Here is a 42711-nt window from a genome sequence, read left to right as displayed (position 1 = left end):
GCGAACGCGGCTACGATGAGGACGGCAAGAGTCTTCTTGAAAACGGGTTTCATGTAAATCCAGGTGGAAGTTAGGGAATGTCAGACCAGAAGAGCGATGCAATGCCTCGAATCACTGCAATGCGAATACATTTTAACGTATGACCGATTTCGCATCGACGAACCGCTATGTAGCGTGCGCGACGGCAAGCAGCCTTGCAATGGGCCTGCATCCCATCGTCAAAACATTTTCCGCAGCTAATGCCCAACGCTGACTGACTCTATTTCTTTATTGCATCGACCGTGCAGCTCACAAATAACGCGAGAGCCGGCTCCATGTTCGCAAGGGACACCGAGGCGGTCTCCACTGTTGCTTCAGTCATGAAGGGCGGTTTGCGTGCGCTGTCATAGCGCGCGTACGCATCGAACATCGCGGTTATTTGCTCCACTGCGAGCAGTGCGAAGGTCGCGCTTTTCGCCCGATGAGCCTCCAGGTTTTCTCCTGGCGGCACCACGTCAATCGCTTTCAGCGACTGCACAAGGGACTTGAGTGAGGTATGCAGCTGCCACGCGCTGAAAGCTGGCCGCGAAGCAAGTAGCGAAAAGCGACCCGGATTCGGAGACAGTCTAAATGCGGAATTTGCTGCAGTCAGATAGACCTCTTCTGCGGCAGAAACGGGCTCGATATGGGCGTCGATGAATTGTGCTGTATTGACGCTCTGGGGGACGGCATCGCGCCGGAACGCAGCACACGTCTTTTCGTCCATGGCGCCAAGTTCGTATGTCGCCGCTATTGGAGGCGCCGCACCGGCGCTGCGGGCAGACAGAAGTATCAACAGGGCCGCGGCCGCCGCAAGTTGTCGCATGTCGCTCTCCTCATCGCTCGCAGTAATTTTCATTCGCGCGCTTCGAAACGGTTGGTACGATGGACTACCCAAGCCGGTGTCGATGCCGTGATGCTTTTCGTCAAATGTTTGCCGGCAGCTCCTGAGGTGAGTTTGTCGAGCAGACCTTGGCCGCTACGCCGACGCTCCTGCGAGGGCGAGAGTTTGCTCGGCTTTGAGCAAGCCTTCCACCGTTCTTGCTTCGGCCTTGGCGATACCACCAAGCGATGCTACTGACAACTGGCGGCCAAAGGTTTCGAACGCCCGGCATAACCGTGCATAGTCGACATCGCTCATTAGCCATACGCCGCCTTCTTTCTCCGCAACGTCGGTATGCAGCATCGCCGCGTGCGCCCATTGTATGCACTCAATTTCGTCTCGATGGTATCCGAGTCGACACAGCTCTTCGGCAACGAGTAACCGTCGGCCTAAAGTCGTAAACAGCGCGCGCGAGCCATGACCTCGCCAGAACGCGTCTAACCCTGCGTAGCACTGCAAAAGCATTGTTTGCTTTACGGGCTCTTGTGCAGCCCGACTGAACGTAAGCGCTCGGAGCAGCGGTGACGTGGCAGGTCGGGTGTGGTTTCGGGTTCGCGACTTGCTAGACATGATGGGGTGAATATCCTTCCATAACTATGACGACGCGATGCGGACCCCTTGCAACTCTGTTCTCGCCTGTAGGTGCACCGGATGGTGGGCATACTGGTCCTGCGCATCCATGGACTTGAATTCGGAGTAGAGAACGACATCGCAGGCATAGTCCACTCGACTAACGTCGGACTCCGACCTCAAGATATCGCAGGCCCGGGATTCGGCCGCGCCTGCCCTCAAAATATGCGCCTGACCTGCAGCTGCATCCTTCCGTTCCCTGGCTGACTCTCCACGGAGGTCCCACATCACGATGTGCTTAAATCATCTGCTTCCTCTCGGGTCGCTACACAGAGGGACAGTCCGGCCGAGCGTAATTGTCGACCGCAAACACGGGGAGGTAGTTCAGCAGGAACCTGACGTGGAATACCCGGAGCTGCGGGTCGGTTCAGAGCTAGTGCGTCGCTGCGACTCGAAGGCGTCGAGTCGCGCTTGCGCAATCTCGCGCGGGTGTTGACAATGGTACGCATCGAACAGTTGTGAGCAAAGCTGGGCAAGCGACTCGAGGCCAACGGCCTGGTCTGCGTGCTCGACCTCGCCTGCGCTGAGCACGTCATCGAGAACCGGGGCGAGACGACGCAGTCGCGCAAACATCGCGGCTTCTAGTTTCATTTCGGACCTCCTGTGGCCAGATGCGAAGCGCACCCTGAGACACTCAGCCCTCAGGCGATGCTTCACGAGTGAGTTATGCCTTTCCATTGCCGGCGTATCGACGTGACCGGTCACGGCGATTGAACCCTACCGTGAACTGTGCAGCCGAAGCAGTTCGAGCAGGCGCGAGGCTGCAAATGGCTTTCTGAGAAACGCCGACACCCGCAGGTGGGGCGGCGGTGTCGCCACCGCTGAGTTCAGAAGGACAGGAATAGTTGCGAACGCAGGCTCGGCCTTGAGCGCACCGATGAGGGCGAGACCGTCCATGACCGGCATCATGAAATCAGAAACCACGATGTCTGGGCGCCTTCGGCGTGCTGCCTGCCGTGCCTCATCCCCGTTCGACGCAGTCATAACCTCGTAACCTTCCCCGCAGACCAACGTCTCAAGCGCCTGAAGCAGGTTCATGTCGTCGTCGACCAGTAATACCGTCACCATGACCCGGCCCCAAAGCGATGGGTTTTCACTTCTCTGTTTGCCGGCAACGGCTATTCCGTTGCTCGCGCGCGTTGCAGAGGTTCAATGCCCGCTGACTTGCCGAGCTTTGCGCTGTCATCACGGCGAGCGCTGTCTCGTTGAGACAACAGTAGGCTTTGGCGAAGGGCGAGTCTACTCTACGGTTGGATATGCCGACGCCGCGTTAGCGTAACTCGCTTATACGAGCGTATAACCGCGGTGAGGGGACTTATCGAGCGGTGTCATACTGCAACAAACAGGCAAAAGCGCTCCGCGTATCGGACCGATACAGCGCTTGTGGGTTCGCCCGGTAGATTTTTTCATTCTTTAATTAATGCGGGAATAAGAACCGAACAGTCGGAGAAGTCGAAAGCGCCGGCTATTATCCGGAGACCGATGCAAGCGGCTGGTGCAGTTACGCAAAGGGGAGACGTTTTGTGCGGCCACTAGGTTCTTCACATGAAAGCAGAAGCTTGCGGTACCTGGCGACATTGTGGCTTGGAGGCTGTATCGCGCTCGGAGCCGTTACTGCAGCCTGTGTCCTTCTGGACCAGGAAGAGAGCACCGCTGGCTTCCTGCTACTGGTTGCCGTTGTTCTCCTGTCCCTGCTGGACAGCTTCATCTCATCGGTCATTTTCTCGGTTGTCGGCGCCGCGCTGCTCAGCTATTTTTTCACGGCACCCATCGATAGCTTTCACATCAGCAAACCCCAGGATTCCTTCGCCCTTGTTGCCTTTCTCGTCACGTCACTCGCCATCACCACCCTTGTCAGGCGGATTGGCCGCATTGAAAAGACGCAGCGCGCGCAGGCACAGCTGCTGGAGCTGACACACGACATCATCATTGTGCGCGATAAAAATGACGTCATTACGTACTGGAATCAGGCAGCAGAGTCGCTCTATGGATGGAAGAAGGAAGAGGCGATGGGGAAGTTCATCGACGAACTTCTGAGGTCGGTGTTCCCGCTGCCTCGCGACCAGCTCCAGCAGATTTTTCTTCGCGACGGCCAGTGGGAGGGCGAGCTAATTCACACGAAGCGGGATGGCACCGAGATAATCGTGACGAGCCGCTGGGCCCTGCAGCGCGACGGCGCGGGAAACCCGTTGGCCACGCTTGAAACCAACAATGACATCACGCAGCGCAGGCGCGCCGAGGACCTGCTTCGAAAGAGTCAGGCGCAGTACTTCGCGGAAGCGCAGAAGCTAAGCAGGACCGGCAGTTTTGGCTGGAATTTCTCGAGCGGCGAGGTCTTCTGGTCCGAGCAGAGTTTCTCTATCTTCGAATACGACCCGGCTGTGGCGCCCACCATCGAACTCGTCAGGCAGCGGATGCATCCAGAGGATATACGCGTGCTCGAGGAGTTACTTGCACAGGCGAGCGGTTCCAGTGCCGACTTCGACATCGAGCATCGTCTGCTTTTTCCTGACGGACGCATCAAGCACCTCCGTGTGGTTGCACACGCAACCAACGACCAGCCAAACAACAGGCTGCTCATCGGGGCCGTGATGGACGTGACGGGGGCGAAGCAAACAGAGGAACGGTTGCGGCATGCGCAAAGCGAACTGGAACGCGTAAGCCGGGTAACGGCGCTTGGTGAGCTGAGTGCATCAATTGCCCATGAAGTGGGGCAGCCCCTTTCCGCCATCGTAACGAACGGTGAAGCATGTCTGCGCTGGCTGCATCGCCAGCCTCCGAACATGGAGGAAATCGAGAGCTGCGTGAGCCAGATGACGGACCAGGGAAATCGAGCTGCAGAAATCGTGCAACGTGTGAGGGCGCTCATGAAGGGGGCGCCGCCGGACCGGGCCCCGATTGCAATCAACGACGTGGTCGAGGAGGCGATTGCTGTAATCACGCGGGATATTGAGCGCCAGGGTGGCTTGCTGACACGTCGTCTTGCCAGCGGGCTGCCGCCGATACTGGGCGACCGGGTGCAGCTCCAGCAGGTGCTCGTCAATTTAATCATCAACGGTCTGCAGTCGATGGCGAGCGTCAGCGGCAGGCGCGAACTTATCGTCCAGTCCCGCCTTGACCCTGAAGGTAATGTTGTCGTGGCAATAAAGGACTCGGGGGCTGGCATCCAGGAGGCCAATCTTCCGCAACTCTTTGAACCGTTCTTTACGACACGCAGTTCCGGCATGGGAATGGGGCTGGCTATTTCCAGTTCTATTGTCGAAGCCCACCGTGGGCAAATCTGGGCCTCCAATAATCCTGACGGCGGTGCGACATTCTCGTTCAGTCTTCCGCCAGCCATGACGCAGGAGGAGGTACGAAAGTAATACAGGTCGACCGACGCACATGGTTCGGTTCACATATGCAGTCGTGCGATGGCACTGAACGCCGTTGTGAAGTAATCTGCTAATCAGGAGAGGCGTTGGCACCGACCACACGTCATCCCGAGAGAGAATAATCGAGGGGCCCCATTTTGCACATTACGCCAGTCGTTTCGATTGTCGACGATGATTCAGCCGTCCGTGTTGCGTTAGGCAGCCTCATCCGGTCGCTTGGCTGGCACGCGCGCATGTATGAGTCGGCAGAAGAATTTCTTTCGTCCGGGCAGGCCGCCCATACCGCCTGCCTGATTTCCGACATCCGCATGCCCGGGATGTCGGGTATCGAGATACATGAGCGCCTGCATGCCCAGGGACATACCCCGGCCACCATCTTTATCAGCGCATATCCGACCCCGGCATTGCAGGCAAAAGCGGTGAGTAACGGCGCACTTGTCTTGCTGCAGAAGCCTTACCAGGCCGCTACTTTGACTCACTGGCTCTCGGTCGCTCTCGGAAATTCCTAGCGAATCATCGACGCTGTGCAGAAGTTTTAATGCACGACGGCGCTCAGTGGTGACCGCCGTGGGGCAAACGGGGCTCGATACCAAGGGATTCGGCCTTGCGGACGAGGTCCGGCATCGAGCGCGCCTTCATCTTGCGCATCACCTGTCCACGGTGGACCTTGACCGTGATTTCGCTCAGGTTCATCTCAGAGGCAATCTGCTTGTTCTGCAGACCGGACAGCACAAAGCCCATCACCTCTTTCTCGCGTGGTGAAAGGGATTGGTACAAAGCGCGCAGACCGGCTAACGCAGTTTCTGCCGTGAGCCGCTCGCTGTCCCGCGCCAGGGCCTGAGCCACTGCGTCGAGCATGTCCTGTTCCTTGAACGGCTTGGCAAGGAAGTCCAGCGCGCCGGCCTTCATCGCCTTCACCCCCATCTCCATGTCTCCATGACCGGTCATGAATACGACGGGAATGCGCATGCCGCTATTGACGATTTCCTGGTGAAAAGCCATGCCGCTTTTCCCGCGGAGCCGTACGTCGAGAATGAGGCAACTCGGCCCGGCGGAGTGAGGAAACCGGAGAAATTCGTCCGGGGACTCGAACGTTTCGACGCGCAAGCCTACTGAGCGCATAAGCGTGTCAAGGGCCTGCCGGATTCCCTTGTCGTCATCGACGACATAGATGACCGGACCGTCGGCTCCTGCGGTTCCAGTCGTCATTCGGTGGGTCGGACCAGCAGTCATCTGTGAACCTCGCGACGCCGGAACGCGGTCGCATCACATCACAGCGGAGTGGGTACTCCACCATTGCCGGACAGCGCCGGAAACTGCACGGTATCCGGGCGACAAGTCAATTTCAGTACGCAGGCGTGCGCAGAGCGGGGATGAATCAAGCGTCGTCGAGTGCGGCATGAAGTGAGCGTGTTCAGAGCGGCTGGATATTTGCGGCCTGCTTGCCCTTCGGCCCTTGCTTGACCTCGAAGCTCACTTTCTGGTTTTCCTGCAGGGATTTGAAGCCATTTCCCTGGATTTCGGAAAAATGTGCAAACAGGTCTTCCCCGCCGCCGTCCTGCGTGATGAATCCGAAGCCCTTTGCATCGTTGAACCACTTTACTGTACCTGTTGCCATTTTCCTGAATCTTCCAAAAAGTTTTGTCTTGTTGTCACGTTCAGCGGAACGGCCGAACGCGACACTTTCTTTGTACCACGGGAAAATGACAGCCGACAACCAGGGGCGCTACGCCTTGCTTCCGAAAGTGTCGAGACCGTAGCGCGAAACCGAAATCAGGTCACCCCGCGACTTTAACCGTCTGTGCGAGAGCCCAACGTCAGTGACGACTACTTCCAGTCGGGTGGTCAGGCCGCTCGGCGTGGCGAAACGAGACGTGACCCCTTTGGCGCGCCGGAGTTACCGTTTCGAAGAGTACGGAGTGCGAGCGCCTTTCTGAACTTCTCGGGGTGGACGTCGTGCGGCTAAGCGCAGGTCAAGCGTATGCCACAGCATGTCATGGCAGTTCTCATCGGACGCGAGTTCGCAAGTGGTTCGACTTGTCACTACTCACCAGTGCGTCCGCTCCGGTCGCGTGCTGGGCCCCTGCCATTGACCGGCATCACGGTCGAAATGGCATGTTTGAAAACAAGTTGTGAACCTGAGCCAGACGCGAGCAGAACTACAAATTGGTCAAAGGCGGCCAGTTGACCGCTCAGTCTGATGCCGTTCACGAGGAATACGTTTACGGCGGTCTTGTCGTTCACGAGTATCTGCAAGAAATCGTCTTGTACGTCCGGGCGTGCGGTCATGTTCAAGGTCTAAGCGATAGGTCCTTCGATTGTACCGGCGAGAGGGGAGAGCTTTGCCCCACTACTCGAGGCACTCTCCACAATCCAGATTTCAAAGCTCCTGTCGAGATAGAGACTTGCCTGGGCCGCAGGACCTTTGCGGGCGCTCCTGATGATTTCCACTGAAAACGAACCTGTCGCATACGCCGTTTGGCGCACAGCACTCCGTGCCGCCAAGGAATTAAACTGAACACCCTAAAGGAATTTTATCGCCGGTCAGGGGCGTGGCCCTCGGACAGTGCGGTTACGCAGTTCAGGCGTATCCATTTCGCAACGGATTTAGTGGGTTTAGAGCGTGAAAACCGCCAGCGGATAGGCGGTTTTCACGTAAATAGGTTAAAACTGGGGAGTGCTTACGGAACGGAAAGCATTATGCCACGAGCTGCGCACGTCGTTTTCGCCCTAGACCGGGCAGCTAAGGTCGCCGCGGCGAGCGATTTTTTCGCCGTCAATCGTTCCGAATTTTACTGCGTCGTTTGCGCGAAGCCAATGCGCCGGACCGCTCCTAAAACAGGGTTTCCATACTTCGTTCACGCTCAGCGCTCAACATGTCGGTTGGCCGCGCATTACGCGCTGCGTGCGGCTGCGCAGCACGTGCTGATGGAGAGCCGCTTCGCCAAAGTGCCCGCGCTCGTCGAAGGTACGAACCGCATTCACAGTTTGCTGGTTCAATGGACAGACGGCATCGCCGATATCGAGGTGGCCCACTTGCCGGTCGACTTCCTGGCGGAGACGACCGACGGGCAAGTCATCATCGAGTTAGTGATTCCGGGCTTGCCACGCGCGGTGTCGCGCGAGAGGTTGGAGCGACTGAAAGTGCCCACGCTCGAAATCGTTTTGCCTGACCCGACGCGAGTGCGTGGATGGGCTGACCTGCGGCAGCACCTCCTGCACGGCATCGATAACAAGAGCTGGATATTCCCGCTCACCAGGGACCAAGGCCCTGTACAGGCGCTTCCCAAGGAAGACGAATGGCATGCGCCACCCGGCGCGGCTCAGGGAATCCGTCCAGACAACTTGTCAGCCTGGACTTCGCCGCTGGCATTCGCCGACAACGCGTTCTACCGGCAGATGGGTCGCGCTGAGCAACTGGAAGTCTTGCAGGAACAAATGGGAAAGCGGGTCTCTCGGTGGCCCGACGCTGTCAATATCGAGGTCAGAGGGGAGGGAGCGTTCGGCGTCGACCGACGTGTATGGCAAGCGGATGTGTACGGCCGGTGGGTTTTGAGCGCGGCGGCATCGGCAACCGTTCCTGAGGTGGCGTTCGCCGACGTCTACGACTATCTGTTGGAGCGCTACTATGTCGAGGAGCGTGAGGAGCCGCACGCGTGGATAGCGGCTTTTTACTACCTGCAGGCACTCGTCGAATACGCCGTCTTGGTGCCCCTGGTTGAGGATATCGATGAGCCGAGCTATGTGGTTGCCCGTGGAGGCTCCCAGCGGACCGCCTATGGACTTGTATGGAACGCCAAGCCGACACTTTCAGCCAGTCAACTACGATTTCTGTCCGTGCAGGCAGGGCTGCACATTCCAATCGACATGGTCGGGGAGTTGCTCGACAGCTTCGACGAGTGCCACCCGGCAGTACCGGTCCTCGACTATGCGGCCGTCTTGTCGCGCCGCTTACACGCGCTACCGCGCAGCGTTATCGCGTTCCTCCTGGACGCCGGGTTGGCCAGCGAAGGTTTGCCACCGGTGACACCAACGACTCAACAAAACCTTTTCTAAGCGAGGCGCGAGCAAGCCAGTGCTGCCCCTATTTCAGCAATGCGCTAATCCCGGCCATCAATTCAGGCACACCCATGTGAAGTAGGTTAGCCGCTTTCTCGAGCCCGAAAATTACGACCAGCAAGAGACCGTAGCCACTTTCCGCAGCAATGGCTTCTTTTCAAAGATGCGTCCTTGCGGCATGTCCGCCAGTGGCAGCAGGCCCCGGTGAAGGAGAAGGACGGTCGCAATGGTGACAACTATAAACGTTGGTGCCAGGGCCAGGGTAGTGGAAGCTGCTGTAAGTGTGACCAACGTTTCGTATGCTGAGCTCTGCTCGTCAGCCAACGACCGGGCGTGGGCGTATATGACGGCAAACGCCCCGGCTATCGCGACCGGCAGGAGCGATACCAGAACGGAGGCCCACTCGCCCCGTCCGCCCGTCGATTTCAGCGCGCCCACCGCAGGACCGATGCAGTAAGAAGGGTGACAATGCCCCCGACCCTACAAGCTTGCCATATCACAGGCGGAGCTAAAAGCGTAGACCACTACCCGTACCACAAGTCGCGTACCCACTGTTGCGGACATTTTCGGTCGAGTAGGACGGAGTACGTTGCGCGCAACTCTGCTATACGCTTCCAAGGCTGAAGTTAGTTGGTTCAACTAAAGAGACCGCAAGTAGGCGTCGATGCCGCATGGCCAATTTCGTGCCGACAGGCGCTGGAACATGACTCGCGCCAATGCATGTACGGGGGCCTCCACTACTGTGCGACACACGCGAGTAGAGCGTTCCTTCGCGTCGTACGGGCGTATTTAAATGCCTGCTGAGCGGGTACGGGATTATACTTAGGTATTAGTCTGCAAAACTAACGTACAGGCAAGGCCATTTAATAATATCGTATTACATAAGAAAAATTCTTGGCAGCGCCGCGAACTTCCCGTAATAAAGGATATTGAATGAATGTGCTCGTCGCAGACGATAATGAGTTCGTCGCGGACAGTCTGGTTTTCCTGCTCGACTGCATTGGTCACCACGCCGTGATGGCGCACGACGGGGAGACAGCGCTGGAGTTGCTCCATGCCGGCGCTTTCGAACTCGTTCTCCTGGACGAAAACCTCCCCGGCATTAACGGCAGTGCCATCGCGCTGTCGCTACTGGACAGGCCGGAGTTCCCTCGGCCCTTTGTTGCCTTGACGGGTGACAGCGAGAGCAATGAAGAGTTGGCCCGACTCTTCGATGTGTGTCTGCAAAAGCCATTCTCTTTGGAAACGCTCATGCGGGTCATCGAAGACGCGCGGAGCAACAGTAATGCGAGCTGTCTTCTGGCAGCCTAGCCCCCTCGTCATATCCGCAGTCCACCAACAGGACGACGAATTCCTCGTCGCGATATTGTAGCCAGCTACTTTTCGATATATCTATATGGATAGGACTCCATATGATACATTTTTGTATTTTGAGGCAGCGCTGTCCGGATAGTCGCAGTGGATGCCTGACCGGGTACAGCCCGAACTGTCGGAAACCCTGGGGGCTCCCCGTGATACCACCCGTTATAAATGTTGAACGCGCAACGGACAATCGTCGCGTTTTGCGAACAATCAGTTTGAGAGAAGAGCAGTCACATCCCAACCGGTACAGTGAAGTGGTTTAACGATGTGAAAGGCTTTGGATTTATCGCGCCGGACGACGGTGGCGAGGACCTGTTTGCGCACTTCTCCGAGGTTCACGCAAAAGGATTCAAATCGCTGCAAGAAAACCCGAAGGTCAGCTTTGACGTGAAGCAAGGGCCGAAGGGTAAACAGGCGGCCAACATACAGCCCATCTGACACCTCAGGGCACTCGCTGTCGCGTAGCCACAGGGTGTCATGTACGCACGATTAACTGTGCCAATGGTTCTGGTGGAGCTCCGAGGAGGGGACTCTATGCGAAGTTTGTGGCGCATGCCAAGGCTCGTGCTGCATAGATAGTAAATGGCGACAAATTCTCACGCCAACAACAGAGAGTAGGCCAAAGCATCTTCTGGGATTTCAAATCACGTGAGCCGACCATCTTCGATGGTTTGCCACGAATTTTCGGATGCCGAACCATGAAAGTTCTCAGCCACCATGAAATAGCGAAGTTAGTTGTTGTCTACGGCTCCACTGAACGCATAGCACCATCCGACCCCGACGTATTGGCTCTTCAGCGAGCTAATTTGGTGGAGGTGTTCGCAAATAAATCGGACCATTTGAAGGTCTGCGTGACCGAAAAAGGCACGGAGTTTCTATCGCGGCTTGGGTTTGCATGAGGCGAAGAGCGGGCTCAATCAAGATTCATGCGTCGCGACCAGACGCGCGACGAAGCAAAGTTGTAGTTCGACCGTGATACGGGGGGATGCGCCTGCGTCCGCTGTATCTGGGCGGCCGCTTGGGCGTCTCGTTGCTCATGTGGAGGCTGGGCAAATTACTGCCATTTGCATCCTGGCGCGAACAGCGTTTGCTCGCAGGCTCACGCTTCGCAATGGTCCTTGGAGCGTAATGAAGCTTGCGCCTACGGACGTGGTCGGTCCACTGCGACGCAAGAGTCACACGATTATTGTTATAGACGGCAGGTTGTGCGATTTCCAGACCTGACTCCCCCTCTGTGGCGTGCACGTGCGAGCGCGCCCCTGGCCAGTCAAGCTATGGCTGTCATCGCTTGGTCACAACCAGACTATTCGCCCCCTGGTTCCCGGGTAATGAAAATGGGGCGCCACGGTCCATACCTATTACAACCGCGAACCATACTGGACCGCTACCCGTGACATCAGCGAAGGACGCGTGACCGACATCTAGTCGGCCATCACGTCAAAACTAAGGGCATGCGAAGCGTGGGGGAGATGATGGCCGACGGCAACGAAAGCTCGAACGGCACGGCACCGATAGCATGACCGCCGGTGACGGCAATCTCCCCGTCACCGGAGTGTGTTACCGACCGGGCACCGACCAATGGTTATGGTCGACTACGTGCATAAGCCCTGCCGACCCAGGCACAACCTTTATGGCGTGCGCCTCGACAAACGGAGCCCGCTCGCTGCCTGGAAGCCTTCAGCGCTCGCAGCATAGAGTGGTGTGGCTGCCGATGCTGGCCTCAAAAACGAAAGCAGCATCTCGACATGCATCGCGGACACTGCCTCGATGACAGCTGGCTGCGAGTAGTCCCGCCCGACGAACGCTTTGAGCGTGAACCGATTGGACACGACGTAATAGCCCATGCCGACCGGGGTCACATAGAAATCCAGCGCGTCCACATCGGCCCGGAATTCTCCGGCAGCTGCGCCGCGCGCCAAGGTTGCGCTTAACAAGCTAATCACCGGGGAAATGGCCTCTCGCTGTTTTGGCGAGCGTGCGAGATATTGCCCTCACGCCTCGTCAAACCTACGCGTGGTCACTTCAGGTGAAGGAGGACCGGCCCCTCCAATACCTCAGGTGCGCCCGCACCGGTGCTTCCGGCGTTTTTCGCAACAAAGTCCTTCGCTTTTTGAACGCTCTCGTCAACACCTGCCTTGTCCTGGCAGACGGTCACCGAGAGGCCACCCTCGCTAGTGCGCACGAGCGTGTATCCGACAAAACCTTTTACTGAGCGCATCAGCTCCTCAATATCCGCCGTGCGCTGTTCCAGCACGTCGAACAATTCCTTGGCTCCTTTTCCGGAATATCTCCTTACAACGGTATGCATGGCTTGCCTCCTGTTGGTGAACCATAGGAACGACCATGGCTGGCGCGCCCGTCCAGCTGCGCCAGCTGGCAAGGTCGTGTCAAAACTTGGGCCGCATCGCCGCTTCGGCCCGCATGGGGCGTCGTGGCTGCTATGAATTGTAGTCAGTGTCCAGCCCTTGCATCCGCCAAGATGAAGAAGCATTGCCACCATGGCAAAGAAACCCCCGATTCTTTCGACCCCGACGGCAGAGATACGTGACTTCCTCAAGCGAACGCCAAGAGGGCCGAACCGTGCAGGGCACTGCGGCACCTCGCCTAGTCAGTTTGGAAAAGGGGGACGTTTAGCGGGCTCAGCGCCAAGCGACTGCAGCAGCACCCTCCCGTCGACAGTCAGCGCAAGCACGGCGTCGCCGTTTTCTGTCGCGATGATATGGACTAGCCCCGCTTCGTGTAGGGCGATGATGTCCGGCGTTACCGCGTTCGTCTTGGCCGACACATTGCGCAGGCGCAAGAGCGTCGCGAGTTCCTGCGCGACCAGCGTCACGGGACGACTATGAGCACGATGCGTCGAAGAAAATCTGCCGTCATAGTCTTTTGCCTCCATGAACGTGTTCTCCCTGGAAAGTTGCAGTCGCAACTGACCGAACACACCAGTTCGCCGATTAGCTGCACACCATCAGGGAAGGTTATCCCGCGAAACTGCCCGGGAGCAGTTACGATGGCCTGTTTTGCCGGTCATTGGTTCTTTCCTGCCAGGGCGGACGGCAAGACAATCTGAAGCCGCTCAAGTACCGGAAGCACGACCGTTACCGTGGTTCCTGTCCGTCCGTCGCCACTCGCAATGGAGACCGTTCCACCATGGCATTCAACCAGGTACTTTACGAGCGCGAGTCCTATTCCCAGGCCGGAATCCGCCATCGAGGGCCGCGAGCCGAGCTGCGTGAACATGTCGAACACATAGGGAAGCTTGTCGGCAGGAATGCCATATCCGTTGTCCGTCACTGTAAATTTCACTGAGCCCGGGGACATTATGGCGTCCTGGTCAGCCGGCTGTTCGACAACAGCGGCGAGTTCTATGTGGCTGCCGTCGGGTGAGTACTTGGCGGAATTGCTGAGCAGGTTGACGAGCACCTGCGTCAGACGGGGCGCGTCCGCGTGCAAAGTGACAGGCGCGAGCGGAGAATGAACCGTCAGATGGTGCTTGCGTGTGTCCATTGCAGGCTGTACCGCATGCACGGCATCCCACACGATATCGGCAAGCTGACAGGCACCCATTTTCACCTCCACCTTGCCGTGGCGGATGCGGGACGCGTCGAGCAGGTCATCAATCAGCCGTTGAAGTCGTCCCATCTGCCGTTGCGCTATTTCCAGTGCACGCGTTGCGGCAGACCCGCTTGTCCCGAGGCGATTCAGAATCTCCAGAGACGAGACGACGGGAGCAATCGGACTTCTGAGCTCGTGACTGAGCGTCGCGATGAAAGCGTAGGTCCGCTCTTCGGTCCGACGGAGGGCCTGCTGGGCTTCCTCTGCTTCTGTCGCCCGTTTCTCTGCCAGTCCCTGCATACGGGTAACCTGCATCGCGGCCCCCGTAAAGTCCGCGAGGCTCGTTAGCAAACGCAGGTCCTCAGCGTCGAAGCGGCATGCTTCGTCATGCGACATGACCCAGATGGCGCCCCACGGCCCGTCACTAATCGGGATGGGAACGAGCAGGGCTTCGACAACTGGTGGCGAGACTGTTTCTATCGACGGGAAATAACGTTGAGGCGTCTTGAACAGTTCGGGCTTGCCCATCGCCAGCGTGACGCCGCACAGACTGTCGCCAAACGGTTGATACGTGTCAAGAAGGGGGGCACAGTGACCTGCGAGCGCCGCCCACCTGAAGCTCGCCGGTTTGTCCGGGGGAGACTCCAGTACACTGATTCCGGCACTGCCAGCCCGGCAGAGCCGGGCCGCCTCCGAAGCCAAAAGCTCGAGCATCACTGCGTCGGACGTCGCGAGAGCACGGGCAAGCCGTCTGAGGACCTTGGCCTCCACCCCATAGTTCGGACGGCGGCTTGCACGCGACGAGAGCTCGGCGGTAATCAGCGATTCCTTGTGAGCTGCACGTATGCCGACGGCGGTCGAAGACAGGTCAATAGCGAAGTTCATGGCTGTAACCAATCAATGCGAACACAGTTATTCACGCCGGGACGGGCGTGCAATGCCGGTGACGTTGAACCGCACCGGCGTAGCAATCCTCGTTCGACTACAGGGCGCGCACAACGGACGACCGCCAAACCGGCAGGCACCACCAGCTTCGCGGTCGCCGCTGCACCCGGGAGGCTGGCTTCAGCCTGCACGGACCTCAATGCGCCGCGGCTTCGCCTCATCGCGACGCGGTATCGTCAGTTTCAGGACACCATCCTTCAGCGCGGCTTCAATCCGCGATGTGTCGAAGTCGTCACTGACAGTGAACCGGCGCGAAAAGTAAGGCGCACGCACCTCGGCATGTGTCAGTTGGAGATTCGACGGTACCGGGACGACTGATTCTCCCTCGATAATCAAACTGCCGTCGTGGACCCTGACGTCCAGCTTCTCCTTCGGGACGCCCGGCATGTCGGCCAGAAGCGTGACCGCATGACTGTCTTCGACGATGTCGACGGCCGGCGTCAGCGTGACCCGGCGCCGCGCTTCGTCCGACTCCTGTCGGGTCACGGCGCCGCCCTCCTCGCGTTGGGCGATTTGCGTGTTGTCGCTCATGATGTCACCTCGTTACTGGACAGTAATTGCACGGGGTTTGGAGGCTTCGCGTTTGCCGACTGAAATCAGCAGGCAACCGTCGATATAGCGCGCCTGTACCTTGTCGGGGTCGGCGTACTGCGGCAGTTCGATAACCCGACGGAAAGTGCCGCTGAAGCGCTCCTGTGCATACTGCCGCGTGCCTTCCGGCAACTGCGCTTCGCTGGTCGTCCGCTCGCCGGCGATAGTCAGCAGGCCCTTGTCGACCGAAATATCGAGCTTTGACGGTTCGACGCCGGGGGCGAACGCGACGATTTCTACCGAGTCGTCGGTCGTCCCGATGTTGATATGAGGAAATGTGCCAAACCGGCTTGAACGAAGGCTGGACGGGAAGCCGCCGAACAGGCTGGACATCTGGCGTTGCAGCCGGTCCAGTTCGCTGAAAAGGTCGGTCCCAGGATAAACGTCACTCATGGTCGCTTTCTCCACTGGCGGCAAGGGAGCGAACCGGCATACGCGCTTCAGTCCGGTCGTCCCATGCTCCGGACAATCAAGGTTGAAACACGCAGCGGTCGCGAACAGGGGTTCGCGAACGACTGCCTGAGCCTTAATTAAGATAGGTCGCGCGAGAAGATTTTCAAGGTGCTCGCGACCAGAATTTTTCGACTTGAAAATCCGCTTTGCCGCCCATACAGTCGGCGCACCAATATTCACTGGGAGACGACCGTGGAATTCGATACGGACTGGAGAACGCTTGGCAAACACCGCATCAAGCTGCGCTCCACAAAAGGCTTTCCGACCGAACTGATGCAGCAGGTCACAGAAGTGACGCGCCTTGCCGTCGACAACAACATGAGCGCGAGGGCGCGCATTGTCGAAATCGTTTTTCGACATGACAAGGCGTACGACATCACCATCGGAACTACGCTGGGGGAAGACCGGATTTGTGCAGCGCAACTCGAAGCCGCGATTGCCACGGTGATGGGATTGCTACCGGGAGCAGGTCAACATCTTTGTCCACGCCGTCACGCAGGAGGAGGTCGACCTGCACTTCGGGGTGTACGAACGGATGCTGGCGGAAAAGCTGGGGGCGGTGCCACCGATACAGTGAATTACCGGATTTCGCGGCGACTCTTATTCGGGTTGGTATGCCAACTTCTGTCGATATACGTTTTTCGATATTGACTTATCAAGTCGATTTACTAAATTCGTGTTCGCCATGCAGGGACGGTGGGCATGGCGTAGTTGTAGCGGTCACCGCCAAACCGGCGAGCTTTCGCGCGGCTGGTTAGTGCATCAAATACGGCCCGCTCTTCATCGGCGAACATGTCACGAGACGTCGCGCATACGGTCGCATCGGACAGGCTGAGGCAGTGCCGTGTATGGCAGGTCGTTCCGGCGTGCGCCATGCAGCGGTCGGACGTACCAGTCCATCGCTCCTTCAACGCTGGCACGTCCAGCATGCCCATCACCGGTTCCCCCCGGTGAAGAAAGGCAATCAGGGTACCCCACAACGGCAGGCCGATGATGAAGCTTGCCGTGCCGTCGATAGGGTCGATTACCCAGACGTAGTCCGATTGCAACTGTTGCTCGCCGTATTCTTCCCCGAGGATGCCGTGGTCCGGATATGTCGCGCGAATCGTTCCACGCATTTGTGCTTCTATGGACGTGTCGGCAATGGTCACAGGGCTGCGGTCAGGCTTGGTCCCGGTATCGGGATGGCGCCGGAAGTACGACATTGACACGGCAGCGGCATCGTTCGCGAGCCTGGCGGCGAACAGCCCAAACCCGGACAGTGCGATTTCCATAAGAGGACACTCCCTGTGACACGGTGTTAGTGCAGCGACTGCCAGCGGGAGACGGCTTTGAAAAACTGTACGGCTTGAACCGTCGAAAAAGTCTCGCATGGAAAGTCCTTCGCCTGGCCGTGCTGCCCGGCCGGGGCAGTCTTCGCCTCGTGGGCGAGCTACGAGGCCGTCGGAGCAACAGTGGCGCGCAGGCAACATGGCCCAATGCTGCGGTCACCGTCCCTTTGCAGACGCACGCACCCGTGAGACCGGGCAGCATTATGGGTGCCCGCCACCGGGAGGCTGATTACTCCAGTCGCGACGTGGACGTATTGGCCGCTTTGCAGGCCGGCTCACATCGCGTTGCCCAGGTGGGACACGCAAGTCCGCTGTTTCGCAAACGGTTTCTCACCTGTTGACTCTCGTCCTGATAACGCTTCTGCGTCGGTTCCTGCCCGCACCGGCAAGTCAAGGTCAAGGTTCGTGCACATGGCTTGCTCGTGCAATGGGAGGTCAGGTAAATACCGGCAGAGCAGCTTTGTTAACGGAGGTTGAAATGAACATACCAGTCACCGAAGAGCAGATTCGAACGCTCGCTTTTTACCTCTGGGAAAAGGACGGTAGCCCGGCGGGTCGGTCGGAAGAGTACTGGGACAGGGCACGTCGGCAGCTGGAGGGCGAGGACGATTCGCCCGCCGCATCTGAGGGAGACGTTGCGATGTAGCTGTTTTCGGCGGCGATGTCGCAATGCCCGGGGGCGCTGTGGAAGACGGTAGCAGTACCAAATCCCGCCACTGTCGCAGTGGTTCTGCCAGACGCACGGTTTGCCTCGTGTGGTTCTCGTGCTGCCGGGTTATCCGCGGGCGCATGCGTGCGGCCGATGTTGCGAATACGACAGCGCCAGTGATTACTGGCTTCGCACTTGCGCCATGTCTACGGTACTTTTGGTCGAGGACGAGGACGCAATGAAAGGTCTCGTGCAGGACATTCACCGGACGTGTCGCGCATCGATTGACTGCAGAAGTGAGACGACTGATGCGCTGCCCCTTCAAGCGACGGCTGGCACGTCGGGCGCCTACGATGAAATGACCGAGGTGCGGGAATCGCGCCTCCTAACCCAGAGGAGTGAAAATCATGGCCAGGCAGGACACTGAATCCAGCGTTTACAGCGTCACGGAGATTATCGGCACCAGCCCGAACTCCTGGGAAGATGCCGCGAAGAATGCTGTGGAAACCGCTGCGAGTTCGCTGCGCGATTTGCGCGTTGCCGAAGTCTGCAAGCTGGACATGAGGGTCGATGGCGGCAAGGTCGTCGAGTATCGCGCGCGTGTATCTTTGTCATTCAAGTACGAAGCCTGAGGGGCGGCTCGCTGCGACGAGGGGTGCATCGTTGGGCCCGACAGAGGACTGTATGGCGCGCCGCTGGTTGTAATCCACAGGACAGCTGACATTGCACAGATTCCCGGGACCAGCCCTTGCTGGCAATCAGATTCCCGCCACGTGGCGTTGTTCGGGGGCCATCGGAGAACGGCTCCCGGCTTACCCGCTACCTTACCCAGATGGGGGTTGTAATGAGCAGTCTTTCTGGTGAACAAGTGGTTGCTTCGCAAAGAGCCAGTTTGGAAACTCTGTCCGAGCTGTGGACCAAGGCATTTGGCTGCATCGAAAAGCTGACTGAACTGAACCTGCGGGCGGTCAAATCGACGCTTGCCGAAAATCAGGCAATCGCAAACGTGGCATTGTCAACCAGAGACCCGCAGCAGCTGTTCGCCTTGCAGGCGAGGCGGACGCAAGCCGCCATGCAGGAAGCACAGTCGTACTGGCGGCACGTGAGCACCATCATGTTCAGCACGCAGGCCGAACTGGCCGCGAGCGCCGAGGCCCAATTCAAGCAGCAACAGCAGAAGGCGCAGGCGTTGGTAGACACGGTCGCGAGCAATGTACCGGTGGGAAGCGAAGCCGCTGTCACTGTGATGCAATCAGCTGTCACCGCTGCCAGTGAGGCGACGAGCGCAACGGTTGAAGCAAGTAAAAAGGCCGCCGACCAGGCACTGGAAATTGCCGAAGACAACATTGAGGCCGCAGCTTCCGCCACAAACAGGGCGACCAAACAAGCCGTTGAACAAGTCAGAACTCCGGCAAAAAGATAAGTGTTACTCAATATGCCTTGTCAATGCTGGAAACTGCCTGGCGGCCTTCGGCTTCGGCGTCCACATCGGAAGAGTCCCGCGTGAGCGGCCGCCTTCTCATGTCCGGGTTGATGACTTACGGGGGCCGCGAGCGCGATACGGAAGGCATCCCGCCATCATCTGCCAGCGATAACCGCTTGAGCCTGGCAGCGCGGATGTCAGTGTTGCCTGCTGACTGCGCAGAAATCCCGATGCTGCGCGTGTCGGCGACGCTGTCGCGGTCGGGACCACCTGCGCGCCGCAGGCACGCATCACGGTGGAGAACTCATCGAAAAAGCGGAAAGCCTCGCGCGGTTACTGGCCGCGCTGGATACAGCCAGCGGTGTTCAAATCGCTGCAGGAAAACCAGAAGGTCAGCTTTGACGTGAAGCAAGGCCCGAAGGGTAAGCAGGCGCCAATATACAGCCGCAATAAGCCATCCAGAAAGATGGCCATAGAGATTCAGTATTGCGTAGTCCAGATTTTCTGAAGGGGAAGAAGGCTCGACGTGGCGGCGACCAGCCTGTCCATGAACGATGAGCCCTTTCCTGGTGTCCGTCATCAGGAACACTCAACCGTTCGTCGCATTGGTCACGAACCTGACGGGCTGTGGCGATGCAAAGTCGCAAGACCGTCATGAGCGGAAAGTAGCCGGACTCCAGCCTGCGATTCGTCGGGCGGCGATTAAAAAACATACTGATAGATATATCAAAAATGATGAACCAGGATACCGCGAGCGGTCACCTCGAACGTAGCATCGGGAACGACCGCCTCAGGCGGGCCTTGGCTGCCCGCCTCGACCGGGCATTCAAACGGGCCGGCATCAGCTCGGCGCGCGCAGCGAGGTGGCTGGGCGTGAATGAATACGAGGTGCAATATTGGCGACGCGGAATCACCGTGCCGCCGTTGAACGCCTGTACGCGTCTGGCCGCCGTCCTCAATCTCGACGTTCACTGGCTTTGCACGGGGCACGCTCAGGTCGCCTAGTCCGCATTTCGTGGAAATGGCGGAGTATGGAGTCGGCGTGCCGCGCGTCCGTTTCATCCTTGTGCTGTCAACTCAGTCGGACTGGCGCGCGGCGACGCACCAGCCGGCATTCATAAATCGGCGCGGCGGCCGCTTGCTAGAAAACCGGGGTATCGATGTGAAGGGAGCCAAACGTAAACGGTCGACTGATGAGGTCCGGCGCTTCAATGGTTGCGAGATGGAGTTGGCGCGAGGTGCTTCGCATATCTCGAGCATGCTGTACGAGCACAGTATTCACGCGGCGGTCAGGGAAACCCTTCTCCAGTTCGAGGAGTGTCACGGCCCCGAGGACCTGAAGGGATTTGCATGTGCACTTCTCGAGAGAATGGAGCAGCGCTGCAGGCCGGAGGCAGTCAAGGTGCTTCATGACTTTATCGAGCATGGTCGCCTGCCAGAGGAGACCCCCCGCGTGCCGCCCAGACCTGGGTCTACCCGGAAACCCATTGCCCCAAAGCAGCGACGCACGCAGTCACGGATGAGTCGGGTGGGCGCACCGACCGAGGCTGGCTGAACGCCACTGGACGGTGCAGCGAAAAGAAGACTCGTCCGGCGCGCACGTCGGAAACGCGGGGTAGCTCCCAGGCAAAAGTACGTTGGTCCATTAACCGTAGCAAGAACCGGAGATAGAACATGTCAAAGCGAATCGCTTATGTAACCGGTGGTATGGGTGGAATTGGAACGGCGATATGCCAGCGGCTTTACAGGGACGGCCTAACCGTCGTGGCGGGATGCGGGCCCAGCTCGCCGCGGCGGGAACGGTGGCTGGCCGAGCAGGCCGAGCTGGGATTCTCCTTTGTGGCCTCGGAGGGCAATGTCGGAGACTGGGAATCGACCGAAGCTGCCTTCGCGAAGGTAAAGAAAGAGGTCGGTGAGATTGACGTGCTGGTGAACAATGCTGGCATTACGCGGGATGGCGTGTTTCGCAAAATGTCGCAGGAGAACTGGAACGATGTCATTGACACGAACCTCACGGGCCTGTTCAACGTGACCAAGCAGGTCATCGAGGAAATGGTCAGCAAGGGGTGGGGCCGGATAGTCAACATCTCGTCGGTGAATGGCCAGAAAGGGCAGTTCGGCCAGACCAATTACTCGACTGCCAAGGCAGGCATTCACGGCTTCACGATGTCGCTTGCTCAGGAAGTGGCGACAAAAGGCATCACGGTGAATACGGTTTCACCGGGGTATATCGGAACAGCCATGGTTCGTGCCGTACGTCCCGAAGTACTGGATGCAATCGTCCAGAGCATACCGGTACGTCGGCTCGGAGAAGCGACCGAGATTGCCTCGATTGTCTCGTGGCTTGCCAGCGACGAAGCGGGCTTCGCGACCGGGGCAGACTTCTCGCTGAACGGTGGCCTGCACATGGGTTAAGAATCGACCCGGAGCGCGAAGGGCGCGGCCCGAAGGCTCACGGCACTAGCGCCCGCGACATGACGCTAGTGCATTTGGCTTATACAGGACGGGGGCGGCGACATTTTCCGAAGACGCGATGGAGGGCGGTCTCAACATGCATCGGACATACGGTTACAAAGGTTTCACCATAGCGGTGGAGGCGGAGTCTGTCAGCGGAATTCCCAGAGGAAAAGTTCTTTCGGTGCCGGTCGGATACGTCGCCGTCGTTTATATTTCCTTGGGCGTAAGTCCTGCAACAATTCAGCCGTTGCGCTTTGGTCGAGACAATGACTGTCCGTTCGCTACCGAAGCCGAAACCTTGATGCGCGGCTACGGCGCCGCTCAGCGCATCATCGACGGCATCATAGTCACGCACACCCCATGGTCAACGCGCTGAGAGCGCGTTCCGTTTGCCTGGACCTGTGTGACGCAACGGCGTCGAAGTCCAGTGTGATTTCCTCGTTTATGGGAGTTCTGAATCAGGAGAGAGGTCAATCTGCGGTCCATCGCCCGGATGTGGAAACACGTGCCAGCACCCATCGTCGTGTCGAAAGAAGAACAGTGTTCGCACGCTGCCTGGTTGTGTGGTCTCGACGCGGACGCGCACGTAGCGTCGGCGGCCCAAACGGGTGCGACTGAATTCAATCACGCGAACAGGAACCGCCGGACCCGGGGCGAGCCATTTCTCGACCTGGAAACGTAGGGACTGCGCATTCCCCCCTTTCATGCCCGTCTCCCGTTAGACGAGGTCGGCCCGTATTAGCGAGCTGCTTTACCTGTCGCCACCTTCTTCCCGAATCGTGCTACGCCTACGAGGTGCGTCGCTCCCCATTCGCCGATGAAATGTCAATGGCCAGCAAGGAGCGGACGAAGTACGGCGCGCCTCCAGAGGCGACCGATTGGTGTCTGTATTTATTCGGCCGCGCACAAACCGTTCCCGTCCAGGAGGGTGCGGTGGAAGCTGCGACCGGATGCCCTTGCGGAGATGCCTGGAAACGCCGATTCCACAGATATGTGAAGGCTCTGTCCGAGTCAGCCTGGCGAATGTCTTGCACGTCAGCGACAACTGCCTATGCTGGCGAGCATGCTTGGAGCAGTTCGCCCAGTATCCGGGTAAGCCACTGGGCTTGAGTTCACGCACGAGCATACGCTGTCGAGGCGCACTTCCTGCGTTGAACCGAAAGCAGCTATCGCTGTTACATGTGGACGTTTCCCGAACAGGTTTGCCGATACGGAATCAACGGTAAGCGCTGAATTGGTGGAAACTTCGCACCAGTGGTTACCGGCGGAAAACTTGAGGTCGACTGCCAGTCGCATGTGGGTGCTTCTTCGCAATAGCCCGTGCGAACGGCGCGAGTCAGAGAGGCGTCCGCCCGAGTTCGCAATAAAAGAATCTGAGAGAAGACAATTGGGGCAGCCATCCGAGAAGCCGCCTACCGGGCTGAGCGCACTGGTCGAAGCAATGCTGTCACCAGGCTGGGCCAAAGCCGTCCGGGCCCTGGTGCTTGCACTGGCGGTGACGACGGTGACGAGCCTTGTCAGCAGGACGCTCAAGGCGACGGCCGGAGAAATCGCTCCAATCTGGTTGACCAATGCCGCCCTGCTTGCGCAAATGATGGTGGCACCGCACAGACAGCGATGGTGGGTGTTTGCCGGGGGCGTACTGGGCTATCTAATTGCCAACTTTCTCGCTGGTGAAAGTCTGGGTGTGTCTGTCTCATATTCGTGCGCCAACGTCCTCGAGGTGATGGTTGCGTTGGCGTTCGCCCCGGCTATCCCAACGGTCGCCGAGCTGTTTTGTTTGAAGCCTCTCCTGAAATTCATGGCCGGTGCAGTGTTGCTCGCGCCGGTTGCGTCCGGACTACTTGTGACCGCCATGCTGCACGGACAGCCAGTTGGCCACCCGCTGCAGAACTTTCGCAACTGGTTCCTCTCGGATGCTTTGAGCCTCGCCATATTGACGCCCGCCGCCGTCGTCTTCTGGACCGGAGAGGTGACCCAACTGCTGCGTGGCGAGCGCCGGCGGAAGACAGGGTGCCTCCTGCTCCTCGTTTGCGTCATCACGACGGCCGTATTCGGGCAAAACCACTTTCCGCTGTTGTACTGGGCGCTCCCACCCATCGTGCTACTGGCGTTTCAGGCAGACCTCGCAGGCTTGATGGTTGGATTGCTCCTGTGCCTGGGGATTGCGGTGTCGTTCACCGTTCGCGGGTCGGGACCGCTCTCGACGTTTCCCTATGGGGGCATGCAAAGCCGTATCTTTGAGCTGCAACTTTTTCTCGTCGCTGCTTTGGGCATTGCAGTACCTATCAGCGCCACGCAGGCGCGGCGTAGCCGCCTCCTTGCAATGTTCCGTGACCTCGAGCAGCGATATCGGATACTGGCAGAGAACGCGACCGATGTCGTCATGAGCATGGCGCTCGATGGCAGGCTCACGTACGTTTCGCCACGCACAACGGCGGTGACAGGAGTTGCCCCTGAAAACCTTATCGGTTTGCACCTCCAGGACCTGGTTCTGTCGGACGACCGCGATGCCCTTACTGCAGCGATTGAGAGCATGGCGATGGGTGCGACCGAGGCTTCCCAGGTGATTCGCTTCCGGCGCGCGGATGGCCGAGTCCTGTGGATGGAAATGTACCTTCGCCCTGTCATCGAAGCGTTTCGCGGCAAGCCCCAGGCACTCACGGCGACAGCGCACGACATCACGGAGCGCTGGGCGGCAGAGCAACGCCTCGCAGACGAGCGAAACCAGTTGCATGCGTTTGCCTTCCGGGACGGACTGACCGGCGTTTTTAACCGCCGATACTTCGACCGCGAACTGGCACTTCAATCGCAGCAGGACGCCCGCAAAAAGGACCGTGGTTTTGTCGCGGTTGTCATGGTCGATGTCGACAGATACAAGAGCTACAACGACCGATACGGGCATCAGGCTGGCGATGAATGTTTGCGCACGGTAGCGCAAGCTATCGCATCCTCGGCGAAACGTCCTGCAGACATAGTCGTGCGTTACGGTGGGGATGAGTTTGCGTTGATTCTGAAGGACACGGACCCGGACGGAGCACGCGTAGTTTCCGAGCGTATCCGGCAGGCCGTTGAAAGTCTCCAGATTCCGCACATCGCGTCCGCCGCCGGCATTGTCACGGTCAGCTGCGGAGTGGCGGCGCAACGACCGGACAGTGGCGGCGACAGCCTTAATCTGGTTATGGCCGCAGATAAAGCGCTATATGCGGCAAAGCGGCGGGGACGGAACCAGACTTGTGTGGCCGGGGTCGACGACGCAGATGACCCAGGAAGGTGACGCGGACATGCACGCTGGCCCTGTCTTCGCGGAGGACTGCAGGGTCTGCACACCTTGCTTGCGCTCGATTGATGCGACCCGGTGTCATCGCACTACGAATAATGGGTCAACCAGCACTGGGGAATGCTCCGGGCCGAGTTCGGCTCACTTCTGTCGCCCCCTCACGACCGCGCTGTCGCGTGTCAATACGTGCGCGCTCCAGGCACGGCGCATGCGAACAGCGCAGCAAAGGTTCGAGTGAGGGACAACGAGCCCGTGGCCATCGAAGTAATGCGGCTCGAGCTTGAGTCCGACCAACACCACGTTACCACCGCGCTCGACGGGTGGGAAGCGTTCGAGCAGGCAAACAGCCGAGAACCCGACATCGTCGTGACCGACTGGCACATGCCGCGCGCGGACGGACTGACTTTTTGCCGGAGGCTCCGGCACGCCAACCCGGCTTTCCGGATGCCGGTTATCCTCCTGTTCAGCGAGGCGCCGCCGGCAGACCGCACGGCCTCCCTGTACGACCGCTACTTGCGCAAGCCGGGCACGCCCGACGAGCTTCTTCAACTGATTCGACGACTGGTCGCCGGTCACAGTTGAGCATATCGCTAGAACAGCGTGTCGCTTCGCGCGCACTAAGGTTGCCGTCGCATCGTCTACCAGACTTTTCGTGGGCTTCCGCTGAGGTGGCTGGCGAGGCCCGCAAGGGCATTCGATAACAATGGCAGTCAGCTCACCGTGTGTCGACGTTTGCAGAATTGATGGCAAGTCCGGTTTCGGCGTTGGATGCTTTCGGAAGCGCGAAGAAATTCGCGGTTGGAAAAATATGACTGACCACCGACGCCGCAGGTCATCGACGACAGGTTTCGCCGGGACGCCGTTGATTCACTTAGGCCGGTTCTTTTGCGACACGAATTGTCACATTTCGACGGGTCAAGTCACGTGATGTCAACGGGGCGACGGCTCGCACGTTTATATGGGAGAGGCTACGGGTCTCAATCCTGAGGAGGGTATAGCGATGAACAAATTTTATGTGGTTTCTATTGCAGCATTGTTCTCCATAAGCGCCGCCTACGCCCAGACGTCTGCGCCGGCGGCATCCAGCAAGGCAGCAGTTCCCGCTGCTGCAACACAGTCAGCGTCGTCCAGCTGTGAAACAAAGGCGGTTGGAAAAAATGGGAAGCCGCTGACCGGGGCAGCGAAGTCATCCTTCATGAAAAAGTGCGAAGGGAATGTGAAGAGTGCGGCGTCGACCGCATGCGAAGCCAAGGCGGTTGGGAAAGACGGAAAACCTCTCGCCGGCGCTGCGAAAGCGTCGTTTATGAAGAAGTGCGAGGCAGGTGCCGGTAGCTAATCCGGTGCTCGACTCATAGGCCGGCCAGCAAGCCGGCCGTTCTTCTTCGTTGTAACCGGCCTTTCGGACAATCGAGGCTGTACAAACACCTCTTCGAGTCTGAAGGATGCTGACTAAGCGCGGGTTTCGCCAGCGTATGGGAGATGCCGCTTTCTGCCCTGCATCAGAATCCTGCAGCCTGGCGTATGCGCGTTCATCCGGATGATTTAAAGTCGCTGCTCGTCCGCATGAGAGGAAGCGAACTCGTTCTTCCGGCTCGTTATGCCTGAGGGCGGTCGGCGCTCGGGCGCTTGCGCATTTTGCTTCAACGGTATTGGGCGGCTTGCGAAGCGCGGCGCGCGGGAGGTTATCCTCGTTGGGCCTTTGTCTCGCCCTTGACGCTTCGCTTTTCGTTTGCGGCTGAGTCGCTTACGGGGTGGGCCGCATGACTCTTTACATGATGCTCTGGCTGTTTGGCTTTGAGCCGTCGGCTCTCGCCAATCGCTGCCTGGTCCTTGGCGTGGGAGTTGTCGCGTGCATCGTGCTCGCCTTGCTGCTGAATCGCTACATCTGGGCACCGGAACGCATGTGCCCCGCTCACCCGAGCAATCTGTCCGCTGGCGCTGCGAGAAAGAAAGAGAACAGATGAAATCGAAATAACGCCGCAAACAGGGCGAAGCGTGAGCTCCTGAGACATGCTCCTGAAGGTCCTGAAGGGCTGTCTCATCACTTGTAGCCGAGAATCGCCACAGCTGAAATGTCTAACCGGTCGCTGACATTGCAGGCCATGCTGCTCATGGGCGCCTGGAGCAACGTTGTATACGGCGAGTCCCGTCGCTTTTGATTTGCCTGTTTTCCGGACCGAACTCGTGTGGATGACGGGGGAAAAGCTCTTGGTCTGATTGAACGTTTTCATGTTGATACCCGTTCGACAATTGACGACCGAATGCAGCGACGTTGCCGCTGACAAACTTTACGCTCCATATTTCCAGTAAGCTCCGACGCGCCGGCTAATGACATCGGGAATATCATTAATACTGCGCCGGAATTAGCGTTCAACGGTTTTGTCTGGCTGGATACGACCGCCTATCGGCAGCTCTGGCCACGACGCGTGGTTTGCTGGCCCTCTCCGGTAACTCCGGCTAGAGTTATTGGCAAGGGTGAAATTGAGCAGCGCGCATTCTTCAGACTGCACGGCGGTATGAATGACCATTTCCCGCTTCCTGAACGACCCGTGAGGCCCTTCAGTGAAATCGGGAGCGCATAGACATCCGTTTTCAGGGCGAACGCGCATCTGGGTAGTCATCGGCTCGCATATGTCAGTCGACCCGTTCGAACGCAGCGTCGTGGGCGGCGGGCGACCCCGGAGTGTCCTAGTCCAGGGAGTTACCTTCTGATGAACATCCTGCTAGTCGACGATGACCGCGCTACGACCGATATGCTCGCGGACATCGCCTGTGCGATGGGGCACACCGCGTCCAAGGCGTATTGCGGCTCCGAAGCGTTGACGGCGGCTAGCGAAGAGGGCGGATTCGACCTGATTCTCCTGGACATTGCGCTGCCCGATATGAACGGTTACGAGGTGTGTCTCCGGCTGCGCGCATCCGAAAAATACGCGTCCCGGCGCATCATTTCGCTGAGTGCCGATGCTGACCTCTGCGACCACTATGACATGTCATGTTTTGATGGCTCGCTTTTGAAGCCGCTCGCACCCAGCGAGTTTATGTCCTTGCTCTCAGACAGAAACATCGCGCCGGAGTCAGGCTGACCCAGGCCTGCCAGCAAATTTTCGGGCAAAGCAGGAGCGTGCGCGCGTGCGAGCCCGCTATCGAGAGGCAACGCGAGCTGGTGGCGTGTGTATGGTGTCGCGGAGGATGCAGCAATGCTCGGGAACCCGCCGGAAGATTGCGCGGGGCGGGATGCTGCTGGCACCCAAATTGCGCAGAAAATAAGCACCCGATGGCGACACCCATGCTGGGCGTGAGCCTGTGGTCCGTGGACAGTCGTGAAAGGCCTTCCGATGGTTCCATCCCGCCGACGCTGAGGGCTTACCACGCGCCTCACGTTTCGCAGTCGCACAGAGTGGTGACCCCGCCTCGCATGGGCGGTGGCGGCTCTGCGGCGTGGCCAGCGGTCTGCTCGGCGCTCGGACGACAGGGACGCCAGCCAATGCATTGAAAGGCCGACGGATGCTGGCGACAAATCTCCATTTTTGCGAATCGCGAGGAGGGACCCAGGAATGTCACGCCCAAAACTTGTACACAGCGAACATAGACGAACAATTCCGGCTGCCGATTCATTAGACCATTTTTGCACGCATGCCGGGTACTGCATGACGGAGCACGGGCGCTATTTCGGCACACTTAAGGTTGTGCGGAAGACGGACGGACGCGTTATCTATCCGTTCGATGGGGCGCCGGCTATCGGCCCTTTCAGCACGGCGCAAGAGGCTCGTGACGCAGCAAAAGAGTATGGGCGCACCCTTGTCTCGGGCGACGTCTTAAACCCTGAAACGTAGGCAAGCTCGCATGAGCGCCGCATGGCTGCCAGGCCCGCGCAGGAAAGCCGAACCGCCAACTCGACAGGCGGCAGGTGCATACGCAACAGCCTCGGGCAGGGTTCACTGTTACAAGGACCTACCATGCCGAAAACTCGTTCAAGCCGGGAGGAATCGTAAAGACTTCGGGCATTCACTTCGTCGTTCACGCCGGTGGCAAGGACACCTTCGAAGTGGACGCGTAGAGGGCGACCATTTTCCCCAGACACGAGGTGGCAGGGGCGCCCACTTCGAACCGAAATATGCCGCGACGCGCTCGCAACGCCACGGTGAACTGCAGGGCACGGGAAAGCGCTGACTTTCGGATGCTGGAGCGGCTAGACCTTTCATTGAACCGCTACGACGCCCGTCTCCTTGGCTTCTAAGACCGCCGCCCCCGGCTCAAGCTTTTGCATATGATGGAGGTAGCAAAACGGAGGCGTGTATGTGCTACTCGGCCCAAGTCCAGGCAGACTATCGAAAATTTGTGCGCATATTTGGCGCCGTGATGGATATCCACGAGTTCGCGCGGCTGTTCTTCGAACGCGCCGAAGGCGTCAGCAAGGCAAAGATACCCAAGGCGATGGAAGACGCCTTTGCCGTTCCACTGAATGAAGACGAGCGCGAAAGCAAGGCCTTAATTGACCAGTTCAACACCGAGCAGGCGACGAAGCTTGAACAGGACCTGTTCAAGCAAAGAAAGCGATTGGCGGACGCGGAACGGTCATTGCAGACAAAGACAACCAAGGCCGCTACCGAGAGCCAGCGAATCGCCACGGACAAAATCGCTTGGACCCGCGGCAAGCTCGATGACATTCAACGGGCCGAGCCTAAGCCGCGCGACTCGCGGATTTTTCCTGGCCACTACGCCCCGGTCATGGTCGTTGAAAATGGCCAACGCGTCGTGAAACCAATGCGCTACCAGTGCCGTATTGCTGGCAAACCGCCTGTCTACGATATCAAATATCCTGGGACATACAATGCCCGTCGCGACAACCTTGAGGGTTTTTGGCGACCATGTTTTGGGTACACGCACGGCGTAATGCTTGTTGACGTCTTCTACGAAAACGTGAGCAAAGCGAAGTTTGAGGGAACGCTATCTGAAACACACGAGCGAGACGAAAACATCGTTTTGGAATTTCGTCCACGCAATGGCGAGTTGATGCACGTCGCCTGCTTGTGGTCACGTTGGTCGGCGCCGGGCGAGCCGGATTTATTGTCGTTTGCCGCGATAACGGACGAGCCGCCGCCAGAGGTCGCCGCCGCGGGGCATGACCGGTGCATCATCCCTATAAAGCCGGAAAATATAGATGCCTGGCTTAATCCGGATGCATCGAATCTCACGGCAATGTACGCGATACTTGATGACAGGGACCGCCCGTACTATGAGCATCGATTGGCAGCGTGACCCCACGCATCTATCGGCAATCGAGCTAACGGGCTTTCGAATTCAACCCCGTCCGCTAGCAATGTCCTTCACGGGATGTCGGCCGCAGAACCTCCGCACCGCGACCTCAATGGCGTCGGTGCGGTGAAGGATACGCGTCAAGAGGAGCACCACACGTGCGTCCGACGCCGCGCAGTGTTTGCTCGAATTCTTGCCGGGGCGCCGGCTCAGCAAATCTGGATGCTTTTGAACGCAGACCAGCACTGACGCAAGTGTTTCCAGAAGCCGTGGTATAAGCGCAGGCTAGGCTTCAACTTACCTGAGAACACCTAAAGCACGAGCCGACTCACAGGCAATCGGGCGGCGCGGCAAAGCGCGCCGCGTGTAAGGGGTAAGCGCCGACGAGTTACGCTCGGGACGGTTGCTGCAGTCTCTCGCCTCTCGGCCGAGACGGCCTTGTGTCATGATGTCAAGCGCGAAAATACCAAGGCGCATAAACGGCCGTAAGTCACCGGAGCTCAAAATGACGGACAACAACGAGTTAGCAGGTAGCCCGGAACCCGTTCCAGAATCACTGCGAATCCTTGCCGTATATCTGGAGAGGTCGCTTGATAAGGCCACAAGCATAGTGATGATGCGGCACACCACCGACGCTTGCACAGTGTATGTGGGCGACCCGGAAAATTCGCGTGAAGACCTGAAGCAGATTGGCACGATTACAATACCAGTCGCAAACGGAATCCTTGAATCGACTTCGTCAGGAGCGAACACGGTGCAGATTGACGGCCAGGTCTATCGTTTCGTCCGAAGCTTCGCGCAGGTTGGCGGCATGGCGGCCGTTGTCTTTTCAACGAACTAGACCACGGCTCATTCCGCCGTTAGCGTCTCAGCGACATAACCGAATCGGCTAAAAATCGCGGTCAACTCAGGCATCAGCAGGCACGTATCGATGGATATTTTTTATTACTGGCAAAAGCTCGAGCAGAACCTCAAAAACGGCGAAGTCGGCTACTTTGGCTCTAACAATACAAAAATCGTACAACTTGCAGAGCGGTTGCCAAAGCGCATCTGGGTATTCAAAACCCCTAAGGGGATGAAAGGGTCTATCCAGCTAGTCGGCTCATTGCGCGTCTGCGATGAGCCGCGCGTCGCGGTAAATACTGAATACCCATACGTCATCTACTATGACCCGTTCTCCCCTGAATCGGTGATTTACACGGACTCCAATACCTCGGAGCGCATCCAAGAAGTCTCTGGCTACTTCCAGTATCGATTCCACACTGCGTTCAGTGCCAACTTCACCGGCGATGCAGGCGTGCAGGTTATGGAATCGAATGTAGTCCGCGGTCTTGAGGCGCTGGTTACCGATTGGTGCACATGCCAGATGCTAGAGCGGGTCAAGGACCGCACGAAGGTCCAACCCATCAATCCGTTTGCGCACCACTCAAGGTGACATCAATCGCATAGACACAGCGCTGCACGCTACAAAGACCACCGCGACCTACCTATTGGTCGGTCCGCAGGAGGTCGATGGAAAGTCGCTTTCTCTGACGAAAGCTATGAAGCTTGATGTGCGGTTCCTTGCAGTGCATGCTGGGCTCCCAGTGTGCTTGGACACCGTGATGCCAGCCCAAGGGTGTTAGGGGACGTAAGCGCTGCGGTTTTGGACATCCCCAAGCTGATGGCCTGCTTTGAGTGCCGCGTTTCAGGTGCGGCGTTGCCGCTTTCGGTCTGAGGAACGAACGCATCGCTCACGGCATAGTCTCACCTGTCAACGGTGAAATGTTCCGCCGCGAACCAATCCGAATCAGGACCCGATGCGCCCGACTTTGACTAAATGGCTGTTTATCGTCTACCTCCTCGGTAGCGGGACGCTGTATTCGATGGCCATACTGCTCCTGTTTCCTTTCGTCGGCAGGGCTGGACGATACTGGTTCGGAAAACAATGGTGTCGAGCACTGGTGGTTGTGATGCGCTGGCTGCCGGGAGTCTCATGTTCGATAGAAGGGCTTGAACATATTCCTGAAGGGCCAGCGATACTACTGTGCCGTCACGAATCGACCTGGGAGACACTCGCGTTTCTTGCACTTTTTCCACGGCGCATCAGTTTTGTTTTCAAGGAGGAGCTTCTCCGCATTCCCTTTTTTGGATGGGTGCTGCGTGGCCTCGATATGGTTAGTCTGAACCGCGGCTCCGCTCGACAGGCTCATCAGGCTGTGACGCATGAAAGCGCCGAGAGGCTCGCGAAGGGAGATGTTGTTGTCATCTTCCCGGAGGGGACCCGGGTGCCACACGATGCCCCGTTGAGGATGACATCTGGAGGCGTTCGATTGGCTTGCGCGACTGGCGTACCCGCTGTTCCTGTGGTTCTCAACGCGGGCAAAGTCTGGCCGGCGAAGGACTGGCCCAGCGGCCGTGGACAAATTCGTGTGGTTGTCGGCCCGGCATTCTCTCCTCGGGACCTGTCACAGCAGGAACTGAGTCGAGCCGTCCACGAGTGGATGAAAAATGAACTGCTGCGGCTTTGATACGTTGAAAGCGGGATGGATTCCGCGCATTGCTTGGGTGACGGTACGAACGGTTAATAGTCACATAGCTTCTCCGGGGCCGCGCTGTGCTACCTGAGTTTGGTGAGAAGAGAATGCCGGTCTCTTTTGGACATGCGTTACCCACTGCGGTTATGGCATAGTGCGGACAGTCACGTACTGACAGAACGGGAGAGTCATGGCAACACTAGAACAAATCGAAGCAAAGATGAAAAATTTGAAAACCCAAGCGGAAGCTCTGGCGGCAAAAAAGACGCAGGCTGTCGTGGACCAAATCCGCGACATCATGTCGAAGCATGGTTTGACGACAGCGGACATTGAAGCCAAGACGTCGGCAAAGCGGGCAACGAAAGGACAGAAGGTCAGCGCCGCCGCCGGCAAAACGAAAAATGCCGATGTCACCAAGGCCAAAGCGGCGCCGAAGTATCAACATCCCAAAACGGGCGCAACGTGGACCGGTCACGGTCGCGCCCCCGCCTGGATTGCTGAAGCCAAAAACCGGAATAGGTTTCTGATTTCAGGTGCCGCTGAAGTGGCGGTCGCAGCGAATGCAGGTGTTGTGAGCAGGGTCAAGACCGCGGTCAATAAGACGGCGTCGAAGTCGGTCGGTGCGACTGGTGGCAAGGGTCAGCCGAAAGGCCCGCAGCCGGCGCTATATCGCGACCCGAAATCCGGCGCGACTTGGAGCGGACGCGGTCCGGCTCCGGCGTGGCTTGCTGGTGCCAAGGACCGGGCTAAGTTTCTGATTGATGGGGCGGCCGCTTCTGCCGCGGCAGCAAACACGAGCGTGCCGAAGGTTGAGGCGACGAAAGCGGTAGCCAAGAAAGCGGCCGTGAAAAAGGTTGTCGCCAAGAAGGCCACTGCGAAGAAGGTAGCCGCAAAGAAGGCGACTGTGAAGGCGGCGGCGGTCCAAGTCGCTCCGACGGCTGAGAAGACGGTTACTGCCAAGGAAGCGCGGGCAAAGAAGTCGCCGGCTGCGAGCAAGAAGGCGGCGGCGAAAAAAACCTCAGCATCGCCTGCGAAGAAGACTTCGGCAGCGCCAGCGAAGAAGGCAGCGGCGAAGAAGCTTGCTGAGGCAGCGGTTAAGCGCACAACGGCCAGGAAGGTTGTCGCCAAGAAAGCTGCTGCCGTCAAGGAGTCGGCTTCCACCGCCGTCGTCGCTGCGGCGGACGTGGCGGTCGCGACGGGCGCCTGAGTCCGCGCTACATTGACGATGTCATGGGGGAGGATATTTACGCGCCTCCCTCGTTTCGGGTTGCGTCTAACCGAGCACGCAGAACTCGGTTCTCGTCGCATCGACAGGAGCGATTGTCGTGGCTTACCGCTAACAGGCACGCAATGCGTCGAGACGGGCGGCGCATTTTGCATTCGAACCTCCGCGCTTGTAGGCTTGTGCCGCCTTTGCGCGGTCCGGGACGACGTCGCCAGGAGCACGCCTCTCCCAGTGCCCCTCCCAGTACAAACCAAGGTTGTATGCGGCCGCCCGGTGTCCGAGCTCCAAGGCCGTGGCATACATGTCCTTGGCCATCTCGAGGTCGGCGTCCATGCCGCGACCAAGCCGTGCACTGTCCGCGAGTGCTGCTGCCGCCAGGCCTCGCAGAGGCTCGCTCGCCGTATCGTCCTTCAGCACGTCGCCCAGAATGACGTGCCCGGTCTCGTAGTCCGCTGGCCCACCTGTCTCGGTGACGAGAGACAGTGCAAGCGCGACCCGAAGAGAAGGGTGCCGGTGAGGGCCAACCCGTTCAATCAGACGCCGGCCGAGGCAAGGCGCCCCCGACAGCGGGCTTGTGAGCAGGCCATTCGCAATGGCCGCGAGAGATTCAAGTGAAAGAAATCCAACCTTGTTTGCCGACACAATGTGTCGAAAGAACTTTTCCATGTCGAGCGCCGGGTCGTTCTGCCGAAGTTGTGCCCACTCGCGTTCAATTTGGCCCAGCCAGCTGGAATCTACAGACATCAGATTTGGCGTCCTTTGGTGAGTGATGAAGACGATGATACCTCAGCGCTCCTGTCGCCTGACCTCATAGGCAGGGCGCGGCCGCGTTCGCTGCAGCTCGAGGCGGGACACTGGTCTGTACGGTTACCGCTGCGAGTGCATCAACGGCGCTTTCTGCTTTGACATCAAGTCGTTACGCCGCATGTCAGCAGGTTGTCCACAGCCTTGCCAACAAAAGGTGGGGATAACTTGGCGGATGCGGCGAAGGGGCCGAATGCAACACACCGTGGTGTCGTCGTCGTCCGCGCATGCGTTGCTTATCGCAGTGCTCCTGGGTATCGCGCTGCTCACCTTGGCTAGCCAGATTACACTCAGGCTCGTGCGCCTCAGGCATAAAAGCAAAAAAGCCCCTCAGACTTCCGTCGCGAGGGGCTCCCTTTCCGGCGGTCCGGTTTAGACCGCGGCGTCCTTCAGCTTCTTCAGCGGGCGCACTTTCAGACGCACCGAAGCGGGCTTCGCGGCAAACCACTTGTCTTCACCCGTGAATGGGTCCTTGCCGAAGCGCTTCTTCTTTGCCGGCACGTCCTGAGCAACAACCTTCAGCAGACCCGGCAGCGTGAACTCCTTCGCGCCCTTCTTGTGGACCGACGCGAGCACCGTTTCTTCAAGTGCGGCCATCAATGCCTTCGCGGCTTTCGGCTCGACACCTGCACGCTCGGCAAGATGGGTAGCGAGCGAAGCCTTCGTGAACGAATCCTTAATGGGCTTCAGCGGCGTGGCAGCGACCGCCTTCCTCGTGGCAGGAGTCGTCGCCTTCTTCACCGTCGGCGTCTTCGCCTTTTTCGCGACCGGGGTCACTGCTTTCTTCGCAGCCGGCTTTGCTGCAGCTTTCGTTGCACTCGTTGTTGCCATAAATTCCTCGTCATTGGTCAAAGGTTGGCCTGAGACCTTTGCCTTTGCATAGTCACCGACAATACGCAAAGGTCCAAATCCTCAGGCTGGCGCTAGCGTAACAACCCAAGTTTGAATCTGCAACGTGCGAGCCCCTAAAACAAGGGATTTGGCGCCGAGTTAACTCAAAAACAGCGACCTGTACCCCTCCGGAGAACGCTGCGCTAACGAATACGGCTATGCGAAAGGATTTGAAGCACGGCCAAGAGGAGCAAACCTCTCGCGCGAGTCCGGCGTCGGGCGTGCTAGCGTTCGCCGCGCCGACGGTCGCTTTCGTCGCCGCTATCGAGTGCTCCCCGCCCGTTCCACGCCATCCACGGTAGCGCAGCATTCGCCGCCGGTCGGTCAAAGCGCCCGGGGTCTTAGTCGGCAACCAGTCAGTCAAAATACCTTCGAGCTTCCTCGAGGTCGAGGCACCCCGGACGAAAGCAATGAGCGCGGCATACCCCAGCGCTACAACTGCCGGTTCTTCCCGCTGCCGACTCGCAGAGCACTCTCTGCGTCAATCGGCGATATGAGCACCGACACGGGCCCACTCGCAGCGACGCAGCATTAGAGGCTTTAGCGGCTTCGCCACAAGCCGCTTGAAGTGGCGCCCATGGGGAAGCACGTGGGTCGAGGCTTGCCAAAGCGTGAAAGCCTGGGGACGTTACATTTCCAATGTTTGATTGCATCGCGAAATTGCCCAAGTGAGCCCGCCTTTTTGGCTGTGGTGGGCTGGACTGTGATGGCAAAACCGCGGTATCCCGCGCAGCTTTGCCACAATGGTTGCTGGCGATTCTTCCTGACGGGCATCGTGCACGTTGCAATCCGGGAGGAGGATGGGCAGACATAGTTACGGGCGTAATCTACCGCTCACGATACGTCTGGACACCCCCGCGGTGCCGTACTTAAGCCCGTTGGCGAGTCCATGTGTCATTCAAGATAGAATCGCTATCAATTTCTTGGTGGCGAGATGCCGGGCTTTATGCCTGGATATACACCTGACTATGACCGGACGAACCAGTTCTGATGCTTGATGACATCAAAAAGACCCTCTGGGCAACCGCCGACAAGCAACGCGCCAATATGGACGCTGCTGAGTACAAACACATCGTGCTCGGCCTCATTTTCCTTAAGTACATCTCCGATACTTTTGCCGCCCGGCGCGCCGAGCTGACCCGTCGCTTTGCCGACGAAGGCGACGAATACTTCCTGCACGGCGGTGACGACGAACTGCTCGCCGACGAACTTGAAGACCGTGACTACTACCGCGAGGTCAACGTATTCTGGGTGCCCGAAACCGCGCGTTGGGAGAGCCTGCGCAGCGCGGCCAAGCAGACCGACATCGGCAAGCGCATTGACGAAGCGCTGGCCGAAATCGAAGCCGAGAACCTTAAGCTCAAGGGCATCCTGGACAAGCGCTATGCCCGCTCGCAGTTGCCGGATGGCAAGCTGGGCGAGTTGGTCGACCTGATTTCGACCATCGGCTTTGGCGAGGACGCCAGCCATGCGCGCGATGTGCTCGGGCAGGTGTACGAATACTTCCTCGGCCAGTTCGCCAGTGCCGAAGGCAAGAAGGGTGGGCAGTTCTACACGCCGGCCTCCATCGTCAAGACGCTTGTGGCTGTGCTCGCACCTCACCACGGCAAAGTCTACGACCCCTGCTGTGGCTCCGGTGGCATGTTCGTGCAGTCCGAGAAATTCATCGAAGCCCACGGAGGAAAGCTGGGCGACGTGTCCATCTACGGGCAGGAATCCAACCCCACCACCTGGCGGTTGGCGGCGATGAACCTCGCGATTCGGGGTATCGACTACAACCTCGGGCGCGAACCGGCCGATACCTTTGTGCGCAACCAGCACCCGGACCTGCGCGCCGACTTTGTGCTGGCCAATCCGCCCTTCAACGTCAGCGACTGGTGGCACGGCAGCCTGGAAGGCGACCCGCGCTGGGTCTATGGCACGCCGCCGCAGGGCAACGCCAACTACGCGTGGCTCCAGCACATGCTGTATCACCTCAAGCCCAATGGCCGCGCGGGTATCGTGCTGGCAAATGGCTCGATGAGTTCCAGCCAGAACTCCGAAGGCGACATCCGCCGCGCCATGGTGGACGCCGACGTGGTCGAAGTCATGGTGGCCCTGCCGGGTCAACTTTTCTTCAACACCCAGATTCCGGCCTGCCTGTGGTTCCTCGCCAAACAGAAAGCCAGCCGCCAGGGTGAAGTGCTGTTCATCGACGCCCGCAAGCTCGGCAGCATGATTAGCCGTGTGCAGACGGAACTGACCGACGAGATTATTGGGCGCATCGCCAATACTGTCGCCGCCTGGCGCGGCGAGCCCATTGATGGTGTCGGCGAATACGCGGACGTTCCCGGCTACTGCCGGACCGTAGGTCTCGCCGAGATTGCCGAGCACGGCCATGTGCTGACGCCGGGGCGCTATGTCGGCGCCGAGGAAGTCGAGGACGACGACGAAGCTTTTGCCGAGAAAATGCAAAAGCTCACGGAAAAGCTGGGTGAGCAGATGGCGAAGGGCTCGGAACTGGACCAGTTGATTCGGCAGAAGCTTGGGGGACTAGGCTATGAGTTCTGAGTGGCAACAGGTGCATCTTCAGGACATCGCCACCGAGGTCACCGTCGGCTATGTTGGACCGATGGCTTCGGAATATGTTGAAAGTGGCATCCCGTTCTTGCGCTCCTTGAACATAGAGCTGTTCAATATCAACAAGAACGATTTGAAGTATATAAGACAGGATTTTCACGCGAGGATAAAGAAATCCGCTCTAAAGCCGCATGATGTTGTAATTGTCCGGACGGGCAAGCCCGGAACTTGCGCCGTTATTCCAAACTGGCTCGAAGATGCGAATTGTTCGGACTTGGTGATTGTGAGGTGCGGCGAGCGAATCCGCCCGAGGTTCCTATGCTACTGGGTAAACTCGGCGGCGTTACACCACATTGACTCCCATACGGTCGGCGCTGTGCAGCAACATTTCAATGTGGGTGCAGCTAAGAAGATGCGTGTCGCGGTCCCGTCTCTGGCCGAGCAAGACAGCGTTGTCAGCGTACTCGGTGCGCTTGACGACCGCATCACCCTTCTTCGCGAAACCAATGCCACCCTGGAATCCATTGCCCGCGCCCTGTTCAAGTCTTGGTTCGTCGATTTCGACCCCGTCCGCGCCAAGCAGGACGGGCGCGCGCCTCAAGGAATGGATGATGCCACGGCGGCGCTATTTCCGAACGGATTCGAAGTCTCGGAGTTGGGGTTAGTGCCGAGGGGGTGGCGCATCATGGCCCTAGCGGACGTATTGGCAAACCACGGTGGCACGATTCAAACCGGACCGTTCGGCAGCCAACTGCACGCTTCTGACTATGTGGAATCTGGAATCCCGGTAGTAATGCCGAAAGACATTCAGGGACGCCGAGTCAGTGCTGCCTCAATCGCATGCATTGGCCCTCAGGACGCCGACCGGCTCCAACGACACAAACTCAAAACAGGTGATATTGTGTTCAGTCGTCGAGGCGACGTTGAGCGGCACGCGCTAATTAGTGAACGTGAAGTTGGTTGGTTGTGCGGAACCGGCTGCTTGCTTGTTCGTCCTGGTCCGTCATGTCTGTCATCGTCGTTTCTCTCTATGACGCTAGACGCTCCGCGTGCACGACAATGGCTCGTCCGTCATGCCATTGGTGCAACGATGCCAAATTTGAACACTTCCATCCTCGGGTCCGTGCCGGTGGTACTCCCCGACACCAAGGTCTTGGAGATATTCGAAGAGACGGTTTCCGCGACGGAAGCACAGCTGACCCAAAACTCTGAGCTGGCGAACACACTCAGCTCCATTCGCGACACGCTCCTGCCCCGCCTGATTTCTGGGCAACTCCGTCTGTCCGAAGCCGAGGCGCTCGTCGCCTGACAACGACTATGACCGAAGACCAACTTGAACAGGAAACACTGTGCTGGCTGACTGATGTGGGTTACATCCGCCTTTTCGGCCCGGACCTCGCACCAGATGGTGCCAATGCAGAACGGGCTGACTATCGCCAAGTATTGTTGGTCGAACGTCTGCGCAGCGCCATTGCTCGCCTGAACCCCAGCATTCCGACCCAAGCTCGGGAGGATGCTTTGCAACGGGTGCGGGACCTCGGTATCCCCGCGCTACTCTCAGCTAACCGGCGCTTCCATCAATTGCTCATCGGTGGCGTGCCGGTGCAATACCAGCGCGACGGTGAGACACGGGGTGATTTCGTGCGGCTCATTGACTGGGCTAACCCGGCGGCCAACGAGTGGCTAGCGGTCAATCAATTTGCCATCAAAGGCTCGCATCACACGCGACGCCCCGACGTGATGCTGTTCGTCAATGGCTTGCCATTGGTGCTGCTGGAACTGAAGAACCCCGCCGACCTGAACGCTGACATCTGGAAGGCCTATGACCAGATTCAGACCTATAAGGCGCAGATTCCAGATGTCTTCCAGTACAACGAATTCCTGGTAATTTCGGACGGGTCGCAGGCGCGCATGGGTTCGCTTTCTGCCGATGCGGAGCGCTTCATGCAATGGCGCACCATCGACGGCGCCGCGCTTGACCCGCTCGGCCAGTTCAACGAGCTGGAAACATTGATACGCGGTGTGCTGGCACCGACCTACCTGCTGGACTACCTGCGCTTCTTCGTGCTGTTCGAGGATGACGGCGCACTGGTCAAGAAAATTGCTGGCTACCATCAGTTCCACGCGGTGCGCGCGGCTATCCATCAGGTGGTGACGGCATCGCGCCCGGGTGCGAGCCACAAGGGCGGCGTGGTCTGGCACACGCAGGGCAGCGGCAAAAGCATCACCATGACCTGCTTCGCAGCCCGCGTTATGCAGGAAGCGGCGATGGAGAACCCGACCATAGTTGTCATCACCGACCGAAACGACCTCGACGGACAACTTTTCGGCGTGTTCTCGCTGGCGCAGGACTTGTTGCGCGAGCAGCCGGTGCAGGCCGGCACCCGCCAGGACTTGCGCGCGAAGCTCGCTAACCGGCCCTCCGGCGGCATAGTGTTTGCCACCATCCAGAAGTTCATGCCCGGCGAGGACGAAGACACGTTCCCGGTGCTCTCGGACCGAAACAACATCGTGGTCATCGCCGACGAAGCGCACCGTACCCAGTACGGCTTCGAGGCACAACTGAAAGGCAAGCCGGGTCAGGAAAAGTACCAGGTCGGCTATGCACAGCACCTGCGCGATGCACTCCCCAATGCCACCTTCGTGGCCTTTACCGGCACGCCGGTATCGAGCGAGGACCGTGACACGCGCGCCGTGTTCGGAGAGTACATCCACGTCTACGACATGCAGCAGGCCAAGGAGGATGGTGCCACGGTCGCCATCTACTTCGAGTCGCGCCTGGCCAAGCTGTCGCTCAAAGCCGGGGACCTGCCGCACATCGACGCGGAAGTGGACGAACTGGCCGAGGACGAAGAGGAAAGCCAGCAGGCCAAACTCAAGAGCCGCTGGGCGGCGCTGGAAAAAGTCGTCGGCGCAGAACCCCGCGTGGCCGCTGTGGCGGCCGACCTCGTGGCGCACTTCGAGGAACGCAACAAGGCTCAGGACGGCAAGGCCATGGTGGTGGCGATGAGCCGCGAGATTTGCGTTCACCTTTATGACGAAATCGTCAAACAGCGCCCCGACTGGCACGAACCGGACCCGGAGAAAGGCGCCATCAAAATTGTCATGACTGGCTCAGCGAGCGATAAGGCGCTGTTGCGGACGCATATTTACAGCGGCCAGGTCAAGAAGCGGCTGGAAAAGCGGTTCAAGGACCCGGCTGACCCCCTGCGCATTGTCATCGTGCGCGACATGTGGCTGACTGGCTTCGATGCGCCTTGCGTGCATACGTTGTACGTGGACAAGCCCATGAAAGGTCACAACCTGATGCAGGCAATTGCCCGGGTAAACCGAGTCTTCAAGGACAAGCAGGGCGGCCTCGTAGTCGATTACATTGGCATCGCCAACGAGCTGAAGAGCGCGCTGAAGGAATACACCGCCAGCAATGGACGAGGCCGTCCGACGGTCGACGCGGCCGAGGCGTATTCCGTGCTCGCAGAAAAGCTCGACATCCTGCGCGGCATGCTCCACGGATATGACTACAGCGGCTTCCTGACCGGCGGACACAAATGCCTCGCTAGTGCTGCCAATCATGTACTGGGCCTTGAGGACGGCAAGAAGCGATTCGCCGACACAGCGCTCGCCATGAGCAAGGCCTTTACGCTGTGCTGCACGCTCGACGAAGCCAAAGAGGTGCGCGAGGAGGTGGCCTTTCTGCAGGCGGTGAAGGTCATCCTCACCAAGCGCGAGCTGAGCGACAAGAAGAAGACCAACGAGGAGCGTGAACTCGCCATCAGGCAAATCATCAGTTCGGCAGTGGTGTCCGAGAAGGTGGTGGATGTGTTCGAGGCGGTCGGGCTCGAAAAGCCGAACATTGGTATTCTCGATGAAGCCTTCCTCGCTGAGGTCCGCAACCTGCCCGAACGCAACCTCGCCGTGGAACTGCTGGAGCGCTTGCTGGAAGGCGAAATCAAGAGTCGCTTTGCAAGCAATGTAGTGCAGGAGAAGAAGTTCTCCGAAATGCTCGCAAGCGTCGTGACACGCTATCAGAATCGGGCGATTGAAACCGCCCAGGTCATCGAAGAGCTCATCGACATGGCCAAGAAGTTCCGCGCTGCCGCGACCCGGGGCGAGGAGTTGGGCCTGACGGAAGACGAAATCCGTTTTTACGACGCACTCGCCAATAATGAGTCAGCCGTCCGCGAGCTGAGCGACGAGACGCTCAAGAAGATTGCACACGAACTCACCGAAAATCTGCGCCAGAACATCACAGTGGACTGGTCGGAGCGGGAGAGTGTGCGAGCCAGACTACGGCTGATGGTCAAGCGCATCCTCCGTAAATACAAGTACCCGCCGGACCAGCAGGACGGCGCGGTGGAGCTGGTTTTGCAGCAGGCACAGGCATTGGGGGAGGCATGGAGTGATTAGCCGGTGAGTATCGAGGCGTGTAACGAAATGTCGGTACCGCCGCACG

General features: G+C 58.7%; 43 protein-coding genes and 3 pseudogenes. 29 read left to right on the top strand and 17 right to left on the bottom strand.

Annotated elements, in window-relative coordinates; translation table 11 throughout:
• Positions 1-259: 259 nt before the first annotated feature.
• The 5 genes from PQR02_RS29835 to PQR02_RS29815 form a co-directional block, all read right to left on the bottom strand.
• Positions 260-877: a hypothetical protein gene (locus PQR02_RS29835; protein ID WP_408240039.1), complete on the bottom strand. Its 618-nt coding sequence runs from the start codon at positions 875-877 to the stop codon at positions 260-262.
• Between the two features lie 120 nt (positions 878-997).
• Entirely contained in the window at positions 998-1204 is a 207-nt protein-coding gene (locus PQR02_RS29830) for a hypothetical protein (protein ID WP_408240036.1), read from the bottom strand.
• A 291-nt stretch (positions 1205-1495) separates the two neighbouring features.
• Positions 1496-1759 carry a Dabb family protein gene (locus tag PQR02_RS29825; protein ID WP_408240033.1) on the bottom strand — a complete coding sequence of 88 codons (264 nt, stop codon included), beginning with the start codon at positions 1757-1759 and terminating at the stop codon, positions 1496-1498.
• Positions 1760-1855: 96 nt separating this feature from the next.
• Positions 1856-2122: a hypothetical protein gene (locus PQR02_RS29820; RefSeq protein ID WP_408240030.1), complete on the bottom strand. Its 267-nt coding sequence runs from the start codon at positions 2120-2122 to the stop codon at positions 1856-1858.
• A gap of 126 nt (positions 2123-2248) precedes the next feature.
• A complete protein-coding gene (locus tag PQR02_RS29815) occupies positions 2249-2599 on the bottom strand; it encodes a response regulator (RefSeq protein ID WP_408240027.1) in 351 nt (116 codons plus the stop codon).
• Between the two features lie 491 nt (positions 2600-3090).
• Between PQR02_RS29815 and PQR02_RS29810 the strand changes: the two genes are divergently transcribed.
• Entirely contained in the window at positions 3091-4896 is a 1806-nt protein-coding gene (locus PQR02_RS29810; RefSeq protein ID WP_408240024.1) for an ATP-binding protein, read from the top strand.
• Positions 4897-5042: 146 nt separating this feature from the next.
• The gene (locus tag PQR02_RS29805) at positions 5043-5414 is read left to right on the top strand and encodes a response regulator transcription factor (protein WP_408240021.1); all 372 of its coding nucleotides are present in this window, start codon (positions 5043-5045) and stop codon (positions 5412-5414) included.
• A 43-nt stretch (positions 5415-5457) separates the two neighbouring features.
• On the opposite strand, the gene PQR02_RS29800 is transcribed toward PQR02_RS29805, so the two are convergent.
• The 3 genes from PQR02_RS29800 to hfq all read right to left on the bottom strand — a co-directional run bounded on the left by PQR02_RS29800 (position 5458) and on the right by hfq (position 7194).
• Positions 5458-6114: a response regulator transcription factor gene (locus tag PQR02_RS29800; protein WP_408240018.1), complete on the bottom strand. Its 657-nt coding sequence runs from the start codon at positions 6112-6114 to the stop codon at positions 5458-5460.
• A 205-nt stretch (positions 6115-6319) separates the two neighbouring features.
• On the bottom strand, positions 6320-6523 hold the full coding sequence (locus PQR02_RS29795) for a cold-shock protein (RefSeq protein WP_408240051.1): 204 nt from the start codon (positions 6521-6523) through the stop codon (positions 6320-6322).
• Positions 6524-6948: 425 nt separating this feature from the next.
• Positions 6949-7194, bottom strand: coding sequence for an RNA chaperone Hfq (gene hfq, locus PQR02_RS29790; protein WP_408240048.1), 246 nt, complete (start codon positions 7192-7194; stop codon positions 6949-6951).
• A 594-nt stretch (positions 7195-7788) separates the two neighbouring features.
• Here hfq and PQR02_RS29785 point away from each other — a divergent pair.
• The 4 genes from PQR02_RS29785 to PQR02_RS29770 all read left to right on the top strand — a co-directional run bounded on the left by PQR02_RS29785 (position 7789) and on the right by PQR02_RS29770 (position 11225).
• Positions 7789-8961: a hypothetical protein gene (locus PQR02_RS29785; RefSeq protein ID WP_408240015.1), complete on the top strand. Its 1173-nt coding sequence runs from the start codon at positions 7789-7791 to the stop codon at positions 8959-8961.
• A gap of 936 nt (positions 8962-9897) precedes the next feature.
• Positions 9898-10275 (top strand): response regulator, encoded by a 378-nt coding sequence (locus PQR02_RS29780; RefSeq protein ID WP_408240012.1) that lies wholly within the window; start codon positions 9898-9900, stop codon positions 10273-10275.
• A 285-nt stretch (positions 10276-10560) separates the two neighbouring features.
• The gene (locus PQR02_RS29775; RefSeq protein ID WP_408240045.1) at positions 10561-10764 is read left to right on the top strand and encodes a cold-shock protein; all 204 of its coding nucleotides are present in this window, start codon (positions 10561-10563) and stop codon (positions 10762-10764) included.
• 260 nt (positions 10765-11024) lie between these two features.
• Positions 11025-11225, top strand: a complete 201-nt coding sequence (locus PQR02_RS29770; protein WP_408240009.1) for a hypothetical protein — start codon at positions 11025-11027, stop codon at positions 11223-11225.
• Positions 11226-11954: 729 nt separating this feature from the next.
• Here the strand turns inward: PQR02_RS29770 and PQR02_RS29765 are convergent.
• The 6 genes and pseudogenes from PQR02_RS29765 to PQR02_RS29740 form a co-directional block, all read right to left on the bottom strand.
• Positions 11955-12305, bottom strand: a pseudogene (locus tag PQR02_RS29765) (TetR/AcrR family transcriptional regulator); the annotation flags it as partial.
• Positions 12306-12343: 38 nt separating this feature from the next.
• Positions 12344-12634: a hypothetical protein gene (locus PQR02_RS29760; RefSeq protein ID WP_079482112.1), complete on the bottom strand. Its 291-nt coding sequence runs from the start codon at positions 12632-12634 to the stop codon at positions 12344-12346.
• 300 nt (positions 12635-12934) lie between these two features.
• Entirely contained in the window at positions 12935-13219 is a 285-nt protein-coding gene (locus tag PQR02_RS29755; RefSeq protein WP_408240005.1) for a hypothetical protein, read from the bottom strand.
• 131 nt (positions 13220-13350) lie between these two features.
• On the bottom strand, positions 13351-14763 hold the full coding sequence (locus PQR02_RS29750) for a GAF domain-containing sensor histidine kinase (protein ID WP_408240002.1): 1413 nt from the start codon (positions 14761-14763) through the stop codon (positions 13351-13353).
• Positions 14764-14943: 180 nt separating this feature from the next.
• On the bottom strand, positions 14944-15354 hold the full coding sequence (locus PQR02_RS29745; RefSeq protein ID WP_408239999.1) for an Hsp20/alpha crystallin family protein: 411 nt from the start codon (positions 15352-15354) through the stop codon (positions 14944-14946).
• A gap of 12 nt (positions 15355-15366) precedes the next feature.
• Complete coding sequence (locus PQR02_RS29740; RefSeq protein WP_408240042.1) at positions 15367-15807, bottom strand: Hsp20/alpha crystallin family protein; 441 nt, start codon at positions 15805-15807, stop codon at positions 15367-15369.
• Between the two features lie 252 nt (positions 15808-16059).
• Between PQR02_RS29740 and PQR02_RS29735 the strand changes: the two are divergent.
• Positions 16060-16444 (top strand): annotated as a pseudogene (locus PQR02_RS29735) (hypothetical protein).
• Positions 16445-16535: 91 nt separating this feature from the next.
• Here PQR02_RS29735 and PQR02_RS29730 read toward each other — a convergent pair.
• Positions 16536-17141: an inositol monophosphatase family protein gene (locus PQR02_RS29730; protein ID WP_408239996.1), complete on the bottom strand. Its 606-nt coding sequence runs from the start codon at positions 17139-17141 to the stop codon at positions 16536-16538.
• 484 nt (positions 17142-17625) lie between these two features.
• Between PQR02_RS29730 and PQR02_RS29725 the strand changes: the two genes are divergently transcribed.
• The 19 genes and pseudogenes from PQR02_RS29725 (at position 17626) to PQR02_RS29635 (ending at position 33986) form a co-directional block, all read left to right on the top strand.
• Positions 17626-17844, top strand: coding sequence for a DUF2934 domain-containing protein (locus PQR02_RS29725; RefSeq protein ID WP_408239993.1), 219 nt, complete (start codon positions 17626-17628; stop codon positions 17842-17844).
• 410 nt (positions 17845-18254) lie between these two features.
• The gene (locus PQR02_RS29720) at positions 18255-18479 is read left to right on the top strand and encodes a dodecin family protein (protein WP_408239990.1); all 225 of its coding nucleotides are present in this window, start codon (positions 18255-18257) and stop codon (positions 18477-18479) included.
• Between the two features lie 212 nt (positions 18480-18691).
• Positions 18692-19270 carry a phasin family protein gene (locus tag PQR02_RS29715; protein WP_408239987.1) on the top strand — a complete coding sequence of 193 codons (579 nt, stop codon included), beginning with the start codon at positions 18692-18694 and terminating at the stop codon, positions 19268-19270.
• A 364-nt stretch (positions 19271-19634) separates the two neighbouring features.
• A pseudogene (locus PQR02_RS29710) lies at positions 19635-19703 on the top strand (cold-shock protein); the annotation flags it as partial.
• A 299-nt stretch (positions 19704-20002) separates the two neighbouring features.
• Positions 20003-20275 carry a helix-turn-helix domain-containing protein gene (locus PQR02_RS29705; protein ID WP_408239984.1) on the top strand — a complete coding sequence of 91 codons (273 nt, stop codon included), beginning with the start codon at positions 20003-20005 and terminating at the stop codon, positions 20273-20275.
• A 669-nt stretch (positions 20276-20944) separates the two neighbouring features.
• Positions 20945-21685, top strand: a complete 741-nt coding sequence (locus PQR02_RS29700) for a 3-ketoacyl-ACP reductase (RefSeq protein ID WP_408239981.1) — start codon at positions 20945-20947, stop codon at positions 21683-21685.
• 118 nt (positions 21686-21803) lie between these two features.
• The gene (locus tag PQR02_RS29695; RefSeq protein WP_408239978.1) at positions 21804-22103 is read left to right on the top strand and encodes a hypothetical protein; all 300 of its coding nucleotides are present in this window, start codon (positions 21804-21806) and stop codon (positions 22101-22103) included.
• A gap of 1065 nt (positions 22104-23168) precedes the next feature.
• Complete coding sequence (locus PQR02_RS29690; RefSeq protein ID WP_408239975.1) at positions 23169-25004, top strand: bifunctional diguanylate cyclase/phosphodiesterase; 1836 nt, start codon at positions 23169-23171, stop codon at positions 25002-25004.
• Positions 25005-25127: 123 nt separating this feature from the next.
• Positions 25128-25589, top strand: coding sequence for a response regulator (locus tag PQR02_RS29685; RefSeq protein ID WP_408239971.1), 462 nt, complete (start codon positions 25128-25130; stop codon positions 25587-25589).
• Between the two features lie 121 nt (positions 25590-25710).
• Positions 25711-25935, top strand: a complete 225-nt coding sequence (locus tag PQR02_RS29680; protein WP_408239968.1) for a DUF1289 domain-containing protein — start codon at positions 25711-25713, stop codon at positions 25933-25935.
• Between the two features lie 72 nt (positions 25936-26007).
• Entirely contained in the window at positions 26008-26343 is a 336-nt protein-coding gene (locus PQR02_RS29675) for a hypothetical protein (protein WP_408239965.1), read from the top strand.
• Between the two features lie 436 nt (positions 26344-26779).
• Entirely contained in the window at positions 26780-26971 is a 192-nt protein-coding gene (locus tag PQR02_RS29670) for a hypothetical protein (protein ID WP_408239962.1), read from the top strand.
• 747 nt (positions 26972-27718) lie between these two features.
• Positions 27719-28090 (top strand): response regulator transcription factor, encoded by a 372-nt coding sequence (locus tag PQR02_RS29665; protein ID WP_408239959.1) that lies wholly within the window; start codon positions 27719-27721, stop codon positions 28088-28090.
• A gap of 471 nt (positions 28091-28561) precedes the next feature.
• A complete protein-coding gene (locus tag PQR02_RS29660) occupies positions 28562-28840 on the top strand; it encodes a DUF6723 family protein (RefSeq protein WP_408239956.1) in 279 nt (92 codons plus the stop codon).
• Between the two features lie 463 nt (positions 28841-29303).
• The gene (locus PQR02_RS29655; RefSeq protein ID WP_408239953.1) at positions 29304-30266 is read left to right on the top strand and encodes an SOS response-associated peptidase family protein; all 963 of its coding nucleotides are present in this window, start codon (positions 29304-29306) and stop codon (positions 30264-30266) included.
• Positions 30267-30768: 502 nt separating this feature from the next.
• Complete coding sequence (locus tag PQR02_RS29650) at positions 30769-31104, top strand: hypothetical protein (RefSeq protein WP_408239950.1); 336 nt, start codon at positions 30769-30771, stop codon at positions 31102-31104.
• Between the two features lie 90 nt (positions 31105-31194).
• Positions 31195-31698, top strand: a complete 504-nt coding sequence (locus PQR02_RS29645; protein WP_408239947.1) for a hypothetical protein — start codon at positions 31195-31197, stop codon at positions 31696-31698.
• A 364-nt stretch (positions 31699-32062) separates the two neighbouring features.
• Positions 32063-32773: a lysophospholipid acyltransferase family protein gene (locus PQR02_RS29640; RefSeq protein WP_408239944.1), complete on the top strand. Its 711-nt coding sequence runs from the start codon at positions 32063-32065 to the stop codon at positions 32771-32773.
• Positions 32774-32969: 196 nt separating this feature from the next.
• Positions 32970-33986, top strand: coding sequence for an H-NS family nucleoid-associated regulatory protein (locus PQR02_RS29635; RefSeq protein WP_408239941.1), 1017 nt, complete (start codon positions 32970-32972; stop codon positions 33984-33986).
• A 129-nt stretch (positions 33987-34115) separates the two neighbouring features.
• On the opposite strand, the gene PQR02_RS29630 is transcribed toward PQR02_RS29635, so the two are convergent.
• Together PQR02_RS29630 and PQR02_RS29625 are read right to left on the bottom strand one after the other, a co-directional pair.
• Positions 34116-34748, bottom strand: coding sequence for an SEL1-like repeat protein (locus PQR02_RS29630; RefSeq protein ID WP_408239938.1), 633 nt, complete (start codon positions 34746-34748; stop codon positions 34116-34118).
• 432 nt (positions 34749-35180) lie between these two features.
• Positions 35181-35639: an HU family DNA-binding protein gene (locus PQR02_RS29625; RefSeq protein ID WP_408239935.1), complete on the bottom strand. Its 459-nt coding sequence runs from the start codon at positions 35637-35639 to the stop codon at positions 35181-35183.
• Between the two features lie 1050 nt (positions 35640-36689).
• Here PQR02_RS29625 and PQR02_RS29620 point away from each other — a divergent pair.
• From PQR02_RS29620 to PQR02_RS29610, 3 genes are read left to right on the top strand one after another with little or no spacing between them, the layout of a single operon-like run.
• Positions 36690-38249: a class I SAM-dependent DNA methyltransferase gene (locus PQR02_RS29620; RefSeq protein ID WP_408239932.1), complete on the top strand. Its 1560-nt coding sequence runs from the start codon at positions 36690-36692 to the stop codon at positions 38247-38249.
• Positions 38239-39567: a restriction endonuclease subunit S gene (locus PQR02_RS29615; RefSeq protein ID WP_408239929.1), complete on the top strand. Its 1329-nt coding sequence runs from the start codon at positions 38239-38241 to the stop codon at positions 39565-39567. Before PQR02_RS29620 ends, PQR02_RS29615 begins: the two co-directional genes overlap by 11 nt.
• An 8-nt stretch (positions 39568-39575) precedes the next feature.
• The gene (locus tag PQR02_RS29610) at positions 39576-42665 is read left to right on the top strand and encodes a type I restriction endonuclease subunit R (RefSeq protein WP_408239926.1); all 3090 of its coding nucleotides are present in this window, start codon (positions 39576-39578) and stop codon (positions 42663-42665) included.
• Positions 42666-42711: the final 46 nt, after the last annotated feature.

Origin of the sequence: Paraburkholderia sediminicola, assembly GCF_046026895.1 — a bacterium.
Classification (GTDB): Bacteria; Pseudomonadota; Gammaproteobacteria; order Burkholderiales; family Burkholderiaceae; genus Paraburkholderia; species Paraburkholderia sediminicola_C.
The sequence above is the reverse complement of the archived record's forward strand: the minus strand, read 5'-3'. Positions and strand labels throughout refer to the sequence as shown.

Excerpts from the sequence above, each read along its gene's own strand:
- PQR02_RS29645 (WP_408239947.1), top strand. The coding sequence starts at position 31,195 with ATGGATATTTTTTATTACTGGCAAAAGCTCGAGCAGAACCTCAAAAAC.
- PQR02_RS29715 (WP_408239987.1), top strand. The coding sequence starts at position 18,692 with ATGAGCAGTCTTTCTGGTGAACAAGTGGTTGCTTCGCAAAGAGCCAGT.
- PQR02_RS29705 (WP_408239984.1), top strand. The coding sequence starts at position 20,003 with ATGATGAACCAGGATACCGCGAGCGGTCACCTCGAACGTAGCATCGGG.
- PQR02_RS29610 (WP_408239926.1), top strand. The coding sequence starts at position 39,576 with ATGACCGAAGACCAACTTGAACAGGAAACACTGTGCTGGCTGACTGAT.
- PQR02_RS29665 (WP_408239959.1), top strand. The coding sequence starts at position 27,719 with ATGAACATCCTGCTAGTCGACGATGACCGCGCTACGACCGATATGCTC.
- PQR02_RS29745 (WP_408239999.1), bottom strand. The coding sequence starts at position 15,354 with ATGAGCGACAACACGCAAATCGCCCAACGCGAGGAGGGCGGCGCCGTG.
- PQR02_RS29720 (WP_408239990.1), top strand. The coding sequence starts at position 18,255 with ATGGCCAGGCAGGACACTGAATCCAGCGTTTACAGCGTCACGGAGATT.
- PQR02_RS29695 (WP_408239978.1), top strand. The coding sequence starts at position 21,804 with ATGGAGGGCGGTCTCAACATGCATCGGACATACGGTTACAAAGGTTTC.
- PQR02_RS29770 (WP_408240009.1), top strand. The coding sequence starts at position 11,025 with ATGAAAGTTCTCAGCCACCATGAAATAGCGAAGTTAGTTGTTGTCTAC.
- PQR02_RS29655 (WP_408239953.1), top strand. The coding sequence starts at position 29,304 with ATGTGCTACTCGGCCCAAGTCCAGGCAGACTATCGAAAATTTGTGCGC.
- PQR02_RS29730 (WP_408239996.1), bottom strand. The coding sequence starts at position 17,141 with ATGGAAATCGCACTGTCCGGGTTTGGGCTGTTCGCCGCCAGGCTCGCG.
- PQR02_RS29755 (WP_408240005.1), bottom strand. The coding sequence starts at position 13,219 with ATGGAGGCAAAAGACTATGACGGCAGATTTTCTTCGACGCATCGTGCT.
- PQR02_RS29820 (WP_408240030.1), bottom strand. The coding sequence starts at position 2,122 with ATGAAACTAGAAGCCGCGATGTTTGCGCGACTGCGTCGTCTCGCCCCG.
- PQR02_RS29675 (WP_408239965.1), top strand. The coding sequence starts at position 26,008 with ATGAACAAATTTTATGTGGTTTCTATTGCAGCATTGTTCTCCATAAGC.
- PQR02_RS29615 (WP_408239929.1), top strand. The coding sequence starts at position 38,239 with ATGAGTTCTGAGTGGCAACAGGTGCATCTTCAGGACATCGCCACCGAG.
- PQR02_RS29635 (WP_408239941.1), top strand. The coding sequence starts at position 32,970 with ATGGCAACACTAGAACAAATCGAAGCAAAGATGAAAAATTTGAAAACC.
- hfq (WP_408240048.1), bottom strand. The coding sequence starts at position 7,194 with ATGACCGCACGCCCGGACGTACAAGACGATTTCTTGCAGATACTCGTG.
- PQR02_RS29825 (WP_408240033.1), bottom strand. The coding sequence starts at position 1,759 with ATGTGGGACCTCCGTGGAGAGTCAGCCAGGGAACGGAAGGATGCAGCT.
- PQR02_RS29750 (WP_408240002.1), bottom strand. The coding sequence starts at position 14,763 with ATGAACTTCGCTATTGACCTGTCTTCGACCGCCGTCGGCATACGTGCA.
- PQR02_RS29640 (WP_408239944.1), top strand. The coding sequence starts at position 32,063 with ATGCGCCCGACTTTGACTAAATGGCTGTTTATCGTCTACCTCCTCGGT.
- PQR02_RS29795 (WP_408240051.1), bottom strand. The coding sequence starts at position 6,523 with ATGGCAACAGGTACAGTAAAGTGGTTCAACGATGCAAAGGGCTTCGGA.
- PQR02_RS29620 (WP_408239932.1), top strand. The coding sequence starts at position 36,690 with ATGCTTGATGACATCAAAAAGACCCTCTGGGCAACCGCCGACAAGCAA.
- PQR02_RS29725 (WP_408239993.1), top strand. The coding sequence starts at position 17,626 with ATGGGAGGTCAGGTAAATACCGGCAGAGCAGCTTTGTTAACGGAGGTT.
- PQR02_RS29685 (WP_408239971.1), top strand. The coding sequence starts at position 25,128 with ATGCTCCGGGCCGAGTTCGGCTCACTTCTGTCGCCCCCTCACGACCGC.
- PQR02_RS29815 (WP_408240027.1), bottom strand. The coding sequence starts at position 2,599 with ATGGTGACGGTATTACTGGTCGACGACGACATGAACCTGCTTCAGGCG.
- PQR02_RS29680 (WP_408239968.1), top strand. The coding sequence starts at position 25,711 with ATGGCAGTCAGCTCACCGTGTGTCGACGTTTGCAGAATTGATGGCAAG.
- PQR02_RS29760 (WP_079482112.1), bottom strand. The coding sequence starts at position 12,634 with ATGCATACCGTTGTAAGGAGATATTCCGGAAAAGGAGCCAAGGAATTG.
- PQR02_RS29690 (WP_408239975.1), top strand. The coding sequence starts at position 23,169 with ATGCTGTCACCAGGCTGGGCCAAAGCCGTCCGGGCCCTGGTGCTTGCA.
- PQR02_RS29625 (WP_408239935.1), bottom strand. The coding sequence starts at position 35,639 with ATGGCAACAACGAGTGCAACGAAAGCTGCAGCAAAGCCGGCTGCGAAG.
- PQR02_RS29830 (WP_408240036.1), bottom strand. The coding sequence starts at position 1,204 with ATGCTGCATACCGACGTTGCGGAGAAAGAAGGCGGCGTATGGCTAATG.
- PQR02_RS29780 (WP_408240012.1), top strand. The coding sequence starts at position 9,898 with ATGAATGTGCTCGTCGCAGACGATAATGAGTTCGTCGCGGACAGTCTG.
- PQR02_RS29630 (WP_408239938.1), bottom strand. The coding sequence starts at position 34,748 with ATGTCTGTAGATTCCAGCTGGCTGGGCCAAATTGAACGCGAGTGGGCA.
- PQR02_RS29740 (WP_408240042.1), bottom strand. The coding sequence starts at position 15,807 with ATGAGTGACGTTTATCCTGGGACCGACCTTTTCAGCGAACTGGACCGG.
- PQR02_RS29650 (WP_408239950.1), top strand. The coding sequence starts at position 30,769 with ATGACGGACAACAACGAGTTAGCAGGTAGCCCGGAACCCGTTCCAGAA.
- PQR02_RS29660 (WP_408239956.1), top strand. The coding sequence starts at position 28,562 with ATGTCACGCCCAAAACTTGTACACAGCGAACATAGACGAACAATTCCG.
- PQR02_RS29670 (WP_408239962.1), top strand. The coding sequence starts at position 26,780 with ATGATGCTCTGGCTGTTTGGCTTTGAGCCGTCGGCTCTCGCCAATCGC.
- PQR02_RS29835 (WP_408240039.1), bottom strand. The coding sequence starts at position 877 with ATGAAAATTACTGCGAGCGATGAGGAGAGCGACATGCGACAACTTGCG.
- PQR02_RS29800 (WP_408240018.1), bottom strand. The coding sequence starts at position 6,114 with ATGACGACTGGAACCGCAGGAGCCGACGGTCCGGTCATCTATGTCGTC.
- PQR02_RS29700 (WP_408239981.1), top strand. The coding sequence starts at position 20,945 with ATGTCAAAGCGAATCGCTTATGTAACCGGTGGTATGGGTGGAATTGGA.